General features: G+C 69.0%; 24 protein-coding genes (1 of these 24 running past the window's edge). 18 read left to right on the forward strand and 6 right to left on the reverse strand.

Annotated elements, in window-relative coordinates; all coding sequences use genetic code 11:
* The 6 genes from AB1634_00405 to AB1634_00430 form a co-directional block, all read left to right on the forward strand.
* Positions 1-2,759, forward strand: partial view of a hypothetical protein gene (locus AB1634_00405; protein MEW6217978.1) — the 3' portion only. The gene continues 4,405 nt to the left of window position 1, outside the view; only the last 2,759 of its 7,164 coding nucleotides appear in the window; its start codon lies beyond the left edge, outside the window; it ends in the stop codon at positions 2,757-2,759.
* Between the two features lie 451 nt (positions 2,760-3,210).
* Positions 3,211-4,422 (forward strand): OmpA family protein, encoded by a 1,212-nt coding sequence (locus AB1634_00410; protein ID MEW6217979.1) that lies wholly within the window; start codon positions 3,211-3,213, stop codon positions 4,420-4,422.
* Positions 4,419-5,033, forward strand: coding sequence for a hypothetical protein (locus AB1634_00415; protein MEW6217980.1), 615 nt, complete (start codon positions 4,419-4,421; stop codon positions 5,031-5,033). The genes AB1634_00410 and AB1634_00415 overlap by 4 nt, the downstream gene beginning before the upstream one ends.
* A gap of 145 nt (positions 5,034-5,178) precedes the next feature.
* Positions 5,179-6,165 (forward strand): porphobilinogen synthase, encoded by a 987-nt coding sequence (hemB, locus tag AB1634_00420; protein MEW6217981.1) that lies wholly within the window; start codon positions 5,179-5,181, stop codon positions 6,163-6,165.
* A 44-nt stretch (positions 6,166-6,209) separates the two neighbouring features.
* Positions 6,210-7,535 carry a type I glutamate--ammonia ligase gene (gene glnA, locus AB1634_00425; GenBank protein MEW6217982.1) on the forward strand — a complete coding sequence of 442 codons (1,326 nt, stop codon included), beginning with the start codon at positions 6,210-6,212 and terminating at the stop codon, positions 7,533-7,535.
* 158 nt (positions 7,536-7,693) lie between these two features.
* Entirely contained in the window at positions 7,694-8,332 is a 639-nt protein-coding gene (locus AB1634_00430) for a hypothetical protein (protein ID MEW6217983.1), read from the forward strand.
* Here AB1634_00430 and AB1634_00435 read toward each other — a convergent pair.
* Positions 8,278-8,667 carry a VanZ family protein gene (locus tag AB1634_00435; protein MEW6217984.1) on the reverse strand — a complete coding sequence of 130 codons (390 nt, stop codon included), beginning with the start codon at positions 8,665-8,667 and terminating at the stop codon, positions 8,278-8,280. The two genes, AB1634_00430 and AB1634_00435, sit on opposite strands and share 55 nt — an antisense overlap.
* 37 nt (positions 8,668-8,704) lie before the next feature.
* Positions 8,705-9,268, reverse strand: coding sequence for an SEC-C metal-binding domain-containing protein (locus AB1634_00440; protein MEW6217985.1), 564 nt, complete (start codon positions 9,266-9,268; stop codon positions 8,705-8,707).
* Positions 9,269-9,500: 232 nt separating this feature from the next.
* On the opposite strand from AB1634_00440, the gene AB1634_00445 reads away from it, so the two are divergent.
* On the forward strand, positions 9,501-10,016 hold the full coding sequence (locus tag AB1634_00445; protein ID MEW6217986.1) for a hypothetical protein: 516 nt from the start codon (positions 9,501-9,503) through the stop codon (positions 10,014-10,016).
* Here the strand turns inward: AB1634_00445 and AB1634_00450 are convergent.
* A complete protein-coding gene (locus AB1634_00450) occupies positions 9,933-10,880 on the reverse strand; it encodes a hypothetical protein (GenBank protein MEW6217987.1) in 948 nt (315 codons plus the stop codon). The two genes, AB1634_00445 and AB1634_00450, sit on opposite strands and share 84 nt — an antisense overlap.
* A 397-nt stretch (positions 10,881-11,277) precedes the next feature.
* Between AB1634_00450 and AB1634_00455 the strand changes: the two genes are divergently transcribed.
* From AB1634_00455 to AB1634_00475, 5 genes are all read left to right on the forward strand, one after another.
* Positions 11,278-12,393, forward strand: coding sequence for a cytochrome c3 family protein (locus tag AB1634_00455; GenBank protein MEW6217988.1), 1,116 nt, complete (start codon positions 11,278-11,280; stop codon positions 12,391-12,393).
* 23 nt (positions 12,394-12,416) lie between these two features.
* The gene (locus AB1634_00460; protein ID MEW6217989.1) at positions 12,417-13,703 is read left to right on the forward strand and encodes an NHL repeat-containing protein; all 1,287 of its coding nucleotides are present in this window, start codon (positions 12,417-12,419) and stop codon (positions 13,701-13,703) included.
* Between the two features lie 107 nt (positions 13,704-13,810).
* A complete protein-coding gene (locus AB1634_00465) occupies positions 13,811-19,012 on the forward strand; it encodes a CxxxxCH/CxxCH domain-containing protein (protein ID MEW6217990.1) in 5,202 nt (1,733 codons plus the stop codon).
* A gap of 134 nt (positions 19,013-19,146) precedes the next feature.
* Positions 19,147-31,146 carry a DUF2341 domain-containing protein gene (locus AB1634_00470; protein ID MEW6217991.1) on the forward strand — a complete coding sequence of 4,000 codons (12,000 nt, stop codon included), beginning with the start codon at positions 19,147-19,149 and terminating at the stop codon, positions 31,144-31,146.
* Between the two features lie 20 nt (positions 31,147-31,166).
* The gene (locus AB1634_00475; protein MEW6217992.1) at positions 31,167-34,175 is read left to right on the forward strand and encodes a choice-of-anchor D domain-containing protein; all 3,009 of its coding nucleotides are present in this window, start codon (positions 31,167-31,169) and stop codon (positions 34,173-34,175) included.
* 4 nt (positions 34,176-34,179) lie between these two features.
* Here the strand turns inward: AB1634_00475 and AB1634_00480 are convergent, their stop codons facing one another.
* The gene (locus AB1634_00480; GenBank protein ID MEW6217993.1) at positions 34,180-34,719 is read right to left on the reverse strand and encodes a DUF3999 family protein; all 540 of its coding nucleotides are present in this window, start codon (positions 34,717-34,719) and stop codon (positions 34,180-34,182) included.
* A gap of 324 nt (positions 34,720-35,043) precedes the next feature.
* On the opposite strand from AB1634_00480, the gene AB1634_00485 reads away from it, so the two are divergent.
* From AB1634_00485 to AB1634_00500, 4 genes are all read left to right on the forward strand, one after another.
* Complete coding sequence (locus AB1634_00485; GenBank protein ID MEW6217994.1) at positions 35,044-36,213, forward strand: HAMP domain-containing sensor histidine kinase; 1,170 nt, start codon at positions 35,044-35,046, stop codon at positions 36,211-36,213.
* A 357-nt stretch (positions 36,214-36,570) separates the two neighbouring features.
* Positions 36,571-37,464 (forward strand): UDP-2,3-diacylglucosamine diphosphatase, encoded by an 894-nt coding sequence (locus AB1634_00490; GenBank protein MEW6217995.1) that lies wholly within the window; start codon positions 36,571-36,573, stop codon positions 37,462-37,464.
* Positions 37,464-38,486: a glycosyltransferase family 1 protein gene (locus tag AB1634_00495; GenBank protein ID MEW6217996.1), complete on the forward strand. Its 1,023-nt coding sequence runs from the start codon at positions 37,464-37,466 to the stop codon at positions 38,484-38,486. The genes AB1634_00490 and AB1634_00495 overlap by 1 nt, the downstream gene beginning before the upstream one ends.
* 19 nt (positions 38,487-38,505) lie before the next feature.
* Positions 38,506-40,362: a lysophospholipid acyltransferase family protein gene (locus tag AB1634_00500; GenBank protein MEW6217997.1), complete on the forward strand. Its 1,857-nt coding sequence runs from the start codon at positions 38,506-38,508 to the stop codon at positions 40,360-40,362.
* Here the strand turns inward: AB1634_00500 and AB1634_00505 are convergent.
* Positions 40,340-41,059, reverse strand: a complete 720-nt coding sequence (locus AB1634_00505) for a DUF3431 domain-containing protein (protein MEW6217998.1) — start codon at positions 41,057-41,059, stop codon at positions 40,340-40,342. The genes AB1634_00500 and AB1634_00505 overlap by 23 nt on opposite strands.
* 291 nt (positions 41,060-41,350) lie before the next feature.
* Between AB1634_00505 and AB1634_00510 the strand changes: the two genes are divergently transcribed.
* Together AB1634_00510 and AB1634_00515 are read left to right on the forward strand one after the other, a co-directional pair.
* Positions 41,351-41,761, forward strand: a complete 411-nt coding sequence (locus AB1634_00510; protein MEW6217999.1) for an arsenate reductase ArsC — start codon at positions 41,351-41,353, stop codon at positions 41,759-41,761.
* Positions 41,758-43,575, forward strand: coding sequence for an ATP-binding protein (locus tag AB1634_00515; GenBank protein ID MEW6218000.1), 1,818 nt, complete (start codon positions 41,758-41,760; stop codon positions 43,573-43,575). Before AB1634_00510 ends, AB1634_00515 begins: the two co-directional genes overlap by 4 nt.
* 75 nt (positions 43,576-43,650) lie before the next feature.
* Here the strand turns inward: AB1634_00515 and AB1634_00520 are convergent.
* On the reverse strand, positions 43,651-43,833 hold a 183-nt coding region (locus tag AB1634_00520), incomplete at its 5' end, for a hypothetical protein (GenBank protein ID MEW6218001.1).

Here is a 43,833-nt window from a genome sequence, read left to right on the forward strand (position 1 = left end):
ATTCCAGCAACAGCCTGCAGCCCTATGACCCGTGCTCGGACACCAACAGCACACGAACGCGGGCCAAGAATTACCTGAAGAACAACAACGGAAATGACTGGCAATGGGGCGATGTCGCGGGTGATTCACTGCTGGGCGTCCCTGCCTCCAGCTCCTTCTCCAATTTCGAAGGGCTGAGTGGCATGCCGACCAATGGCGCGACGTACAACGTTCCGGTGTTCGCCAACATCGCGGCACCGGCCATCCCCGACAACATCCACATCACCAGGGCCTACTACCAAGCCGGCGCCCTGACCGTAGAGGCCTACAGTGAGAAGGGGGCGGGCCAGACGCTCTCCTTCACCTACACCGGCGGCGGCTGCAACGGCACGGCCATGACCTGGAACGGCAGCTTCTACGCCGGCACCTGCAACAGCCCCAGCGGCTGGACCGAAGGGGTGGATACCGTAACGGCCAGCAACACCGCCACCGCCAGCCCGCTGGACGTGGAGACCCGCCTGGTGACCGGCTTCAAGGCCGCGGCAGCGGTAGCTGACAGCCTCACCGCCTGGTCGGGCCTCACCACCAGCCTGGCTCCCCTGGCCAACGATACCGGCACCGGCATCTACCTCTTGGCCATCGATGCCGCCGGCCTCAACGCCAACTGCACGGCGGAGATGAGCGGCAACCAGGTGGCCCTCACCTGCGGCGCCGCCACCGGCGCCATGGGCAGCTTCGGCTACACCATCAAGGACGCCGGCGGCGGCCAGTCCTCGGCCACGATCACCGTCACCGCGGCGGTGAACTCCGCCCCGACACTGGCCATCGCCGAGCCGGACGGGGTCAACGACCAGGTGTTCGCCGGCGACCTTTATCCCATTACGTACACCCTGGACGATCCCGACGAGACGGTGACCGTGGCCTTCTACCGGGACAACGACCATGCCGGGGAGAACGGCACTGCCCTCCCCGGTGCCTGCGCCGCGGCAGCCGAGGGCAGCGGGGTCACCTGCGCCTGGGACACCACCGGCCTGGCACCCGGCACCTACTATGTCTACGGCCAGGTGAGCGACGGCTACCACCCGGCGGTGAGCGCTTACTCGGCCGGGGCACTTACGGTGGTGGCGCCGGTGAGCGTGGCCGGTCCGGCCTCGGCCCTGGCCACCGCCGGCGGCGGCACCAACACCGCCACGGCCAGCTATGCGGCGGCAGCGGGCAGCAACCGGATCGTGCTCATCGCTGTGGCCTGGGAGGACACCACCTCCAGCTACGACACCAACGAGACAGTGACCAGCGGCACTTACGGCGGCCAGGCCATCAGCCAGGTGGCCGTGACCCGCTCCAGCGACGGCAGGCAGGGGGTGTGGGTGGGCTATGTCACTGCCGCCAAGCTGGCGGCCAAGAGCGGGGATGCCATCAGCCTCAGCTTCGACGGCGACGGCAACAACCCCAACGTGGCTGCCATCACCGCCATGACCCTGGCCAACGCCAGTCAGGCAGCGCCGGCGGCGGTGACTGCCAACGGCACCAGCGGCACCGCCCTGGCCTGGTCGGGCCTGGCGGTGAATGCCGGCGGCTACGCGGTCTACCTGGCCAACGCCGACGGTGCGGTCACCTTCGACCCGCCTCCGCCCGGTGGCAGCAACGACTTCACCGAGCGCTTCGACACCCAGATCGGCAGCCAGTTCCAGCTCACCGCCGGCGACAAGGCGATCACGTCCACCGGCACCTCCGCGGAGACGGTCACCAGCTCTTTGTCCGGCCGCTGGGCCCTTACAGCGGTGGCGGTGCAGTCCAACGCCAACTTCGCGCCCAGCCTGGCCATAAGCCAGCCGGACGGGGCCGGCGATGCCGTTTATCCGGGCAGCTCCTACAACATCACCTACTCCCTGGAGGACGGCGAGGATGTGGTGACCGCCGCCTTCTCTTACGACGTGGACAACACCGGCCTCGATGGGGTCGCCATCACCGGTGCCTGCGCCACCGCCGCCGAGGGCACCGATGCCACCTGCGCCTGGGACACCACCGGCCTGGCACCCGGGACGTACTATGTCTACGGCGCCAGCGACGACGGCATCAATCCGGCGGTGAGCGCGTACTCCCCCGGTCCCATCACCATCAACCCCTGCCCGGCGGTGGCGGTGCTGGACACCTGGACCTCGGTCTACGGCGGCACCGCCAGCTCGCCCTCCGGCACCAAGACCGTCTCCGCCGGCAGCGACTCCAACCGGCTGCTGCTGGTGGCGGTGTTGAACGAATACACGGGCAATGTCACGAACTCCTGGACCGTCACCTACGGCGGCCAGACACTGACCCAGGTGGCCACGGTCAACAACGGCTACAGCAACATGTGGCTGGGCTATCTCAAGGAGAGCGGCCTCGACGCTGCCACCAGCACCACGGTCAGCGTGACCATGACCGGCAACAAATCGTACAGCCGGGTCTACGCCATGGTGCTGGACGGGGTGAGCCAGACCACCCCGGTGGCTTCTCCCAGCGGCGTTTACAACTCCAACTCCTCCGGCACCCAGGTGGCCACCGGCAACATCACCTGGACCGCCAACGACCGGGTGGTCTATGCCGCCAACTCCACCAGCACCAGCGCCGGCCACGGCCAGCCCGGCACTTACACCGAGGCAGTGGAGAATCTGTCCACCCTGGGCGGCTCCGCCGGCTACCGGACCGCGGTCACCGGCGGCGGCACCGAGGCCGTCACCGTCACCCACGCCAGCGGCCGCTCCGCCATCATCGGCGTGGCGGTGAAGGGGGCGTGCAACTGACCCCATCCGCCGTCGCCCCACCGGTCTTCCCCCGCCCACGCCACAACCAAGGCCCCGCCATCCCGGTGGGGCCTTGGTCGTGGTGGCGACAGCCCCTTGCCAAAGGCCGTGAAGGAAGCCAAGATCAGAAGAACGCCGCCGGGGCTGCCACCTGGGTGCTCCGGCGAGATCCCCGGCCCAGGTGGCGGCTCGATGCCGCCGGCAGGTGCCGCTGCTGTCAGGGCTGGCGCCGGCATCGCCGGGGGATGAATCCCCCGGCTACCGTTTCTGCTCTCGCTTCGCGAGGCTTGGGTGCCGCTGCTGTCAGGGCTGGCGCCGGCATCGCCGGGGGATGAATCCCCCGGCTACCGTTTCTGCTCTCGCTTCGCGAGGCTTGCAGGAAGGGAGCTTCTTGGAGAGCCCCGCCAGAGCGGACAACCGGCCGGGGAGACGCCCAGGCGCAGGTGACCGTATGCTCCGTTTTCTTCTGTGCTCCATCCTGGCGCTGGTGCCGGTGATCGCCCATGGCGCGGCGCCGGGCTTCTTGTTGAAGAAGGCAGGCACCCTGTCCGGCCAGGTCTTCGTGGACAACGCGCCGCTGGCCAACGCTGTCGTCGCCTTCTTCCTGGAGGCCAAAGGGCTGCCGCCGGTCCATCCCGGCATGACCCGGGTGCCGGAGGCCCTGGGTCGCCTGGACGGGGACGGCCGCTTTGCCGTCCGGCTGGCCCCGGGCAGCTATTACCTGGGCATGCTGCAGCGGGATCCGGCGGCAGGACCGGGGCCGCCCCGGCCGGGAGAGGCGTTCTATTTCGCAGCCGATCCGGAAAGGGCGACGCTGCGGGTCTTCACCCTGGCCCGGCAGGAGACCCTGGACCTGGGCCGGATCGACGGCCTGCCGCCGGAGCGCCTTGCCGGTGTCCCGGCGCCGGCGGTCTTCACCGCCCGCGGCCGGCTGCTGGATGGCCAGGGCCAGCCGGTGGCAGGGGCGGTGGTGCTGGCCAAGCGGCATCTCGATGTACCCCGGCCGGATGTGGCCTCGGCCCGCACCGGCGCGGACGGCGCCTTCACCCTGGCCCTGCCGGCGGAGACGCCCTTCTTCCTGGTGGCCCGGGAGACCATGGCTGGCGGCCGGCCGCAGCCGGGGCAGCTGGTCGGCACCTATGGCATCCGTTCCGAGACCGGGTTCTTCCCGGCGATGTTTGGCGGGGAGGCCGGCGACGGCCAGGGGCTGAGCGCCGGCACCCGGCCGCAGACCGTGGCCGGCGCGGCCGGCGAGACGCGGCCGGATCTGGAGATCGTCATGTACCCGGTACCGGATCCGGCGGCCATCAAGGCCTCCCTGCAGGGCGCCTTCACCGGCCCCGCCAGCGAGGCGGCACCGGATCTGGGGCCCATCCCCTTCGCTGTTGGCGGGGACCGTTTGGACGAGGGAGGGGCGGCGATCCTCGACCGCTGGGCCGGTCTTCTGAGTGCCCGGGCGACGACGCAGGTGGAGGTCCGGGGCTATGCTGACGACGCCGGGGCGGCGGTCGCCAATGAGGAGCTGGCCAGGCAGCGCGCCCGGCAGGTGGCCGACTATCTGGCGGGCAAAGGGATTGCCCGGGAACGGCTCACCGTCCTGGGCGTGGCGGGCGGCGGCCGGCGGGTGGAGATCCGGGCCAAGGCCCGGGAGGAGGAGCGATGAGACAGATGGTGGTGGCGGTTGTCGGAGCTCTGTTCTTGGCCAGCGGGGCCTGGGCCCAGGAGCCGGCGGTGGCGCTCGAGGCCCAGCAGGAGGAGGCCGTCTCCCTGTTCGGCGAGGCCTTTCGCCTCGCCACCTCGCCGGAACGCGACGCCAACATCGAGCGCCTGGCGTCCATCTACCGCCGGATCATCCACGACTGCCCGGACGTGCCCCTGGCCCAGGAGAGCTCCTGGCGACTCATCGTCCTTCTGATCCGCGACCACGAGCCGCCGCGGATCAGCGACGCCCTGGGCGTCTACGGAGAGCTTCTGACCAGGCACCCGGACACGCCGGTGCGTCATGCCCTGGACAACGAGCTGGGCCGCTTCCTCTTCGAGAAGGCCCGGTGGACTGACCTGGCCACCATGCAGAGGCTGTCCGGGGCCGGCGAGGATCTTGGCCGCGCCCAGAAGCTGTCGCCGGTGATGCTCTTCTATTACAGCGAGGCCAAGTGGCAGCTCGGGGATCGGGCCGGCGCCCGCCCGGGCTTCCAGCGCATCCTGGAGGACCACCCGCAGACGGTCATGGCGGCCACCGCCCAGGAGCGGCTCCGGCCAGCGGCCCACGAGTAGACCTTGCCAAGGATCGGCCGGGGGAGTAGATTGGGCGGCTACCCCGGTGGCCGAACCCGGCCCCTCGACGTCTCGCCTGTCCCCATTCTGCCCGATCGCCTCATCCCTGCCCCCAGGGGCGGCACCAACCCACGGAGGTCATCCCATGCTGTTTCCCGAAAGCCGGCCGCGGCGGCTGCGGCGCAACGAGGCCTTCCGTGCCCTGGTCCGGGAGACCCAGCTCTCACCAGCCCAGTTCATCTATCCCCTCTTCGTGGTGCCAGGCAAGGGGGTGAAGAAAGAGGTGGGCTCCATGCCCGGGGTCTTCCAGCTGTCGGTGGATCAGCTGGGCCGGGAGGCCAAGGAGTGCGTGTCGCTGGGTGTGGGCGGGGTCATCCTGTTCGGCCTGCCGGACAGGAAGGACCCCATGGGCTCTGGCGCCCATGTCAAGGACGGCCCGGTGCAGCGGGCCATCCGGGAGCTCAAGAACAAGGCCCCGGATCTCCTGGTGGTCACCGACGTCTGCCTGTGCGAGTACACCGACCACGGCCACTGCGGGGTCATCATCGAGGGCCAGGTGGACAACGACGCCACCTGCGAGATCCTGGCCGAGACCGCGGTGTCCCACGCCAAGGCCGGGGCCGACATGGTGGCACCCTCGGACATGATGGACGGCCGGGTGGGCGAGATCCGCACCGCCCTCGACGACAATGCCTTCGAGATGACGCCCATCATGTCCTATGCGGTGAAATACGCCTCCGCCTTCTACGGGCCGTTCCGGGAGGCCGCCGACTGCGCCCCCCAGTTCGGCGACCGCCGGGCCTACCAGATGGACCCGGCCAATGCCCTGGAGGCGTTGCGGGAGGCCACCCTGGACGTGGAGGAAGGGGCGGACATCCTGATGGTGAAGCCGGCGCTGCCGTATCTGGACATCATCCGCCGGCTGCGGGACGAATTCGATTTGCCTGTTGCCGCCTACCAGGTGAGCGGCGAGTACGCCATGATCAAGGCCGCCGCGGCCAACGGCTGGCTCGACGAGGCCCGGGTCATGCACGAGTCGCTCTTGGCCATCCGCCGGGCCGGTGCCGAGATCGTCCTCACCTATTTTGCCAAGGACATGGCCCGCCTGCTCCAGGCCGGCGGCCGGCGCTGACCGCCAACCCCATCCCTGATCCGAGCCGAGGAGGAGACAACGTGCTGACCAAGAAGGAGATCCTGGCCACCATCGAGCGGGAGCATATCCATTTCTTCCGCCTGCAGTTCTGCGACATCCTCGGCCAGGTCAAGAACGTGGCCCTGCCCATCAGCCAGGCGGAGAAGGCCCTGGACGGCCAGATGATGTTCGACGGCTCCTCCATCGACGGCTTTGTGCGCATCGAGGAGTCGGACATGTACCTCAAGCCCGACTTCGACACCTTCACCATCCTGCCCTGGCGAACCCGGGATGGCGTCAAGGCGGCGCGCATCATCTGCGACGTCTACAAGCCCGACGGTGAGCCCTTCGAGGGCTGCCCTCGCAACAACCTCAAGAGGGTGCTGGCCGAGGCGAAAGCAGCCGGCTATGCCATGAATGTCGGCCCGGAGGCGGAGTTCTTCCTCTTCGAATTCGACGAGAACGGCAACCCCACCACCTGCTCCAAGGACTCGGCCGGCTACTTCAGCGTCGACCCCATCGATCTGGGCATCGACTGCCGCCGGGCCATCATCCATACCCTGGAGGAGATGGGCTTCGAGATCGAGGCCTCCCACCACGAGGTGGCGGAGGGCCAGCACGAGATCGACTTCAAGTACGCCGACGCCCTGACCACCGCCGACAACACCATCACCTTCAAATGGGTGGTGAAGACCATTGCCAAGCAGTTCGGCCTGTACGCCACCTTCATGCCCAAGCCGGTCTTCGGCATCAACGGCTCGGGCATGCACTGCAACCAGTCCCTGTTCAAGGACGGCGACAACGCCTTCTTTGACCCCAACGGCGACCTGCAGCTCAGCGACGACGCCCGCCAATACATCGCCGGCCTCATGAAGTACGCCCGGGGCTTCGCCGCGGTCACCAACCCGCTGGTCAACTCCTACAAGCGGCTGGTGCCTGGCTACGAGGCGCCGGTCTACGTGGCCTGGTCGGCCGCCAACCGCTCCTCCCTGATCCGCATCCCGGCCGCCCGGGGCAAATCGACCCGGGTGGAATTCCGCTCCCCGGATCCCTCCTGCAACCCGTACCTGGCCTTCGCCTGCATGCTCACCGCCGGCATGGAGGGCATCCGCACCAGGCTCGATCCGCCTCAGCCCACCAACCGGAACATCTACAGGATGAGCCCGGAGGAGATGGCCACCGCCGGCATCCACAGCCTGCCCGGCTCCCTGGCCGAGGCCCTGGAAGCCCTGAAGAGCAATCCCCTGGCGGAAAAGGCCCTGGGCAGCCACATCCTGGAAAAATTCATCCAGGCCAAGTCCATCGAATGGGACGAGTACCGCACCCATGTCACGGACTGGGAGCTGGCCAACTACATGAAAATCTACTAGGCTGGCAGCGAGCCAGGGGGATGGCGTGCTGACCCGCGTCACCCTGGCTGACGATGGACGGCATGGACCCACTGGACAGGATGGACCGCCTGGACGATCCGGCCCTGTCCATACTGTCCATAATGTCCATAATGTCCATCCCGTCAGAACAAAGGCCCATGGATCTGCAACGACACCTCGACCGGGCCGTCGCCCTGATCAAGGCGGCACCCGCCGTGCTCATCGGCGGCGGCCTGGTGGCCTTTGTCCTGGCAGGGGCCAGCTTCGGCATCCTGGCCGGGCCGAGCCTGGGGGCCTATTGCGGCGCCATCGTCCGGGCCCTGCGGGCAGAACGACCGCCCGGCTGGGCAGATCTTCTGCCCCCCGGGCGCCACGTCCTGGCCCTCCTGCCCTTCTCGGCCCTGCCCCTGGGCATTTCCCTGGTTTTCAGCCTGACCGTCGTCTTCCAGTCCCTGCTCTTCCTGGTCCCGGGGGTGATCCTGGTGGTGTGGTGGCTCTACACCCTGCCCCTGATGGCGGACCAGGGGCTGGGCCTCTTGCCGGCCATGGGTGCCAGCCGGCAGAAGGTGGCCGAGCAGGGCTTCTTCCCCCACCTGAGCTATCTCTTTGTGGTCTTCGTGGTGCCGGAGCTGATCCTCACCGCCTTCCGGGCCGTGTTTGGCGACGCACCCATCATCCCGCCTCTGATCAGCCTGCTGCACATCCTCCTCATCCCGCTCCAGACCGGCTGCCTGGCCGGTCTCTACCTGGACGCCTTCCCGCCGCCGGCCGCGCCGCCGTCTCTCCTGGACCAGTAGCGCCAGCCGGCCACGGCCAGCAGCACCCCGGCCAGGTCGGCCGCCAAGTCGGCCAGCTCCGGGCTGCGGTACGGCACCCAGGCCTGGTGCAGCTCGTCGGACAGGCCATAGAGGCCGCAGACCACCACCACCGCCAGCACCGGCACCCGGCGCCAGCCCCAGCGACCGACCACGGCAAAGAGGGTGGCCCAGGCCAGGACCCCATAGGCACCGGCATGGGCCAGCTTGTCCGCGGCGAAGAAGCCCGGCAGCTCCAGGCTGTCCCCCGGTTGATCGGACAGAAAGAAGATGGTCCCCATGACCAGAAGCATGGGCAGGAAACGGCACAGGGACATGGGGAAGGGGGGCGGCAGCCCCGGCAGGAAGGGGCGCTCAGGCGCCGGCGGCCGGCTCCACAGCGGCAGAGGCTTCGGCAGCGGCCGGCGCCTCCGGCATGGTCTCGGAATGGAGCACATGGTGCACCCCGGCCATCCGCTTGCCGATGCCCTTCAAGGCGGCGCGGATGCGGGCCACCGGGTAATCGGCATGGCGGCTCTGCCGGAGGTCGGCGGCATAGGGGGTGGCCAGGAACCCGTCCTGATCGAGGACGAAATGGTGCGACCAGACGATCTCGATGGTGCCCGGCTTCTCCTCCACCGACACCTCGAGGATCCGTCCCTGGTCGGCAATCCTGAGGGCGTCCCGCTCCAGACCTTCCAGGAGCCAGGCGTCGCCGCCCGCGGTGGCGAAGAGGACGAAGACCCCCAGCTGGCGGACCACCGCCTGCCGCTGGGCCACCGACCGTCGCAGCTCATCCAGGGCGGCCCCCAGAGGCCGGCCGGAGGGAGGGGCCGGAGCCGCGGCCGCGCCGGCGGCCTGCACCCTGGCAAGACAGCACTTCTTGTATTTGTTGCCGCTGCCGCAGGGGCAGGGCTCGTTTCTGCCGATCCTGGCCATGACGAGCTCCTTTCGTTCGCAGGGATGAGAAGGACGGTTTTCGGACGCCCGCCGGCCGCTCGGCACAACGGAGCGCAGAGTATAGGCCAAAGGCGTCTGGTAGCGCAAACACAAAAAGACCCGGCCCACTCCCCGGCTGCTCGCGTCACAGCCAAGGTCGCCATTGCGGGAAAACAGCAAGACCGGGCACAATGGATGGATCCGATTTCCTTCACCCCCGGAGCGAACAGACATGCCACGAGCCCCACGCGCCCTTGGCTGGATTGCCCTGGCCTTGCTGATCCTTGCTGCCTGCGAGAAAGAACCCGCCCAGCCGCCGCCAGCGGCCGCCCCGGCCGCGCCGCCACCCAGGGTGGTCACCGCCGAGGAGAAGGCCTACGCCCTCTTCGGCGACATCCTGGCCCTGGGACAATCTGCCGACCGGGCGGCGGTCCGGCCGCAGATGGAGGAGCTCTACCGGACCATCATCCGGGACTATCCGGAGATGGCGCTGGCCCAGGAGGCCTCCTGGCGGCTCCTCAACCTGCTCCTGGAGGATGGCACGCCGGAAGGCAGGACGAGGGCGGAGGAGCTGTATGCCCAGTTCAAGGATCGCTACCCGGGGTCCCGCTTCCAGGGCCTGCTGGAAAAAAGCCTGGCCGCCGCCGGGGCGGGCGCGCCCGGGTCAGCGGCGACCGCCCCACCAGCGGCCGAGACGGGACACCCCGCCCAGGGCCAGGAGGGCGAAGCCGGCGTAGACCACCGGTAGGCCGGGATCGCGGACGATCTGGATGCCGGCGTAGGGCCGACCCGCCTCGTCCACGGCGGTCTGGGTGTGGAAGAAGCGCAGCCCCTCCCACACCAGGGGCTCGTTGACCCCGGCCCGACCGCTGGCCACCACCCGCTCGCCCGCCAGAAGCTCCAGCTCCACCCAAAGCGTCTTGACCACCGGCGTCCGGAAGGCCACCAGCTGCGGCCGCCAGGGCTCCTCGCCGGACAGGCCGCCGGTGCCGTCGCTGGCCACCATCCCCAGGGACCGGCCGTCCCGCACCACCTGCAGCCGCACCATCTTCTGCTCCAGGTCCACATCCAGAACCTGGAACTCGAGGCCCTGGGCGCGGAAGCTCCCGCCGCTGGCCACCTCGAAAAGCCCCACCTTCTCCTCGCCCTTCCAAAGACCCACCCGGAGCAGCACCGGGTAATAGCTCCTTCCGATCCGGCGCACCGCCACCCGCACCCCCAGATCCGTCTCCTGGCCGAGGTCCCAGCGGAAGACCCGGCTGGCGGCCCTGCCCTCGTGGATGTTCACCGTGGCCACGAAGCCGGCCCGGCCCAGGAGGGCGCCGGCCAGCACCGCCAGCACGCCCAGGTGGAGGGCCAGAATGCCCCAGGGCAGATGATGCCAGTGCTGGACGGTGCAGATGGCAAGATTGAGGGCCAGAGCGGCGCCCAGGACCAGGAGTGCGCTGGCCAATGCCTCGCCCCAGGCGGGCACCAGCCCCAGCGGCAGCAGCACCGCGATCATCCCGGCCAGGATGGCCAGGGCCAGGGGCCGGGAGCCCAGCTGCCGGATCAGGTCCGGGCCAGGCTTCCGGCCAGTGGCGGGTGGGCCGGCATCATTGGGACAGGGCACGACAGGAGGCTCCCGGGGAGGTTGGGCGTCAGGACCAGATCCCCCCATGATAGATGATAGCTCGGCCGGAAGCCACCGGCTGCCCCGCCGGCGTCGCCCCCGCGCCTGTGTGCTTAGCCACCGCCTGAACAGAGCTTATGTGAAATTAGTTCTCAAGCCCCATTCCACCAGCTGGAGGCCGAATGCTACACTAGGGATGTCAGATTATCCTGGCCGAGCCATGGGCCGTGCAGGTCTGTTGCCGCTGGCCGCTGTCCCTGGAGGGGGATGAATCCCCCGGCATGGACCGGCGGCGGCCTGATCCCGGGCGCAAACAACTGGACAAGGGAGAAAGGCATGGCACGGAAGAAAGGAAAGGACAGGCTGTTCAAGTCCAAAACGGTGATGGGGGCTCTGCATGCGCACGATCCTGATCTCCATGGGGGCATTGCTCTTCCTCCTTGCCCCGCCCCTGCCTGCCTCAGCGCGGATAGCCGGCGTCTGCAGCGACTGCCACACCATCCACAACAGCCAGGATGGGATGGACATGCGGCTGGACCTGACGCCCATCACCGGGGCTGGCGAGGGAGCCTGCCTGGACTGCCACTCCCGCACCCGCGCCTCCCTCTTACGCATGGACTGCCTGGGCTGCCATGCCCAGGATCCCACCGGCAGCGCCAACATCGTTGCCGGCATGCCCCAGGTGGCCCACAACGCTGCTGCAGACCTGGCGGGCGGCAACTACCGCAACGTCTTCTTCGATGACCGCCGGGGCCACAACGTCCACGGCTTCGGCAACGCCCTGATCGGCCCCGACTCCTTCATCGGCAACACCCCGCCCGGCTACAACACCGACTTCGATCCGGCCAGCGGCAAGTACCAGACCAGCACCTTCACCTTCCAGCTCATGTGCTCGGGCCAGAACGGCTGCCACGGCAACCGGGAGGAGGTCAGCCAGACCCGGGCCATGAAGGGCACCCACCACGCCGACGACTCGGCCCTCAAGTACGGTCCGGCCTTCAACGAGAGCGGCCAGGGATCCACCCCGGGTGTCAGCTACCGGTTCCTGTACCGGGTGCACGGGGCCGAGGACAGCGACTGGCAGGCGACCAGCAGCGCCACCGACCACAACGAGTACAAGGGCGCCACCGGCAACCGGTCCGGCCAGGTCTGGGCCGATATCGCCTCCATGAGCCAGTTCTGCGCCGAGTGCCACGGCAACTTCCACTCCTCGGCCGGTATCGGCTCCCCGGGCACCTGGCTCAGGCATCCCACTGATGTCGCCCTCTCCGGCGACATCAACGGCGGCCTGACCGGCGCCTACAACCCGGTGACGCCGGTGGGCCGCCAGTCCATCGCCGCGGCCAGCGCCCAGGGCGGGGGCACCTTCACCCCCGGCAGCAGCGACGTGGTCATGTGCCTGTCGTGCCACCGGGCCCACGGCTCGCCGTACCAGGACCTGCTCCGCTGGGACCTCGCCTCGCCCGTGGCCGGTACCGGCTGTCTCTTGTGCCACGACGATACGGCACCGTGAACCTTCAACCGGTGGTGATCGGTATGTCTGGAAAAGCATGGAGGAAGGGATCGAGCCTCGGTGCTCTGATCCTGCTGTGGACCGGGCTTGCGCCACTTCCGGTGCTGGCCGCCGTCGACTACCAGCCTCTGGCGCCTCTGACCCACGGCATGACCGTGCCCAGCGACGTGGCGGCCACGGCCAGCGGCGGCCTTCTCATCGCTGACGAGGACCGGGATCAGGTCCTGGTCATGAGCCGCCAGGGCGAAACCCTCACCACCATCCCGGTGCGGCGGCCCAGCGCCGTGGCGGCCAGCGTTACCGGCCGGCTCTTCGTGGGCAGCAAGGAGGACCTGTCGGTCCGGATCCTGGACAGCGCCTTCCAGCCCGTCGGCCAGCTGGGACGGGGCAGCGGTGAATTCCGTTATCCCCGCAACATCTGCCTGGACGAGGCCGCCGGCCTGGTCCAGGTCGTCGATCCCCTGGACAGCAGCGTTCGGGTCTACAACCTGCAAGGCGGCTTCGTGCGCCGCATCGCCGACAGCGGCGGCCTGCCCCAGGATTGCACCGTGGTGGGCGACCGGCTCTATCTCCTGGACCAGCCCCTTTTGACCGACGCCTACGGCACTTACCGGGGCGCCCGCATCCGGGTCTTCGACCGCCAGGGCGCCTCCCTGGGCAGCCTGGCCAGCACCGGCAGCGGCGCCGGCCAGCTGCGCGGGCCCCGGGGCATTGCCAGCGGCAGCGGCAACACCCTGTATGTCTCGGACGCCTTCCATGGTGTGGTCCAGGCCTTCCGCACGGACGGCACCTATCTGGGCGCCATCCAGAATGCCAGCCAGCCCATGAACACCCCCCTGGGCCTGGATCTCACCACCGACGGCCGCCTGCTGGTGGCCACCGGTCAGAACGCCCAGGTGCAGGCCTTCTCGGTGCCCGCCGAGCGGCAGCCGGTGCCGCCGGTGCCGGATATCGATGCCAACGGCAGCGACGGTCCCCTGACCGTGGCCGCCGGCAGCGAGGTGGCCATCACCATCAGCCTGGCGCCCGGGGACGCTCAAGCCCAGGCCGCGGACTGGTGGCTCTCCTTCGAGACCGGAGGCCTCCAGTTCTGGTTTGCCCCCAAGGGCGGCTGGCGCCGGGCGAAGAAGCCCGTCCGCCTGTACGGCGGGCCGCTCTTCGACCTGGCGCCGGTCACCGTTCTCAGCACCACCGGGCTGCCGGCCGGCACCTACATCTTCCGCTTCGGGGTGGATCTGGCGGCCAACGGCGCCGAGGACCCGGCCCAGTATGCCGGCGATGCGGTCACGGTGACGGTGACCGGCAATTGATCGCCTGAAGCCCCATGGCCTATGATCATACAATCACCAGGAACGGTGCCATGCTTCCTCTCCCTGTGCCGCTCGTCCAGCAACCGTTGCCAAGGAGTGTCGTGTCCATGATCCGCCTCGCCACCTGTCTGGTCCTGGCTTTCGTGGCGCTGACCCTGCCCGGCAAGGCCGCAGCCAGCATCGACGCCCCCCACAGCGAGGGCAGCCACGTCTCCTGCGCAAGCTGCCATGGCGAGAACCTGGAAGAGCTGGCCGTTTCCCCGTTCTGGAACAACGAATTCACGCCAGCGGACATCGACGACACCCTGTACAACCGCCTGTGCCTCTATTGCCACACCTCCGCCTCCGCCCCGTACACCGACACCGAGGCGCCCCGGGCCAAGACCCATTCCAGCCTCACCGTGGATGCCGGCTACGGCGACTGGACCACCCAGTGCATCGACTGTCACGACCCCCACAACCAGGCCCAGAAGATCGTGCGCACCGCCGACCGGGCCAAGACCCTCTTGGCCTCCGGCCAGGTCACCGGCTGCTCCTACGACGCGCTCTCCGAGACCAGCACGCTGGCCGTTTCCGCCATCAACTACAAGGCGGGCTGGAATGCGGTAAGCCTTGCCGCCAAGACCCTGGCCGGCCGGCGGGCCATCCTGGTTCCCAACCTGGGCAAGGTGGGCGCCACCTTCCCGGTGGATGCCATAAACGACGCCGGGCTCACCATCACTGCCAGCGGTGACGCCTGCGCCAACCTCACCGGCAACCCCTACGTCACCCTGCCGGTGGACTACGGCATCATCTACGGCCAGCTCATCCGACAAAACGTCACCCACAGCGCCAAGGGCATCAACGCGCCGGTGAAGTTCGTGGACAAGACCGGCGCCAACTCCTTTGTGGACGGGGATACCACCTACGACGGCGTCTGCCAGGTCTGCCATACCCTCACCCGGCACTTCCGCCGCACCGGCGAGGTGGATGTGGAGCCGGCCCAGGGCATGGATCACGATCCCGAGGTGGGCGGCAACTGCATGGACTGCCACCGCCACGAGAACGGCTTCAAGCACGGCGGCACCGGCACGGTGGGCTGCGTGGACTGCCACGGCACCACCGGCAAGCATGCGCCCCATCTGGCCCTGGAGATGGGCTGCGCGGTCTGCCACGACATCGCTGCCATCCCCCTGTTCAAGGACGGCCAGAGCCTGGCGAGCACCACCGCCTGTGCCGCCTGCCACCAGGACGGCAAGGGCGGTGCCCCCAACAAGACCGACTACAAGGCCAACTGGGACAACGCCCTCTATGACCTGGACTGCAACGGCTGCCACAACGGCCGGCCGGACAACGACTTCTCGGCGAGCTGCGACACCCTGCAGCCCTGCACCAACTGCCACAACGGCAGCCAAGGCTCGCCGCAGCCGCCGGTGGGCATGCAGACCGGGGCCCATGCCCAGCTGGTGAGCACCAGATGGGTGCGCCAGTACCACTGCCGGTACTGCCACAGCGCCACTGTCGATGCGGCCTGGAATCTTTCCGCCAGCCACACCAATGGCGCGGTGGACGTGGCCATCAATGCCCAGTGGGCCATTGTCGGCAAGCCTGCGCCCAGCTACGAGCCGGGCACCGAGGTCTGCGCCAACGTCTACTGCCACAGCGACGGCACCACCGTGGATCCGGAGGTGCGGCCCTACCCCTGGACCAGCACCGGCGCCGGCTGCAACGCCTGCCACGGTGAGACCCAGGCCTGCTCCACCTGCCATGCCGACGGCCGCTCCTGGACCCCGGAGCAGCAGTGGCTGAAGGCCATGCCCATGTACGCCAACACCGGCCCGGGCACCGAGAAGGCCAACTCCCACTTCCGGCACCTGTTCACCGACTTCACCTGCGACGAATGCCACGCCCTGACCGTGGTGGGCGCCTGCGCCACCTGCCACTGCGACCCGCCGGACCCGGGCGATCCCAACTGCGTCGACGTGGGGAATCCGGGCTCGGCCATGAACGAGACCGCGCACATCGACCCGGCCTACCACGTCAACAAGGCCAAGAACGTCTCCTTCTCCCACGACGGCACCTACAACCCGTTGACCAAGACCTGTTCGGGCCTCGGCTCCCAGTGCCACTCCGGCGGCACCGACCCGGTGTGGGGCGGCTCGGTCAACAGCACCGTCACCTGCGTCGAATGCCACGGCGCCGCCACCCCGGATGTGGACGACTTCAACGCCTGGAACGGCACCCGGGCCAAGATCAATCTCAGCCAGTGGGCTAGCTCCGGCCACGGCCGGCCAGCGGCGGCCGGCAACTACCCGCAGTCCAACAACCCGCCGGCCAACTTCCCGGACAACGGCTGCTGGTACTGCCACGACAACACGGTCTACCACCAGACCGAGGACAACCCGTACCGGCTGCGGCAGCACCAGAACTTCAACGACCACTTCGACAAGCAGTGCGTCTTCTGCCACATGACCGCCAACGGCACCGGCTCGTCGGCCGAGTGCCTGACCTGCCACAACCAGGACCACTCCCTGGCCCCCTATCTCGGCAATCTCGGCGTCCAGACCGGCGGTCCCTTCCAGGACAACGAGGTCCTGTCGGGCATCAAGGATGGGCTGGCGGTGGTGAACGGCACCCTTGCCGGCAACATCCTGGCCTATGACGGCCAGACCGGCGAGTTCGCGGTGGGCGAGCTCCTGGAGGGACTCACCTCCGGCGCCCATGCCCGGGTGGTGGCGATCACCGATCACGGTGACTGGGGCAGCCTGCAGCTGGTGGAGATCGCCGACGGCGGCGTGCGAATGGACCATGCCGCCTTCATCGACGGCCAGACCTCGTGTCTCACCGCCGGCTGCCATCCGAACGACGCCACCCAGCACAAAACCGGCGCCGGCACCTGGACCCAGGCGGAAAAGGACGAGATCAAGAGCCAGTACGTGTTCATGGGGGTCTGCCTGCGCTGCCACGACGACGACTCCACCGGCGAATGCCAGACCTGCCACCAGGGCGCCCAGTACACCGCCGGCTTTGACCCGGACGGCGCCGGCACCGATTTCGCAAAAATCACCCCGGAGCTGGCCCGGGCCTCCTCCTTCCATTTCGGCCACAAGCACTATGCCGACCACGAGGCCAGCCCGGACCCCAACGTCTGGAAGGGCGGCAAGTTCTGCTGGGACTGCCACGACCCCCACGGCGACGCGAACATCTACATGGTCCACGACAAGGTGGCGGTGGAGACCTACGGTGCCCACGGCGAGCCCTCTGCCCGCCGGGACGTGGTCTTCACCCGCAAGCAGAGCGGCACCGACTATGCCAAGAGCGTGGCGCCGTACAACGGCATCTGCAACGTCTGCCACACCACCGGCGCGCTGCCGCAAAACGTCAAGCACTACTCCTACCAGTCCGGGGACAACCACAACGCCGGCCGGGTCTGCACCACCTGCCACGAGCACCGCTTCACCAACAGCCACGCCTCGGGCGAGGCGTGCGGCACCTGCCACGGCGACCGGCCGGTGCCCCGCCACACCGCCTTCGGCCAGCCCCGGGACTGCACCAAGTGCCACGACGGCACCATCAACAAGCGCATGAACATCATGGGCCAGTTCCGGGCCCCGTCCCACCACGTCCAGCGGGATGACGGCACGGTGAAGAACCAGGACTGCTTCCAGTGCCACTGGGAGGCCACGGTCCTGGGCCTCATCGATGTCGACCATCACGAGGGCTACAACTACAAGACCTACGCCTCGGTTCCCGACGCCCCCGTTGACCTGGTCATCTGGGGCGAGGGCGCCCGGCCCATCACCTACGACGCCGACGGCCTCAATGACAACGACACCGCCATCCAGTTCACGCCCCAGAGCATGCTGGCCAGTGTCCCCGCCCAGCGGGCCGAGGTGGTGAAGACCACCCCCCATTGCCTGGGCTGCCATTCCGACCAGAACAACGACACCGAGCCGTTCGACGACTGCAAGACCCCCCGCCAGTACGCTTGGGACGGCACGAGCATCGGCGCCCGCTACGTGGACACCCGCACCACCAGCTGGGGCAAATACACGAGCTATGCCAAGGCGGCGCCCAAGAACCTGACCAAGGCCCTGTCGGCCCACGGCAATGCCGAGGCCAACCAGGGAGGCTTCGATCCCACCAACGGTATCGACGGCTCTCTGGCCAGCTTCAACACCCGGCCCAGCTTTGCCAGCGCCAGCGGTCTGTACAACGTCCACTGCTTCGACTGCCATTCCTCCCACGGCTCCTATGCCAGCGGCGTCACCTCCAGCTACGCCACCTTCAACGGCACGAAGAATGGCGCCAATCTCAAGGAGACCCAGGCCGGCAAGGGCGGCTACACCATGAGCTACAAGGCCCAGGCCACCACCGGTCCCACGGACGTCAACTTCCACAATGCCGGCGCCGACCAGTGCTTCGACTGCCACGAAACGGCAAGCCCCGGCGCCACGCCCTGGGGCTACGCCACCACCTTTGGCGCCACGGCGCCCATTGTCGGCTACAAGGACAACCCCCGCTTCCTGGGCTCCTATCCCGGCAAGCCCATCGCCATCCGCAGCAGCAAGACCACCCTGGGCGGCCACCTCCACGCCTCCTCCACCCTGACCAACCCGGGCCTGGTTATGGGCACCATCGACGGCCTGTGCAGCCCCTGCCATGACCCCCATGGCATCTCGCCCACCTTAAGCGCCAGCGACGCCAACTACGCGGTGCCGCTCCTCAAAGGCACCTGGCTCACCTCGCCGTACCAGGAAGACCAGGCCATGCTCAGCACCAGCACCTATTACGGCTGGAGCTACGCCAGAAGCTCCAAGGTCACGGCGCCGGTAACCTGGCGCACCGACCGCAACACCTTTGTGAGCGGCGATCTCAACACCTTCACCACCCGGGACACCATCGTCGAGACCGACAGCCAGTTCGCTGGCCTGTGCCTGCGCTGCCATCCCAAGAGCAGCCTGACCGATGGCACCAACAAGAACACCGCCTTCAAGAGCCTGGACCGGGTGCATGAGGCGGTGAAGGGCTGGGGCTCCAACGCCGAGCACTCCTTCCCCTGCTCCAAGTGCCACGAGGCCCATGCCTCGGGCCTCCCCCGGCTCATGACCACCAACTGCCTGGACTGGAAGCACCGGGGGAACGTCATCTCCGGCGGCGCCATGGGCAACGTCGCCAACAAGCCGGCGCCCCGGGTGGCCTCCACCCACGGTCCTGAGGGCATCAAGCCGGCCAACCAGACCACCGCCACCTTCGCCTGCCACGACGCCGCCACCGCGGCCGGCGGCGCCTGGAACGTCCAGCAATGGAACAACATCACCCAATGGTAGCCGTCCCTGGCGTCCATGACGTCCATGACGTCCATCCAGTCCATCCAGTCCAGTCAGAGCCGGCCGGACCGCGAGGACGAAGGCGAGAAGATACGCCCCCAGGCCTGGCCCCCGGGGATCGAGAGGAGCAGACGATGCGCCTGAGCCAATCGCAACAGCACGGGAAGAGGCCTCGGCCTTCCGGGACTGGTCATGCAGCATGGAGGGCCTGCGCCCTCCTCGGCCTGGCCATTCTGCTCGCCTGGCCGGCCGCAGCTCTGGCAGCCGGCGGCACCGAGCTCTGGCGGTTCGTGGATACCCGGGCCAATGGCCAGGAGGCGGTGGCGGGCGCCGTGGATCACGACGGCAACGTGGTGGTGACCGGCTTCTCCCAGAGCGAGCCCAACGATTTCTTCACCGCCAAATTCAAGTACGACGGCACAGGCCTCCTGTGGACAGCGGCCGGCGGCTACACGGATGCCCGGGCCACCGCGGTGGCCATCGACAGCGCCGGCAACGTCATTGTCACCGGCTATGCCTCGAACGGTGTCAACCTGGACCTTGTGACCGTCAAGTACGACGGCGCCACCGGTGCGGTGGTCTGGCAGAACCGCTACAACGCGCCTGCCAACGGCACCGATTACGCCACCGCCGTGACCCTGGACCCTCTGGGCAACGTCTACGTGGCTGGCTACGGCCAGGGCAGCGGTGGTGCCGACGACGGCCTCCTCATCAAGTACGGCCCGGACGGCCCCAACGTCGACGGCACCCCCATCTGGGCCATCACCGGCATCAGTGCTGGCAGCGGTCACGACCGCCTGGTGGCGGTGGCCGCCTCCAGCGATGGCATCGCTGTGGCCGGTCACACCTGGAACGGCGCGGATTTCGACTTTTTGACCATGAAGTACAACCCGGATGGCACCGCGGCCTGGCCGGCGGAGGTCACCTGGGGCAGCGGCTTCGGCAGCGACCAGCTGGAAAAGGTCGGCCTGGACGGGAGCGGCAACGTCATCGTCACCGGCTTTGCCCGCAACGCCTCGGCCAACGACGACATCCGCACCGTGAAATTCAGCAGCGCCAACGGCACCCAGCTCTGGCAGCGCACCTACGCCACCACCGCCGGCTCCTATCCCGACGTGCCCAAGGCCCTGGCGGTGGACGCCGCCGGCGACGTCTATGTGGCCGGCTCCACCTTCACCGCCACCGGTCTGGTGGACTTCTACGTGGCCCGCTACCAGGCGGCCGACGGCATTCCGGTCTGGGAGGTGCCCTACCACTCCGGCGGCAACAACACCGACATCCCCAGCGCCCTGTTCGTGGATCCGGACGGGGATGTCTACGTCACCGGCTCCACCCACGAGGATGCCGCCAACCAGGACGACTGGCGCACCGTGAAGCTCCAGCGGGACAACGGCAACCTGCTGTGGACGAAGGAGCTGAACGGTGCGGCGGGCAAGAACGACAAGGCGGTGGGCCTGGGCCTGGCCACCACCCCTGCCGGCGACGTGCGTCTTTTCGCCGGCGGCTGGAGCGACCGCTGGACGGCCGGCGCCACCGACTACGAATTCGCCGCCGCCGCCTACGATCCCGGTCTTCTCAACGCCCCCACCGGTCTTGCCGCCACCACCGTCACCAGCACCCGCATCGACCTGGCCTGGACGGACAACAGCTCCAACGAGACCGGCTTCCGGATCTACCGGACCACCGAGCCCAGCCACACCTATGAGGCCGGCGACCTGCTGCAGACCCTGGGCGCCGGCGCTCAAAGCTACCAGGACACGACGGTGGTCACCGGCACCCGGTACTACTACATCGTCAAGGCTTACGAGAGCGCTGGCGGCACCGAGTCCCATCCCAGCAACGAGGCCACCGCCCGGGCCCTGATCATCACCTACGACGCCCCTTCCTGGACCTATGTCTATGCCGGCGCCGGTGGCAGCGACGACAAGGCCATGAACATCAATGTCGGTGCCGATCTCGAGCCGGTGGTCACCGGCTCCTCCTGCGCCGCCGCCGGCAACCCGGACTACTACACGGTGAAGCTGGACAACGCCAACGCCAGCGTGCTCTGGAGCCATCGCTACGACGATCCGGACGGCGAGGTGGACGAGGCCTGCTGTCTGGCGGTGGACGGCAGCAACGACTACGTGGTCTCCGGCACCAGCTCCCTGTACTCCTCGACCAGCGGCATCAACACCAACGACATTTACTCCTTCAAGCTGGATGTGAACGGCCCGCCCCAGTTCGGCTCGCCCACCCTCTGGCAGGGCAAGTACGACGGCCCTTCCGGCGGCGACGACCGCTCGGTGTCCATCGCCTCGGCCGTGGACGGCAGCAACAGCGTGGTCCTGGCCGGCTACGGCCACCAGCCGGCCACCGGCGACGACATCTACGTGGTGAAGTACGCCGAGAATCCGCCTCTGGACGGCTTCGACATGGCAATCCCGGCCTGGAGCGCCGTGTATGCCGGAGCGGGCAACGACTATCCGTCGGCGGTCGCCTTCGATGGCAACGGCGATGTCATTGTGGCCGGCGAGACCCACAACGGCACCGACTACGACATCTTCATCCGCAAGCATGCCGGTACCGACGGCCAGATCCTGTGGACCGTGATCGGGAACAGCCACAGCGCCGGTGGCGACGATGAGCTCAACGCCCTGGCCGTGGACCGGGCCGGCAACGTCTACGTGGCCGGCTACGTGACCAACGGCGCCCAGGGCGAGGATTTCTTTGTCTCCAAGCACAGCGCCACGGACGGTGCCGAGCTGTGGAGCGGCGGCAAGACCCTCCAGGGCAGCCTGGCCGGCGGCGCCGATGTGGCGGTGGCGGTGGCGGTGGATGGCACCCAGGACGCCGAGGAGATCATGGTGGCCGGCAGCCTGCAAAACGGCGCCGGCAACCGGGACTTCGTCCTGGTGCGCTACGCCACCGACGGCACCGCCCTCTGGGCCTCCCCCAAGGTACTGGACCGGCCAGCCAACGATGACCAGGCCTTTGCCATGAGCCTGGACAACACCGGCACGGTCTGCCTGGTGGGCACCACCTCCAACGGCGCCTCCACCGACGCCCTGGCCATGAAGTACGACTTCGAGGGCACGCTGCTGGGCGCCACCCTGTACAACGATGCGGCCAACGACCTGGACGCCGTGACCCGGGTTGCCGCCAACCGCTATGGCGAGGCGTACGCCGCCGGCTTTCGCACCAACGCCGCCGGCAACTACGACTACCTGGTGCTGCGCTGCCTGGGCAGCGTGGTCCAGGCGCCGGCCCCCTTCGGGGCCACCGCCTACTACAACCACGTGGACTTCACCTGGGCAGACAACTCCCCGAATGAAACCGGCTTCCGCCTGGAGCGCCAGGTGGGGGCCTGCGGCCCGGCCAACCCCAATCCCTGGGAGCTGAGGCACCAGCCCACCAACCCGGCCGCCCCGGACTACCTGGCCTATACCGAGAGCAACCTCACCATCGGCGACCAGTTCTGCTACCGGATCCGGACCGAGAAAGGGGTGGAGATCTCCCGCTGGGTGGAGCACCAGGTGGCCACCGTCGAGCCGCCCGCCCCCACCGGCGTGACCGCCACCGCCAAGAGCACCACCCGCGTCAATCTCAGCTGGCAGGACGAGACCCTGGGGGAGGATTCCTTTGTCATTGAGCGCTGCAGCGGTGCCGGCTGCAGCGACTTCGCCCTGCTCGCCGAGGTACCGGCCGAAACCGAGGCCTCCATCGACACCAGTGCCTGCCCCGGCACCCTCTACCGCTACCGGGTCTTTGCCAAGAAGACCAACCTGTGGACCTCTGCCTACAGCGCCATCGCCGAGGCGACCACCGCCAGTGTCACCGCCCCCACCGGCCTTGCCGGCTCGGTGGTGAGCGAGGGCCGGGTGGATCTGTCCTTCAGCGACACCAACGGCAACGAGACCGGCTTCCACCTCTACCGCTGCCAGGGCGCCGGCTGTACCCCCAGTGTGCCGGCGGATCTGGCCGGCACCATCACCCTGGAGACCGCGCCCGCCGGCAGCAGCCTTTTCCTGCACATGGACGAGGCCGCATGGAACGGCACCACCAACGAGGTGGCCGACAGCTCGGGCGGCAACCGCCACGGCACCGCCAGCGGGGCCAGCACCGCGGCCGGGCTCTATGACCGGGCCGGCTCCTTCAACGGCTCCACCGCCGCGGTGAGCATCCCGGACAACGCTGGCCTCGATTTCGGCGCCAGCACCGACTTCACCATCGAGGCCTGGATCAGGGCCTCGGCCAACGCCAGCCAGCAGCGCCTGGCCGGCAAGGGTGGCGATGTCAACGGCACCAGGGTGCCCGGCTATGCCCTGGGCACCCTCAACAACGCCCTCTATCTGGAGATCGCGGCCACCAACCTCGGTGTCACCAGCCTGCAGACCGTGACCGGCCTGGCAGTGGTCCGGGACGATGCCTGGCATCATGTCGCCGCGGTGGTGGACCGGGACGGCAACGCCAGCCTCTATGTGGACGGGGTGCTGGACAGAAGCGAGCCCATCACTGTGCCCGGCACGGTGGACAATGCCGCTGCCTTCTACGTGGGCAAGAAGTCCGACGACGCGGACACCAACAACCTGCAGTACTTCGCCGGCCTGGCCGACGAGCTGGTGGTCTACAACCAGGCCCTGACCGTGGCCCAGGTGGAGGCCCGCTTCCACCGGGAGGTCGCCATCCGCACCACCCAGACCGACACGCCGCTCATGCCCGGCACCGTCTACCGCTACGGGGTGACCGCCTTCCGGACCGACGGCTGCGGCGGCAGCGGCTGGGAGAGCAGCCTCAGTGCCATCTTCCAGGCCACCACCGACGACGTGGTCACCACCCGCAACCCCGGCATCCTGGTGGCCAGCCGGGACACCGTGGAGGTGACCACGGATATCGACCTGGGCTGGCAGGACCGGAGCGGCACCGAGGAGGGCTTTGCCATCGAGCGCTGCACCGGCACCTGCGGGACGGGCGATCCCTACAGCCAGATCGGCACCGCGGACGCCAATGCGGTCACCTACACAGACAGCACCGCCTGCCAGGGCACCTACACCTACCGGGTGCGGGCCTTCCACAGCAGTGCCCCGGTCTGGACCTCGGAGCCTTCCACCTTGTCCACGGCCAGCACCCTGAGCCAGGCGGCGCCCAGCGGGCTCACTGCCACAAGGCTCACCGAGCAGCAGGTGCGCCTGGACTGGACCCGCAACACCAGCGACGAGACCGGCTTTGTCATCGAGCGCTGCGCCGGCGCCGGCTGCGCCGATTTTGCTCCCATCACCCCGTACGGTACCACCGGCCGGGGGGTGGTCACCTTCACCGACAGCCGGCTCCTGCCGGACACCATCTACCGCTACCAGGTGCGGGCCTACAAGACCGGCCCCTGCGCCTGGACCTCCGATCCCTCCAGCGCCGCCCAGGCGGACCTGGCCATCAACACCGCCGGCTTCGGCCTGAGCGCTCAGGCCCTCAACACCACCGCGGTGGATCTCTTCTGGACCGATGTCACCAGCGACGAGACCGGCTACCGCATCGAGCGCTGCAACGGCACCTGCGGCGCCGGTGACACCTGGACCGCCCTTGCGGGTGCCGGCGCCGCCGCCAATGCCACCACCTACAGCGACCAGACGGTATGCGAGAACAGCACCTACAGCTACCGGCTCCGGGCCCTGGACCAGGACTTCGCCAAGGGCTTCGACGGCTGCTGGACCGCCCGCAAGCCCGTAAGCTTCTCCAGCCATCAGGCCGGCCGGGTGGCGGAATTCACCGTTACCTGGGCCGACGGCATGCAGGCCGACTTCGACGATCTGCGCTTCTACCACTTCTTCTCGCCCGCCCAGACCGACGGCGAGATCATCCCCCACTGGATCCGGACCAGAAGCAACGGGGTCAGCGCCGTGGTCTGGGTGAAGCTGCCGGCGGACAACGACAACATCTTCCTGTACTACGGCAACGCCGCGGCCACCGACGGCTCGGCGCCGGAGGAGGTCTTCTTCTTCTACGACGGCTTTGCCGGCACCACCATCGACACCGCCAAGTGGAAGGAGCTGGACACCTACAACACCATGAGCCAGAACAACGGCCTGCAGATCCGGCAGGTGGGCGCAGTGCGCAACGCCGCCCTTATCGCCAAGTCCGGCTACAAGGTGGACCGCAGCGCTGGGGAGTGGACCGTCTACGCCCAGGGCACCGGCCTGACCACGAGCAGCTACTTCTACTGGGCGCCGGGCTGGGGCCTGGACCAGGAGGCCAGCAACGCGTACAGCCAGCTGGCCCATGGCCTGCAGCGCTACACGAGCTACTTCCAGGCCTACGAGCTGGGGGTGAACCGGGGCTACACCACCCCGGCCCGGTACTGGAGCCCCAACTACCCGTACGAGAACAAGGTGGTGCTGCTGCCGACCGGCGGCGCCCGCTACTACATCCGCGGCGGCACCGGTGGCGCTTACGTCTACAACACCTGGACCCTGGTGCGGGACACCGTGACGCCGGTCATCACCAACAGCCCCTTGCGGCCGGCGATCTTTGCCGACTACTGCGAGGCAGACGTCCACATGTTCGCCGCCTTTGCCGGCGACATCCTGGAGCTGACCGGCAACACGGGCGGCGCCGAGGCCTCCGCCTGCTTCGCCCTGCCCCGCCAGTGGCAAAGCCAGCCCTCGGCCATCGTCTCGGTGAGCACCCCGGCCAAGGCCGCGCCCGGGCCGGTGACCGTCACCGCCCTCTCCGAGTCCGAGCTGCTCCTGGATCTGGCCGTCAACACCACTGACGAGACCGGCATCGAAATCCTGCGCTGTGCGGACACCGGCTGCACCCCCAACCCGGTCACCGACCAGATCGCCGATTTGTCCGGCAGCCTGGCCATGCTCCTGTCCATGGAGGAGAACGCCTGGACCGGGGCGGCCGCCGAGGTCCGGGACTCGTCCGGCAACGGCAACCACGCCACGGCGGTGAACGGCGCCACCACGGCGGCCGGCGGCCACCGGGGCCGGGCCGGCACCTTCAACGGGGTCAACCAGTACCTGGTCGTGCCCCACAGCGCCAGCATGAATCCCACAAGCGGCCTCACCATCGAGGCCTGGATCAGGAGCGGCCTGGCCACCTGGAGCGCCAACGCCAGCCTGGTGGCCAAGCGGAACGCCTACATCCTCAACCCGCTGTCGGACGCCACCAAGGCGATGCGCCTCTCTCTCTACGTGGGCGGCAGTTGGACCACCGTCTCCTACGTACCCCCGGCCGAATTCGACATCCAGCAGTGGCACCATTACGCGGCCAGCTTCGACGGCAGCATGGTGCGCATCTATGTGGACGGGGAGCTGGCCACCTCCCAGACCCTGGTGGGCACCATCAACGCCGACACCGGGCCGGTCTACATCGGCTCCGACGATCAGGCCGACTACACCGATCGCTACTTCAACGGCCAGCTGGACCAGGTGGCCATCCACTCCCGGGCCCTGTCCGATGCCGAGGTCCGGTACCGCTACGGGACCTTCAAGGACAACAACCTGGCCCGGGGCGCCACCTACGGCTACCAGGTCCGGGCCTACAAGGACGCCTCCTGCCCCTGGACCAGCAGCTACAGCGCCACGGCCGAGGGCACCACCAACGGCCCCCAGCCGCCCGCCGACATCATTGCCAACCCGGTGAATACCACCCGCGTCGACCTGGGCTGGACCGACACCAACGGCTCGAATACCGCCTATGTCATCGAGCGCTGCGCGGGCCTGGGCTGCGTCGACTTTGCCGAGATCAAGCGCACCAGCGGCGACGATGTGGCCTACGCCGACCAGGAGGTCTGCAAGGGGACCTCGTATGCGTACCGCTTCAAGGCCATCTCCGAGGTGTACAACCCGGTCTTTGCCAGCCCGCCGGGCAAGACCAACTTCTCCAACGACAACACCGGCAAGTGGTCCAAGCGCCAGTCGGTGACCATCGCGAACTGGGTAGCCAGCTATGTCATGCGGATCACCGTCCCCTTCCAGGAGGGGATGAGCGCCGATTTCGCGGACCTGCGCTTCTACGACGCCACCGCCCAGGTGGAGCTGCCTTACTGGATCGAGTCCAAGACCGATGGCGTCTCGGCGGAGGTCTGGATCAAGACCGGTGCCAACGATGCCACCTACCTGTACTTCGGCAACAACCGCGCCACCTCCAGCAGCGATGGCGATGCGGTCTTCGACTTCTTCGACGACTTCCGGGGTCCGGTCATTGACAGCAGCAAGTGGGTGGAGATCGATACCGCCTCCAATGCCATCACCCAGAACGACGACCTCATCCTCAATGACGTGGCGGATGCCTGGAGCTTCGCCCTGTTGTCCAAGAACCGTTTCGCCCGCACGGCCGGCAAGCAGCTCTGGGCCGCGGTGGGCATCCCGGCGGACACCGCCGGTAACAACTACTTCTATGTCGGCTGGGGCCTCAAGCAGCCGGTGGAGCCAGGGAGCCCGCCCAACAGCCCGGCCACCAGCTACTGGATGCACGGCATCTACTTCACCAACTATTACTTCTATTCCGGCGACCGGGCCGGCTCGACCTACAACTCCGGGCTCACCTACGCCCAGAGCACCGAATACGAGGTGACCGTGCAGCTCAAGGCCGCGGGGGCCACCTGGAAGAGGCGGCCGGTGGGCGGCGCCTTCACCACCCTCCGGGATTCCACCTCGTACTCGGACACCGACATCCGGGTGGCGGTCCACCAGCACTCCCACTCGGCCCGGATCCACTGGCTGGGCATCCGGCCCTATGTGGCGGCCACCGAGCCGACGGTGAGCGCCTATGGCGGGGTGGAGACAGCTCCTCTGGACTGGGAGAGCGTCTGGAGCGATCCGCCGGTGACCGCCAGCACCCCGGACGTCATCGCGCCGGTGCTGGACAGCGCGACCCGTTACTCGGAGGCCAGGATCGATCTGGCCTGGACCTGGAGCGACGCCACCTCCGACGAAACCGGCTTCGAGATCGAGCGCTGCGATGGCGGCAGCTGCTCGACCTTCACCGTGCCCAGCGATATCACCGGCTGGGAGGATGCCGGCATCTTCGAAGGCATCAACTGGTGCTACCGGCTGCGGGCGGTGAAGACCGCCAGCTGCGCCTGGTCCGGCCCGTGGAGCAACCAGGTCTGCGCCGCCAGCACCGTGCTGGCGCCCACCGTGCTCCAGGCCTCCACCCAGGCCGCCAACACCACCCAGGTGGATCTGACCTGGACCGACAACACCAACTCCGAGGGCGGCTTCCGCATCGTCCGCTGCCCCGGCACCTGCAGCGACACCGACACCTTCACCGAGGTGGGCACCGCCGGCGCCAACCAGCGGGCCTTCAGCGACACCACCGTCTGCCAGGGCAGTACCTATTCCTACCGGGTGGAGGCCTACACCGCCGGACCGGTGACCGGCCTGTCCGCGGGGGGTGGCGGCACCTGGACCCGGCGCAAGAACGTCACCGCCTTTGCGCCCGCCTTCCAGGCCAGCTCCCAGTTCCAGGTCGCGGTGGCCTACGACGCCGACATGCAGGCCGACTTCGACGACCTGCGCTTCGTGGACGAGACCGCGGGCACGGAGCTGCCGTACTACATCCTGGAAAAGACCAACGGGGTGAGCGCCCTCATCTGGGTCAAGACCGGTGCCAACAGCGTCATCAACCTCTATTACGGCAACCCCCTGGCCACCGGCGCCAGCAGTGCCAGCACCACGTTGATCGACTTCAGCACCAGCAGCTTCGGCTCCTTTGCCACGGACCATCAGAACAGCACCGGCTTCGTGATCGAGGCCAAGGCGACCCGGTCTACCTACACGCCACAGATCGAATTTGACAAGACCGGCAACGGCTCCGAGCGCAGCCGCATCGATTACAACACCTCCACCATCTACCGCTACGACTTCAATGCCGCCAACGGCACGATCTATTCCGCCTCGATCGGCCTGGCCGGGGCGGCCGAGCCGCTGCACATGAAGGTCGCGGTGAAAGACCAGAGCCTGTGGGTCTACGCCGACAACGTGCAGAAGATGACCGCCGCCAACCTGTCCTATACCCGCGGCACAGTGGCCTGGACCCGGAACAACTCCGCAGTGGTCTACAGCTACATCCTGGTCCGCCGCTACGTAACCTCGGAGCCGGCGACCGGCCCGGCCTTCACCCTGGGCAGCGAGGAGGTGGCGCCGGTCCGGGCCTGGACCTCCGGCCGCAGCAACGTCGCCACCGCCACCACCGCCACGCCCACCGCGCCCGGCATCCTCACCGCCACCGCCGACAACGAGTCCCAGGTCACTCTCACCTGGTCGGACGCCAACCCGGACGAGTCGTCTTTTGTGGTGGAGCGGGGCGACGCATCCTGCAGCAACTGGGCCGATGCCGGCACCACCGCCGGCCCCAACATCTTCACCTTCACCGACACCAACGCCGGTGCCGGCCTGGCCCACAACACCACCTACTGCTTCCGGGTACGGGCCCACAAGTCGTCGTCCTGTCCCTGGGACGGTCCGGCGAGCGGCACCCTGACCGCCTACACCGCCATCCCGGCGCCCACCGGGCTCACCGCCACCACCAAAGAGACGGCCCGGATCGATCTGGCCTGGAACGACACCGCCGGCCTGGAGACCGGCTACGAGATCAGCCGCTGCACCGGGGATGAGGCCTATTGCATGGCCGATCCGGACAACCGCTTCGACCCGGCACCGGTGGCCACTACCGGCCCGCAGGCCACCAGCTTCAGCGACACCACCGCCTGCCCCGGCAACACCTACACCTACCGGGTGCGGGCGGTGAAAAGCGGGGTGTGGCAGTCCAACTACAGCCTGCCGGCCAGCGCCAGCACCGGCAGCCCGGTGCCCCCTGCCGGCCTCACCCTCACCGAGGTGCTGAACGAGGGGGCGGATCAGCGCCGCATCGACCTGGCCTGGACCGACAGCAACCTCGATGAATACGGCTTTGTCATCGAGCGCTGCGACAACACCCTGACCGATTGCGACCTGGACGTGAGCTTCGTCCTGCAGGGCAGCGTCACCAGCCGCGACCTCTTCACCGCCGGCATCGACGCCGGGCTCTGGAGCCAGACCGGCATCGTCAGCACCCAGACCGCTACCACCCCGCCGATCCTGGCCAGCGACTCCTCGGGCACTGCCCGCATCGATGCCGTGGCCGGCGCCGTTGAGCTGGCGGTCAGCTCCGCCGGCACCGGGGCCAACGATACCTACAACGAATCCCGCCTGACCTGGCTCCATCCCGAGCATCTGGGCCAAGGCGACGCCGAGATCCGTCTCGACTACCAGCTCAAGAACGGCGAGCTGACCACCACCGCCCAGTACCATGTCCATGGCCGGGTCTACCTGACCTTCCCGACCCGGACCGACTGCACCTACGGCTTCATGACCGTCAACTGCCAGCAGCCCGACATGGCCTACGTGGAGCGGATCTACACCACCGGTGGCGGCTCGAAGTACAACGCCGTGGTGCGGGTCAAGGATGTCACCACCACCAACGCGGTGGTCACCACCGACACCGCCGGCACCCTGCGCCTCACCCGCACCGCCGGTGTGCTGGCGGCCTCCTTCTGGAACGGCGCCGGTTGGACCACGCTGGTCACCCATGCCAACACCCTGCAGGCGGGTACGACGCCCAATGGGCTTTCGGTCTCCGCCTTTGCCGAGCGCAACGAGAACGTTTCTCTGCGCACCGCGGTGGACAACCTGCAGCTCATCGCCGCCGCCCCGTGGTACAGTGACACCACCGAGGTGGCAGCCTCCACCGACTACTGCTACCGGGTGCGGGCCGATCACCCCAGCCTGTGCGCCGAGTGGGATGACCTTTTCACCGCCACGGTCTGCGATCTGTCCAACCCGGCGGCCCCCACTGGCCTCGCCGCCACCACCCTGGGCTCCCGCCGCATCGGCCTCACCTGGGTCGACACCTCCAGCGACGAGAGCGGCTTTGTCATTGAGCGCAAGGTCTTCAACAGCACCTTCGCGCCGGTGGGCACGGCGGCTGCGGGTGCCCAGGCCTTCGAAGACAACCAGGCCCTGGATCCCGGCAAGACCTACATCTACCGGGTGCGGGCCTACCGGGGCGACCCGGCCAGCTACTCCGCCTACTCCAACCAGGCCTCGGCCGCCACCGACCCGTACGGTGAGCCGGGTGGTGATGATTCCACCTGCCGGACAGTGCCGTAGGCTGACGTGAGGTGACCGCCATGTTTTGGCCGCCAGCCAGAATCGCCATCCTCATCCTGGTCGCCCTGGGCCTGCCGCTGCCAGGGACCGGTCAAGCTGCGGCCCTGGGCCGGCCAGCCGCGACTGGCCTGCCGCTCTGGCTGCCCTTTGTGGAGACCGGGGGCCGGCCGGCCGATCCGGCCATCCGCGTAGCCAGCCTGAGCCCTGCCGGCAGCGTTGGGGTCACCGCCAGCGGCGAGGTGGTGAGCATCCTGCCGGGCCCGGCCGGCACCCCCCCCTGGGTGCTGCGGGAGCGCCTGGCCGGCGGCCGGCCGCAGCTGGTCATGGACGACCCTGCTGTTGCCGGCCGCGCCGCCCTGTTCCGGGGCCGCGACCCCGGCGGCTGGCAGGGCGGCCTGCCCACCAGGAGCACGGTGTCGATCCGGGATGCCGGCCAAGGGGCTTGGCTGGAGCTGGTGGTGGGGCCGAGCGGTGTGGAGCGGTTGTTTCACGTGGCGCCGGGAACAGACCCGGCCACGGTCCGGATGGCGGTGGCCGGCGTCGAGGCCATGGCGGTAGCCGCCGATGGCAGCCTGACCCTGAACAGCGGCCGCGGCCAGTACCGCCTCAGCCCGCCCCGGGCCTTCCAGGAGGACGCCAGCGGCCGGCAGCCGGTGGCGGTGGCCTTCCGGGTCGAGCCCGGCGGCTACGGCTTTGCGGTCGGGGACTACGACCCCAGCCGGGAGCTTGTTATCGACCCGATCCTGGCCGGCACCTTTGTCGCCGCCACCGCGCCCCCCGAGCCGGATCTCCCGTTTACCCCGCTGGCGGTGGATGGGGAGGGCAACATCATCGTCGCGGCAGCAATCCCGGCCCTGGCCTTGCCGGCCGAGGACGGCGGTTGGGCGACCGGGCCCGCCGGTGGCCTGGACATCCTGGTGGCCAAGCTCGATCCCGGGCTTTCCCGGCTCCTGGCCTGGACCCTGATCGGGGGCGCCGGGGACGACTGGCCACGGGATCTGGCCATCGCCGCCAACGGCTCCGTCCGCCTGGCCGGGGTGACCAGCTCGCCGGATTTTCCCGCCACCTCCGGGTCGCAGCCGTTTGCCGCCGGCTTTCGCAACGCCTTCGTCCTGTCTTTGGACCGTGAGCTCCAGGTGCTGGAGGCCTCCCTGCTGCTCGGCGGCGGCGATGCGGTCGCCCTGGCTCACACCCCCATGGGGGAGCTGGTGGTGACGGGGCGGACGCCGGCGCCCGATTTTTCTGCCACGCCAGGCAGTCTGGACACCTCCCTGGACGGCGCCATCGACGCCTTTGTCACTGTGTGCGACACCCGGCTGCAGACGATTCTGGCCAGCACCTTCCTGGGCGGCAGCGGCGGGGACATGGGCATGGCGGTGGCGGTGGAGGACGACGGCAGCATCCTGGTGCTGGGCGTCACCGACTCGCCGGACTTCCCGGCCCCGGCCGGCATTCAGCCCCTGGCCAGCCGGGGGGAGCTCGATCTCTTTCTGGCCCGCCTGGACCCCGGCCTCTCCCGGATCCTGGACGCCACCCTCCTGGGCGGCTCCGGCAACGATCTTGGCCAGGGCCTGGTGGTGGCGGCCAACGGCTCGGTGTTCGTGACCGGTGCCACCAGCTCGCCGGACTTCCCCGTCACCGGCGGCTCCAGCCATCGGGGCGGAGAGGAGGACCTTTTTGTGGCCTGGCTGGACCCCAGCCTGCGTCATGTCACCGCAACCCTGGCCGGCGGCAGCGGCCCGGACCGGGGCCTGGACCTGGCCCTGGACAGCCAGGATCGCCTGCTGGTGGTCGGCCAGACCGGCTCGGCTGACCTGCCGGTCTCGGCCAATGCCCTGGACCCGAGCCTGTCCGGGGGGAGCGACCTCGTGGTGGCGGCCTTTGACCGGGCCAGTCTGGGCTTGCTGCAGATGACCTATCTGGGAGGCAGCGGCGGCGAGCAGATGCCGCGGCTGGCCGTGGAGGCCGGCGGCCGGCTGCTCCTGGCGGGCTTGAGCGACTCGCCGGACCTGGGCCTGCCGCCGGCGGCCTGGCAGCCCACTCCGGCTCCGGGGCCCAACGCCCTGCTCCTGGCCCTGGAGCCGGGCCTGACCGGCGACCTGGCGCCGGTGGTGGCGCTGGGCCCGGCGGCACCGGCTTGGCCGGCGGTGCTGGTGGGGTCCACCGCGAGCCTGCCTCTTACCATCCGCAACTCCGGCAACACCGTCCTGGCCCTGGAGCAGCTGACCGTGGCCGGCAGCCAGGCGGCGGAATTCCGCCTCCAGGAGGACACCTGCAGTGGCCGCCTGCTGCCGCCGGACGGCGTCTGCTCCCTGCAGCTCGCCTTCACCCCGGCTGCGGCGGGCGAGCGCCAGGCGGTGCTGGCGATCCCCTCCAACGCCTTGCCCCGGCTCCTGGAGGTCTCGCTCACGGGCACCGGCCAGCTACCGGCCAGCCACCATACCCTGGTCATCTTTCGGGATGGCTCCGGCCGGGGCACGGTACGCGCAACCGACCGGACCATCGACTGCGGCAGCCTGTGCAGCGCCGCCTTTGCCCACGGCACCCGCCTGACCCTGGAGGCGGTGCCGGATCCCGGCTCGGTCTTCGAGGGCTGGGTGGGGGGGGGCTGCGCCGGCACCGGCGCCTGTTCGGTGAGCGTGGATGAGGATCTGGCGGTGAAGGCCACCTTCCGCAGCACCGGGCCGCAAAGCGACGCCCGGGCCAATGGCGGCGACGATCCCCTGACCGTGAGCCGGCAGGAGACGGTGGCCTTTTCCATCCGTCTTACGGCCAACGAGGCCCTGGACCTCGCCGCCGACTGGTGGATCGTCCTGGCCACCCCGGCCGGCGCCTACTCCTGGGTCTATCCCAAGGGCTGGCGGCTCGGGGTCAGCCGGGCCTTCCGGGCCCCCCTCTTCGACCTTGACGAGACCACCCTCTTGGCCTCCCGTCTGCCCGCCGGCTCCTACGGCTTCTTCTTCGGGGTTTCCGGCTATGCCGGCAGCCAGACCGCCAACGTCGATGACGTGCAGGTGGTGGTGCGCTGAGGCTTCAGAGCTTGCCTCCTATCTGAGGTGGCTGGCAATCCGGACCGCCAGACCGAAGCACAGGCCAGCCATGAGGACCACCAGTCCCCAGGCCACGAGACCCGACAACGGCCAGCCGGCCTCCACCTGTGCGCACCCGCTGGGCAATCGCGGCTGAAGGCTCCTCCTCGGGATGGCCCGGCAGCGGGGGATGGGGCAGGGCCACCGCCGCCTCTGCTCTGCCCGGGGCCAACGGCGGCCGAAGGGCCGTCGGCACGGCCTCACCCAGGGCATTGAAGACCTGGACATCCCGCAGGTCCGGCTGCACTGACCCCAGGTAGACGGCGACCGGCACCGGGACCTCGAAAAGAGGCCCCTCCCCAGGGCCTCCAGGCGCAGGCCGCCGGCGAAATCCTCGGGCACCAGGGCGCCGACCGGGCCGGAGCTGCCGAGGAGCCAGGCGGCCAGCAGCAGGGGAAGCAGTGCCCGGAATCTCTTCATGGGCGTCTCCTGCCGGCGGCAGGCCAAGAGAGACGGCAGCACCGCGGCCATGCCCCCGCGGCATGGCCGGTGCCCGGCCGCCTTCCCGGCCTCTGCCTACTCTCTCCTTCGCCGGCCTCCGGCGTCAACCCCCATTGTTGCCGCGGGGCAAGCGCCCACCGGCATCCGCCGGGACCCTCGACCGCGACGGGATTGACCCACTAGCCTCCCCGCTGCCCGCCGGCTCCGGCCCCCTTCTTTGGCCGTGCCGCCAGCCAGGGCACCAGCGGCTGTCCGGTCCAGAGCTGGTGCCCTGGGCGAAAGAAAGCGGTTGCCAGGAAGGGGCTGTCCTCCCTACACTGATCCCATCTCCGCCTTGTGCGGAGCTGCCCCCCTCAGGGATGACGCCATGGACACCTGCTTTGCTCCCCCCGAACGGGCCACTGACCAGCAGCTCGCAGCGGATATCGCCTTCATTTCCGGCAGTCCGCTCATGACGACCCTCCTGGGCTGTGCCAGCGGTCTTCTGGCGGTGCTCAACCAGGAACGGCAGATCCTGGCGGTCAACGACGCCCTCCTGGCCACCCTGGGCCTGCCGGATGCCTCCCAGGCCCTGGGCTTGCGGCCCGGGGAGGCGGTGCCCTGCATCCATGCCTACGAGCCACCGGCCGGCTGTGGCACTACGCCGTTCTGCCCTTCCTGTGGCGCGGTGATCGCCATAATGGCCGCCCTGGAGACGAGCTGTCCCCAGGAGCGGCTTTGCGCCATGACCGCCCGCCGCAACCGGCAGGAGATCGAGCTGTGCTTCCGGGTCCGGGCCGCACCGGTGGAGGTGGACGGCCGCCGCTTCCTGCTCTTCTTCCTCCAGGACGTCACCGACGAGCAGTGGCGGGCGGCCCTGGAGCGGAGCTTCTTCCACGACCTGGGCAACACCCTGAACGCCCTGTTCGCCGGCGCCCAGCTCTTGCAGGTGGCGGCTGCCAACCCCAGCGGCGATCGCCAGCAGCTCCTGGGCCTGGTGAGCCAGATCGACCGTCTGGCCACCCGCCTGTCCCAGGAGGTGGCGGTGCAGCGTGCCCTGAGCCGGACCAGCGCCACCGAGCCCCCGGTCCGCCCCGCGCCGGCGGAGGTGCCCCTGGCTGAGCTGCTCCTGGAGCTGGCGGCCGACTTCCGGAAGCACCCGGCGGCCGCCGGCAAGCAGCTGCTGGCCTCCCTGCCGCCGGCGGTGACCATCCGCACCGACCCCACCCTCCTGCGGCGGATCCTGGCCAACATGATCGTCAACGCCCTGGAGGCCTCCTTCCCGGGCCAGGAGGTGCGGCTGTCCTGCCTGGTGGCGGACGGGGAGGCGGAGCTCTCGGTCTGGAGCCAGGAGCCGATCCCGGAGCCCATCCAGCGGCGGATCTTCCAGCGCCATTTCAGCACCAAGCCGGGAGCAGGCCGGGGCCTGGGCACCTATGCCATGAAGCTCCTGGGCGAACGGGTCCTGGGCGGCCGGGTCTGGTTCGTCTCCAGCCCCGAGACCGGCACCCGCTTTGCCATCGCCCTGCCCGCCGGACACCAGTCGCCGGCGCCGTAGCCGAGAGAGGCCGGCCGGCCAGCCGCGCCCCCCACCGCATTCGAGAACCCACCCGATAGGGGTAGCCCCCGGTGGCCGCCCGTTGCCCGCACCGGGGCAGCCACGGGGGGCTGCCCCTCCAATGGGCTGCGGCCCCAGGCCATCGGCCGACCTGCGGCGCCCGTCACCGGACGCCCGCCATCTGCTTCTTAACGACAAGCATATCCGTTCTTAGCCGTTCCTGAACAATTCGCCGCTAGCTTGTGGGGGCAAGATCTGAGCACCCTGCGGCACGGCCGGTTGCCTCTTTCTCCGCTCCCCAACCAGGCCCCGGGCCGGTGCGCCGCAGGTTCCTCCACCTCGCCCGCGGAGGCCCCCATGCGCACCACTGTCTATCGCTCCATCTGGATCTCGGATACCCATCTCGGCTCCAGGAACGCGCACGGTCCGGCCCTGTTCGAATTCCTGCGCCGCACCGACTCGGAATACCTCTATCTCGTGGGGGATATCATCGACCTCTACCGGATCAGGCGAGGCTGGCACTGGCCAGAGATCAATACCCGCATCCTGCACCTCATCATCGCCAAGGCTGCCGCGGGCACCAAGGTTCTCTACATCCCCGGCAATCACGACCACCTGCTGCGTGCCTGGGATGGCGCTGCCATGGGCAATATCCGGTTCCAGCGGCAGGCGATCCACGTCACGGCCCGGGGGGAAAGCTTCCTGGTCCTGCATGGGGACGAGCTGGACCGGGTGGTGACCGCCAGCGAGTGGCTGGCCCGGGTGGGGGCCGAGGCCTACGAGGCGCTCCTGGTCATGAACCGCTACCTCAATCGGGCCCGCCGTCTCCTGGGGCGGGAATACTGGTCCCTGGCCGGCTGGCTCAAGCATCAGGTGAAGGCGGCGGTCAACTACATGGGCAGCTTCGAGAAGACGGTGGTCCGGGAGGCGGAGCGCCGGCAGGTGGACGGCCTCATCTGCGGCCATATCCACCGGGCCGCCCTGACGCGGCTGGGCGCCATCCAGTACTCCAACATGGGCGACTGGGTGGAAAGCTGTACCGCCCTGACCGAGCATGCCGACGGCTCCCTGGCCATTGTCCGCTGGCCGGTGGATCCGCTGCCGGAGCAGCCGCTGGCAGCGGCCGCTATCATGAGCCAGCAGCCGCCGCCAGCCCCGCCCGGCAAGCGTCTGCTGGCGCCCGCCCCTTCCGGCCTTTTCTCCAGGCTCTTCTTGTTGCTCCCCTGCCTGGGGATCGCAACCGGGCTGTGATGCGAATCGCCGTTGTCACCGACGCCTGGCATCCCCAGGTGAACGGGGTCGTCACCACCCTGTACCGGACCGCCGCCACCCTGGAGGAGATGGGCCACGAGGTGCTGGTGGTGACGCCGGAACGGTTCCGCACCGTGGGCTGCCCCACCTATCCTGAAATCCGGCTGGCGCTGGCGCCCCGGCGGGGCATCCACCGGCTCTTCGACGCCTTCCGTCCCCAGGCGGTGCACATCGCCACCGAGGGCCCCCTGGGCTGGACAGCCCGGGCGTGCTGCCGACAGCGGGGCCTGGGCTTCACCACCTCCTACCACACCCGCTTCCCCGAGTATGTGCGGCTGCGCTTTCCCATCCCCTTGCCCGTTTCCTATGCGGTGGTCCGGCGCTTCCACACCGCCGCCCGCCGGACCATGGTCGCGACCGCGCCGTTACGCGAGGAACTGGCCGCACGGGGCTTCCGCAACCTCGTCCTCTGGGGCCGGGGGGTGGACACCAGCCTGTTCCGGCCGCGGCCGAAGATCCATCTCGACGGGCCGCGCCCCATCTTCATCTATGTCGGACGGGTCGCGGTGGAAAAGGGCCTCGAGGCGTTTTGCCGGCTGGGCCTGCCGGGCAGCAAGTACATCGTCGGCGACGGACCGGCCATGGACGATCTCAGGGCCAGGTACCCGGCGGTGCGCTTCACCGGCTACCGCCGGGGCGAAGAGCTCGCCCAGACCATGGCCAGTGCCGATGTCTTCGTCTTTCCCAGCCGCACCGACACCTTTGGCCTGGTGCTCCTGGAGGCCATGGCCTGCGGGGTGCCGGTAGCGGCCTATCCGGTGACCGGTCCTCTCCAGCTGGTCAAGAACGGCGAGAATGGTGTGCTCGATGCCGATCTGCGGCAGGCGGCCCTGGCCGCCCTGGCGGTGGACAGCAGCCGCTGCCGCGCCTTCGCCAACACCTTCTCCTGGCAGGCCTGCACCAGCCAGTTCCTCGACAACCTCCACGACAACGATCCCCATGCCCAACCCCGCACCCCATGAGCCCCAGCGACCAGGAGTCATGATGGACCCAGCCATCCGGCACGCCATTTTCGCCCTGCCCAACCCCTGCCAGCACGATCCGGCCCACCGGCTGTTCGGCGCTCTTGCCACTTCCGTGGAGGGAATCCTGGCGCTCCGGCGCTGCCAGCGGATCTATGACGAGCTGGTCACCGCTGCCGACCCCCGGCCCTTTGCCGACCGGGTGCTGGCACGGCTGGGCATCCGGGTCTGTCTTGCCGAGTCAGCCCTGGAAAGGCTCCCTGCCACCGGACCCGTAGTGGTGGTGGCCAACCATCCCTTCGGCTGCGTGGAGGGTCTGGTCCTGGCTGCCAGCCTCCGGCAGGTACGCCGGGATGTCAAGATCATGGCCAATCATCTTCTGACCCGGATTCCGGATCTGCGGGAGGACCTCATCGCTGTCGACCCGTTTGCCGGACCCGGCGCGGCCCAGCGCAATATCGCCGGCCTCAGGGCCTGTCTCGCCTGGCTGCAGGGCGGCGGTGCGCTGGTGGTCTTTCCTGCCGGTACGGTGGCCCACTTCCGGCTTCGGGAGCGCCGGGTGGTGGAGCCGGAATGGGAGCCCGGCCTGGGCCGGCTCATACGCAAGGCCGAGGCTACGGTGCTGCCCGTCTTCTTTCCCCAGGCCAACAGCCCCCTCTTCCACCTGGCCGGCCTGGTCCGGTCACGCCTGCGCACCGCCCTCCTGGCCCGGGAGCTGCTGAACAAGAGCGGCCGGCAGATCCGGCTCGCCATCGGCCATCCCGTGCCCCCTGCCAAGCTCCGGAACCTGGCCACAGACTCTGACCTCATGACCTACCTGCGCTTCCGCACCCTGTTTCTGCGCCATACCCTGGCCCGCGGCTCCCAGGGCAGGACGGCAGCGGACCGCTGGTGGCGGCCAGCCGCCCGCCGCCAACCAGTGCCGGCAGCCCAGGATCCGGCCACCCTGGCCGGGGAGGTCGCACGCCTGCCCGCCGCCTCCCTCCTGGCCGCGAGTGGCGCCCTGTCCGTGCACATGGCTATCGCCGGCCAGATCCCCGCCATCCTCCAGGAGATCGGCCGGCTCCGGGAGCTGACCTTCCGGGCCAACGGGGAGGGCACCGGCCGGGCCCTCGATCTGGATCGCTTCGATGACTGTTACCGGCATCTGTTCCTCTGGAACAGCAGCCGGCAGGAGATCGCCGGCGCCTATCGCATGGGCCTGGTGGACGAGATCCTGCCGGCCCGCGGCGTCGACGGGCTGTACACGAGCACCCTCTTCCGTTTCCGCCCCGGTCTCTTTGACCGGCTGGGGCCAGCCCTGGAGATGGGCCGCAGCTTCGTGCGGCCGGAGTACCAGCGGAGCTTCGGACCGCTCCTGCTCCTGTGGAAGGGCATCGGCCAGTTCATCGTCCGCCATCCCCGGTACCGGATCCTGTTCGGGCCGGTAAGCATCACCCGCCGGTACCAGGATCTGTCCCGGCAGCTCATCGCCCACACCCTGCAGGTGCGCTACAGTCTGCCAGATCTGGGCCGGATGGTGCAGTCCCGGACGCCGCTGCGGCTGCGGGCCGTGCAGGTCAGGGGCTGCCAGCCGGATACCGTTCGGGCAGCCCTGGCAGACATGGCGGAGGTGGCGAGCCTGGTGGCGGAGTTGGAGCCGGAGGAGAAAGACATCCCGGTGCTTCTGAAGTTCTATCTCCAGTTGGGCGGCCGGGTCCTGGCCTTCAACCTGGACCGGGACTTTGGCGACGCGCTCGATGGCCTGATCCTGGTGGACCTTCTGCACACAGAGCCGAAGACCCTGGAGCGCTACTTGGGCCGGGAGGGGGCGGCACAGTTTCTCGGCTGGCACCGGGACGGCCGGAAGGAGGTCATGGACCGCCGCTGCGCCTGAGCCGTGGCAGGGGATGGGCCGCCGCTGGCGCCTCCCGGAGGCGGCGGATCGGCTTTTTGAACAGGGGCAGATCGCTGATCGCGATCCCGGCAGGCGCCCCGGCCACACCGAAGAGATGGTCCCAGCAGCGCTCGAAACAGTGAGCCGCATCCGGCAGCTCGGCGCTGAGGGTGAGGGCCCGCTCGTAGAGGTGCCGGGGCCTGGCCAGGGCCTGCTGCCTGGTCACGGCAAAGTGCGCGCCGGGATAGAAGACGAAGACCTCGGGCCGGGGCCCCTCCCCGAGCCGCTCCCAGAACAACGCCATGGGCAGCGGCCGTCTCTCGGGGTTCTTGCTCCAGCCCTGGAACAGCCTCTCCCCGCGGCTGTCGTCCCAATCCAGGACAAACCCCAGCCACCGGAAGTCCTCGACCTCTTCCTCGCCTGCTGCCAGCCGCCGCAGGAACGGATGGAAATCGTGGACATGGTCAAAGGGATGCCCCTGGGCAAAAACGGTGACCTCGGCCAGGGAGTCGTAGCGGCTGACGATGTGGTGGAGGTAGGTATGGGCCTCCCGCCCGACGTTGGGCAGCACAACGGCGCCAGGCAGCGCCCGGCCGCCCTTGTGGTAGACCGAGATGGCCAGGCCCTTGGGAACCCGCCGCAGCCAGCGGAGATCCTCCTGGAAATGCGCCACCACCAATTCAAGACTGGCTGTCATCGTCTGATCTCGGAACATGGTATGCTGCCGTCGGTAGGCCACCGGGGCTGACCGTGCCCCCCTCCGGGCGCGGGGTATTGGCGTCCATGCCGTCCATGCCGTCCATGTCGTCCATCCAGTCCATGGTCGGCCACGGGCGCGGGGTATTGCCGCCGGCCCCCGTACCCAGGGCGTTGCCCTGGGCTGGTATGGTACGGCCCCTGCAGGGCCTGACTGCAAACCGCACCATCATAGCCGATCCGAAGGTGCCACCTTGGGTGATCGGCTAGCCCCCCCTGGGAGGTTTCCATCATGGCCAGCCGTGTCCTTTTCGTCTGCCGGGAAAACGCCAACCGCAGCCAGATGGCCGAGGCCTTCTGCCGCCGGCATGGGGCCGGCCGGGTGGAGGCCGCCAGCGCCGGCTCGCAGCCGGCGGCAGCCATCAACCCCCGGGCGAAGGCCGCCATGGCCGAGAAGGGCTACGACCTCGCCGGCCATTTCCCCAAGCCGCTGTCCGCTGTCGCGGATGACCCCTACGACGCGGTGGTGACCATGGGCTGCGGCGACAGCTGCCCTTTTGTCCGGGCCTTCATCCGGGAGGACTGGGACCTGCCTGACCCCCGGGATCTGGAGCCAGCTGCCTATGCCCAGGTGCGGGACGTCATCGAGGCCCGGGTGCTGGACCTCCTGCAGCGGCTCGCCGGGTCGGGGACGGCGCCATGAGCCAGGTGCGGCTGCTGCGCCGGCTGCTGCTGGTGCAGCTTCTGGCGGCCCTGCTCTTTCTGACCTTGCTGCTGGGCTTTCTGAGCCGAACCTGGTCGGCGGCCCAGGGACGGCTGGTCCAGGAGGACCTGGAGGTCCGGGCCCGGCTGGTAGTCGACACCATCCGCAGTATGCTGCCCGAAGCGGCCGGCCGGCTGCAAGCCTTTGTCCGGGACACCGGCCAGGCCGCCGATACCCGTCTGACCGTGGTTGCTCCGGACGGCACCGTGCTGGCGGACACCTGGGAGGCGCCCGAGCGGATGGAAAGCCATGCCGACCGGGAGGAGGTGGCCCGGGCCCTGGCCGGACAGGTGGCCTTCGCCCGGCGCTACAGCTTCACCCTGCACACCGAGGTGGTGTACCTGGCCATGCCCCTGACCAGGGACGGCCAGGTGCTGGCCGTCCTGCGGGCTGCCCGGCCAGCCCTCCCTCTGGATCACGATCTGACCGCCGTCCGGCTCGTCTTCCTGATCGCCGGCCTGGCCTTCATGCTCCTGGTGGCAGCCGCCACCCTGCTGGCGACCCGCCGCCTGCGCCGGTCTTTGCGCACCCTGGAGGAGGGGGCAGCCCGCTTTGCCGCCGGCGATCTGGCCCTCCCCCTGTCGGTGGTGGAAGAGGAGCTGCAGGGCCTGGCCGCGGCCATGAACCGGATGGCCCAGGAGCTGGCCGGCCGCATCCGCGCCGCCCTCCGGGAAAAAAACGAGCTGGAGGCCCTGTTCGCCAGCATGCTGGAAGGGGTGATCGTCCTGGACCAGGAAGGCCGCATCCAGCGGGTCAACGACGCGGCGATCCGGCTGCTGGGCCTGGACAGCCGGCGGTCCCTGGTGGGCCGGCAGGTGCTGGAGGTGATCCGTCACCGGCAGCTGGAGCGGCTGGCCGGGGAAACCCTGACCCGGGACAGTCCGGTCGCCGGGGAGGTGACCTTGCCGGGTGGCCCCGGCGGCGACCGCTTCCTGGCGGTGCACGGCGTCCATCTCCTGGATGAAGACGGTCTGCCCCGGGGGGGCCTGGTGGTCCTGCACGACGTCAGCCACATCCGCCGCCTGGAGACGGTGCGGCGCGACTTCGTGGCCAACGTCTCCCACGAGCTCAAGACGCCGATCACCTCCATCAAAGGCTTTGTGGAGACCCTCTTGGCCGGCGCCATGGAAGAGCCGGAGAACGGCCGCCGCTTCCTGGAGATCGTCGGCCGGCAGGCGGATCGGCTGAGCGACATCGTCGACGACCTGCTGGTGCTGGCCCGACTGGAAGCGGACGCCGAGGCCGGCGGCTTTACCCTGGCGCCGCATCCCCTGGCACCGGTCCTGGAGGCGGCCCAGGCGGCGGTCAGCCTCCGGACCGCGGAAAAAGGCATCACCGTGGAGACGGATTGCCCGCCGGATCTGGCCGCCCGTATCAACCCGCCGCTTCTGGAGCAGGTGGTGGTCAATCTTCTGGACAACGCCGTGAAGTACAGCGGCAACGACACGACCATCTGGATGGAAGCGTACGCCAGCGGGGAGGAGGTGGTGATCGCGGTCATCGACCAGGGACCGGGCATCGCCGCCGAGCACCTGCCGCGGCTCTTCGAGCGCTTCTACCGGGCGGAGAAGGCGCGCAGCCGCAAGAAGGGGGGCACCGGCCTGGGGCTCGCCATCGTCCGCCACATCGTCACCGCCCACGGCGGCCAGGTCAAGGTCCAGTCCGCCCCGGGCCGGGGCTCGGTCTTCTCGGTGCACCTGCCCCGGGTCGCCGGCATCGAGGCGGCCCCGGCCGGGCCGGCGACCGGGGCCTGAAGGTGCCGCCGGGGCCCGGTCTTGCCGGTGCACCTGCCCGGGCAGCCGGTTTCCGGGACGGGGGGTGGTCCGGGCCTACTTGCAGGGCACGGCGCGGCGGAGGGTGTCCTTGGTCCAGACCACCTGGCCATCCGGGGTCTTGCCGTCCTGCTTCCACTTCTCCGCCACCTCAAGACAGTAGGTGCCCATGTTCACTGCCTCCGGACCCCGGTCCGCCGGCCGCTCGCTGCCGATCCGCATCAGGTCCGGATTGGTGGT

The organism is Thermodesulfobacteriota bacterium (genome assembly GCA_040755095.1).
Lineage (GTDB): Bacteria > Desulfobacterota > Desulfobulbia > Desulfobulbales > JBFMBH01 > JBFMBH01.

Excerpts from the sequence above, each read along its gene's own strand:
- AB1634_00440 (MEW6217985.1), bottom strand. The coding sequence starts at position 9,268 with ATGGCCAGGATCGGCAGAAACGAGCCCTGCCCCTGCGGCAGCGGCAAC.
- AB1634_00495 (MEW6217996.1), top strand. The coding sequence starts at position 37,464 with ATGCGAATCGCCGTTGTCACCGACGCCTGGCATCCCCAGGTGAACGGG.
- AB1634_00465 (MEW6217990.1), top strand. The coding sequence starts at position 13,811 with ATGATCCGCCTCGCCACCTGTCTGGTCCTGGCTTTCGTGGCGCTGACC.
- hemB (MEW6217981.1), top strand. The coding sequence starts at position 5,179 with ATGCTGTTTCCCGAAAGCCGGCCGCGGCGGCTGCGGCGCAACGAGGCC.
- AB1634_00480 (MEW6217993.1), bottom strand. The coding sequence starts at position 34,719 with ATGCCGCGGGGGCATGGCCGCGGTGCTGCCGTCTCTCTTGGCCTGCCG.
- AB1634_00430 (MEW6217983.1), top strand. The coding sequence starts at position 7,694 with ATGGATCTGCAACGACACCTCGACCGGGCCGTCGCCCTGATCAAGGCG.
- AB1634_00490 (MEW6217995.1), top strand. The coding sequence starts at position 36,571 with ATGCGCACCACTGTCTATCGCTCCATCTGGATCTCGGATACCCATCTC.
- AB1634_00510 (MEW6217999.1), top strand. The coding sequence starts at position 41,351 with ATGGCCAGCCGTGTCCTTTTCGTCTGCCGGGAAAACGCCAACCGCAGC.
- AB1634_00505 (MEW6217998.1), bottom strand. The coding sequence starts at position 41,059 with ATGACAGCCAGTCTTGAATTGGTGGTGGCGCATTTCCAGGAGGATCTC.
- AB1634_00460 (MEW6217989.1), top strand. The coding sequence starts at position 12,417 with ATGTCTGGAAAAGCATGGAGGAAGGGATCGAGCCTCGGTGCTCTGATC.
- AB1634_00515 (MEW6218000.1), top strand. The coding sequence starts at position 41,758 with ATGAGCCAGGTGCGGCTGCTGCGCCGGCTGCTGCTGGTGCAGCTTCTG.
- AB1634_00485 (MEW6217994.1), top strand. The coding sequence starts at position 35,044 with ATGGACACCTGCTTTGCTCCCCCCGAACGGGCCACTGACCAGCAGCTC.
- AB1634_00415 (MEW6217980.1), top strand. The coding sequence starts at position 4,419 with ATGAGACAGATGGTGGTGGCGGTTGTCGGAGCTCTGTTCTTGGCCAGC.
- AB1634_00455 (MEW6217988.1), top strand. The coding sequence starts at position 11,278 with ATGCGCACGATCCTGATCTCCATGGGGGCATTGCTCTTCCTCCTTGCC.
- AB1634_00475 (MEW6217992.1), top strand. The coding sequence starts at position 31,167 with ATGTTTTGGCCGCCAGCCAGAATCGCCATCCTCATCCTGGTCGCCCTG.
- AB1634_00500 (MEW6217997.1), top strand. The coding sequence starts at position 38,506 with ATGATGGACCCAGCCATCCGGCACGCCATTTTCGCCCTGCCCAACCCC.
- AB1634_00435 (MEW6217984.1), bottom strand. The coding sequence starts at position 8,667 with ATGTCCCTGTGCCGTTTCCTGCCCATGCTTCTGGTCATGGGGACCATC.
- AB1634_00445 (MEW6217986.1), top strand. The coding sequence starts at position 9,501 with ATGCCACGAGCCCCACGCGCCCTTGGCTGGATTGCCCTGGCCTTGCTG.
- AB1634_00470 (MEW6217991.1), top strand. The coding sequence starts at position 19,147 with ATGCGCCTGAGCCAATCGCAACAGCACGGGAAGAGGCCTCGGCCTTCC.
- AB1634_00410 (MEW6217979.1), top strand. The coding sequence starts at position 3,211 with ATGCTCCGTTTTCTTCTGTGCTCCATCCTGGCGCTGGTGCCGGTGATC.